Source organism: Herminiimonas contaminans (assembly GCF_015645465.1).
Lineage (GTDB): Bacteria > Pseudomonadota > Gammaproteobacteria > Burkholderiales > Burkholderiaceae_D > Oxalicibacterium > Oxalicibacterium contaminans.
Map to the genome: position 1 here is coordinate 57,672 of NZ_JADOEL010000002.1, position 57,671 is coordinate 115,342.

General features: G+C 53.5%; 52 protein-coding genes (2 of these 52 cut by a window edge). 11 read left to right on the forward strand and 41 right to left on the reverse strand.

Translation table 11 applies throughout. From position 1 onward, the window contains the following. The 6 genes from hisS to ndk form a co-directional block, all read right to left on the reverse strand. Nucleotides 1-1,167, reverse strand: the 5' portion of a protein-coding gene (hisS, locus tag IXC47_RS02645; RefSeq protein ID WP_195874609.1) for a histidine--tRNA ligase. 183 nt of this gene lie to the left of the window's left edge; only the first 1,167 of its 1,350 coding nucleotides appear in the window; its start codon is at nt 1,165-1,167; the stop codon falls past the left edge of the window. A 51-nt stretch (nt 1,168-1,218) separates the two neighbouring features. Beyond that, on the reverse strand, nt 1,219-2,490 hold the full coding sequence (ispG, locus tag IXC47_RS02650; RefSeq protein ID WP_124573843.1) for a flavodoxin-dependent (E)-4-hydroxy-3-methylbut-2-enyl-diphosphate synthase: 1,272 nt from the start codon (nt 2,488-2,490) through the stop codon (nt 1,219-1,221). Nucleotides 2,491-2,497: 7 nt separating this feature from the next. Then, nucleotides 2,498-3,562 (reverse strand): RodZ domain-containing protein, encoded by a 1,065-nt coding sequence (locus IXC47_RS02655; RefSeq protein ID WP_195874610.1) that lies wholly within the window; start codon nt 3,560-3,562, stop codon nt 2,498-2,500. Further along, on the reverse strand, nt 3,555-4,352 hold the full coding sequence (pilW, locus tag IXC47_RS02660; RefSeq protein ID WP_175626086.1) for a type IV pilus biogenesis/stability protein PilW: 798 nt from the start codon (nt 4,350-4,352) through the stop codon (nt 3,555-3,557). Before pilW ends, IXC47_RS02655 begins: the two co-directional genes overlap by 8 nt. Then, nucleotides 4,352-5,515: a 23S rRNA (adenine(2503)-C(2))-methyltransferase RlmN gene (gene rlmN, locus IXC47_RS02665; protein ID WP_124573840.1), complete on the reverse strand. Its 1,164-nt coding sequence runs from the start codon at nt 5,513-5,515 to the stop codon at nt 4,352-4,354. Before rlmN ends, pilW begins: the two co-directional genes overlap by 1 nt. A 69-nt stretch (nt 5,516-5,584) precedes the next feature. Further along, nucleotides 5,585-6,010 carry a nucleoside-diphosphate kinase gene (gene ndk, locus IXC47_RS02670; protein ID WP_175625648.1) on the reverse strand — a complete coding sequence of 142 codons (426 nt, stop codon included), beginning with the start codon at nt 6,008-6,010 and terminating at the stop codon, nt 5,585-5,587. Nucleotides 6,011-6,219: 209 nt separating this feature from the next. Here ndk and IXC47_RS02675 point away from each other — a divergent pair, with 209 nt between their 5' ends. Beyond that, nucleotides 6,220-6,909, forward strand: coding sequence for a Bax inhibitor-1/YccA family protein (locus IXC47_RS02675; RefSeq protein WP_175625647.1), 690 nt, complete (start codon nt 6,220-6,222; stop codon nt 6,907-6,909). Nucleotides 6,910-6,984: 75 nt separating this feature from the next. Here IXC47_RS02675 and rlmD read toward each other — a convergent pair whose 3' ends face one another. The 7 genes from rlmD to IXC47_RS02710 all read right to left on the reverse strand — a co-directional run bounded on the left by rlmD (nt 6,985) and on the right by IXC47_RS02710 (nt 14,513). Further along, a complete protein-coding gene (gene rlmD / locus IXC47_RS02680) occupies nt 6,985-8,358 on the reverse strand; it encodes a 23S rRNA (uracil(1939)-C(5))-methyltransferase RlmD (protein ID WP_195874611.1) in 1,374 nt (457 codons plus the stop codon). A 147-nt stretch (nt 8,359-8,505) separates the two neighbouring features. Then, nucleotides 8,506-9,543, reverse strand: a complete 1,038-nt coding sequence (rpoS, locus tag IXC47_RS02685; RefSeq protein WP_230089364.1) for an RNA polymerase sigma factor RpoS — start codon at nt 9,541-9,543, stop codon at nt 8,506-8,508. 6 nt (nt 9,544-9,549) lie between these two features. Then, a complete protein-coding gene (locus tag IXC47_RS02690) occupies nt 9,550-10,485 on the reverse strand; it encodes a peptidoglycan DD-metalloendopeptidase family protein (protein WP_195874612.1) in 936 nt (311 codons plus the stop codon). A gap of 39 nt (nt 10,486-10,524) precedes the next feature. Next, nucleotides 10,525-11,391 (reverse strand): protein-L-isoaspartate(D-aspartate) O-methyltransferase, encoded by an 867-nt coding sequence (locus tag IXC47_RS02695; protein ID WP_195874613.1) that lies wholly within the window; start codon nt 11,389-11,391, stop codon nt 10,525-10,527. Then, nucleotides 11,388-12,125, reverse strand: coding sequence for a 5'/3'-nucleotidase SurE (gene surE / locus IXC47_RS02700; protein ID WP_175625643.1), 738 nt, complete (start codon nt 12,123-12,125; stop codon nt 11,388-11,390). The genes IXC47_RS02695 and surE overlap by 4 nt, the downstream gene beginning before the upstream one ends. A gap of 73 nt (nt 12,126-12,198) precedes the next feature. Beyond that, a complete protein-coding gene (locus IXC47_RS02705; RefSeq protein WP_195874614.1) occupies nt 12,199-14,232 on the reverse strand; it encodes an ATP-dependent DNA helicase in 2,034 nt (677 codons plus the stop codon). 77 nt (nt 14,233-14,309) lie between these two features. Next, on the reverse strand, nt 14,310-14,513 hold the full coding sequence (locus IXC47_RS02710; RefSeq protein ID WP_175626084.1) for a YdcH family protein: 204 nt from the start codon (nt 14,511-14,513) through the stop codon (nt 14,310-14,312). Nucleotides 14,514-14,702: 189 nt separating this feature from the next. Here IXC47_RS02710 and IXC47_RS02715 point away from each other — a divergent pair, with 189 nt between their 5' ends. Together IXC47_RS02715 and IXC47_RS02720 are read left to right on the forward strand one after the other, a co-directional pair. Further along, nucleotides 14,703-15,509, forward strand: a complete 807-nt coding sequence (locus tag IXC47_RS02715; RefSeq protein ID WP_195874615.1) for a PP2C family protein-serine/threonine phosphatase — start codon at nt 14,703-14,705, stop codon at nt 15,507-15,509. A gap of 250 nt (nt 15,510-15,759) precedes the next feature. Beyond that, nucleotides 15,760-18,561 (forward strand): EAL domain-containing protein, encoded by a 2,802-nt coding sequence (locus IXC47_RS02720; RefSeq protein WP_195874616.1) that lies wholly within the window; start codon nt 15,760-15,762, stop codon nt 18,559-18,561. Between the two features lie 113 nt (nt 18,562-18,674). Here IXC47_RS02720 and IXC47_RS02725 read toward each other — a convergent pair whose 3' ends face one another. Together IXC47_RS02725 and IXC47_RS02730 are read right to left on the reverse strand one after the other, a co-directional pair. Further along, nucleotides 18,675-18,977 (reverse strand): DUF883 family protein, encoded by a 303-nt coding sequence (locus IXC47_RS02725; protein ID WP_230089365.1) that lies wholly within the window; start codon nt 18,975-18,977, stop codon nt 18,675-18,677. 83 nt (nt 18,978-19,060) lie between these two features. Then, a complete protein-coding gene (locus IXC47_RS02730) occupies nt 19,061-19,516 on the reverse strand; it encodes a PA2169 family four-helix-bundle protein (protein WP_230089366.1) in 456 nt (151 codons plus the stop codon). A gap of 594 nt (nt 19,517-20,110) precedes the next feature. Here IXC47_RS02730 and IXC47_RS02735 point away from each other — a divergent pair. Continuing rightward, complete coding sequence (locus IXC47_RS02735) at nt 20,111-22,240, forward strand: putative bifunctional diguanylate cyclase/phosphodiesterase (RefSeq protein ID WP_195874617.1); 2,130 nt, start codon at nt 20,111-20,113, stop codon at nt 22,238-22,240. A gap of 1 nt (nt 22,241) precedes the next feature. Here IXC47_RS02735 and IXC47_RS02740 read toward each other — a convergent pair whose 3' ends face one another. The 7 genes from IXC47_RS02740 to IXC47_RS02770 form a co-directional block, all read right to left on the reverse strand. Next, a complete protein-coding gene (locus tag IXC47_RS02740; RefSeq protein WP_175625638.1) occupies nt 22,242-22,478 on the reverse strand; it encodes a hypothetical protein in 237 nt (78 codons plus the stop codon). A gap of 182 nt (nt 22,479-22,660) precedes the next feature. Then, the gene (locus IXC47_RS02745; RefSeq protein WP_195874618.1) at nt 22,661-24,202 is read right to left on the reverse strand and encodes a 2-isopropylmalate synthase; all 1,542 of its coding nucleotides are present in this window, start codon (nt 24,200-24,202) and stop codon (nt 22,661-22,663) included. Nucleotides 24,203-24,261: 59 nt separating this feature from the next. After that, on the reverse strand, nt 24,262-25,029 hold the full coding sequence (gene pssA, locus IXC47_RS02750; RefSeq protein WP_370458611.1) for a CDP-diacylglycerol--serine O-phosphatidyltransferase: 768 nt from the start codon (nt 25,027-25,029) through the stop codon (nt 24,262-24,264). Nucleotides 25,030-25,377: 348 nt separating this feature from the next. Then, nucleotides 25,378-26,124: an SIMPL domain-containing protein gene (locus tag IXC47_RS02755; RefSeq protein WP_195874619.1), complete on the reverse strand. Its 747-nt coding sequence runs from the start codon at nt 26,122-26,124 to the stop codon at nt 25,378-25,380. Between the two features lie 285 nt (nt 26,125-26,409). Then, nucleotides 26,410-27,426 (reverse strand): ketol-acid reductoisomerase, encoded by a 1,017-nt coding sequence (ilvC, locus tag IXC47_RS02760; RefSeq protein WP_124573824.1) that lies wholly within the window; start codon nt 27,424-27,426, stop codon nt 26,410-26,412. A 38-nt stretch (nt 27,427-27,464) separates the two neighbouring features. Further along, the gene (ilvN, locus tag IXC47_RS02765; protein ID WP_012080002.1) at nt 27,465-27,956 is read right to left on the reverse strand and encodes an acetolactate synthase small subunit; all 492 of its coding nucleotides are present in this window, start codon (nt 27,954-27,956) and stop codon (nt 27,465-27,467) included. Further along, nucleotides 27,956-29,707: an acetolactate synthase 3 catalytic subunit gene (locus tag IXC47_RS02770; RefSeq protein WP_175625630.1), complete on the reverse strand. Its 1,752-nt coding sequence runs from the start codon at nt 29,705-29,707 to the stop codon at nt 27,956-27,958. Before IXC47_RS02770 ends, ilvN begins: the two co-directional genes overlap by 1 nt. Nucleotides 29,708-30,223: 516 nt before the next feature. Here IXC47_RS02770 and IXC47_RS02775 point away from each other — a divergent pair. The 6 genes from IXC47_RS02775 to IXC47_RS02800 all read left to right on the forward strand — a co-directional run bounded on the left by IXC47_RS02775 (nt 30,224) and on the right by IXC47_RS02800 (nt 33,913). Next, nucleotides 30,224-30,793 carry an RNA polymerase sigma factor gene (locus IXC47_RS02775; RefSeq protein WP_175625629.1) on the forward strand — a complete coding sequence of 190 codons (570 nt, stop codon included), beginning with the start codon at nt 30,224-30,226 and terminating at the stop codon, nt 30,791-30,793. Continuing rightward, complete coding sequence (locus IXC47_RS02780) at nt 30,790-31,200, forward strand: DUF3619 family protein (RefSeq protein ID WP_195874620.1); 411 nt, start codon at nt 30,790-30,792, stop codon at nt 31,198-31,200. Before IXC47_RS02775 ends, IXC47_RS02780 begins: the two co-directional genes overlap by 4 nt. 2 nt (nt 31,201-31,202) lie before the next feature. Continuing rightward, nucleotides 31,203-31,916: a DUF3106 domain-containing protein gene (locus IXC47_RS02785; RefSeq protein ID WP_195874621.1), complete on the forward strand. Its 714-nt coding sequence runs from the start codon at nt 31,203-31,205 to the stop codon at nt 31,914-31,916. An 18-nt stretch (nt 31,917-31,934) separates the two neighbouring features. Beyond that, nucleotides 31,935-32,432: an RDD family protein gene (locus IXC47_RS02790; RefSeq protein ID WP_175625626.1), complete on the forward strand. Its 498-nt coding sequence runs from the start codon at nt 31,935-31,937 to the stop codon at nt 32,430-32,432. A 191-nt stretch (nt 32,433-32,623) separates the two neighbouring features. Then, the gene (locus tag IXC47_RS02795) at nt 32,624-33,214 is read left to right on the forward strand and encodes a phasin family protein (protein ID WP_195874622.1); all 591 of its coding nucleotides are present in this window, start codon (nt 32,624-32,626) and stop codon (nt 33,212-33,214) included. Between the two features lie 102 nt (nt 33,215-33,316). Then, the gene (locus IXC47_RS02800) at nt 33,317-33,913 is read left to right on the forward strand and encodes an LOG family protein (RefSeq protein WP_175625624.1); all 597 of its coding nucleotides are present in this window, start codon (nt 33,317-33,319) and stop codon (nt 33,911-33,913) included. A 10-nt stretch (nt 33,914-33,923) separates the two neighbouring features. Here the strand turns inward: IXC47_RS02800 and IXC47_RS02805 are convergent, their stop codons facing one another. From IXC47_RS02805 to aroC, 18 genes are all read right to left on the reverse strand, one after another. After that, on the reverse strand, nt 33,924-35,165 hold the full coding sequence (locus IXC47_RS02805; RefSeq protein WP_195874623.1) for a cystathionine gamma-synthase family protein: 1,242 nt from the start codon (nt 35,163-35,165) through the stop codon (nt 33,924-33,926). Nucleotides 35,166-35,242: 77 nt separating this feature from the next. Next, nucleotides 35,243-36,760, reverse strand: coding sequence for an amidophosphoribosyltransferase (purF, locus tag IXC47_RS02810; RefSeq protein ID WP_175625622.1), 1,518 nt, complete (start codon nt 36,758-36,760; stop codon nt 35,243-35,245). A gap of 56 nt (nt 36,761-36,816) precedes the next feature. After that, nucleotides 36,817-37,305 (reverse strand): CvpA family protein, encoded by a 489-nt coding sequence (locus IXC47_RS02815; protein WP_195874624.1) that lies wholly within the window; start codon nt 37,303-37,305, stop codon nt 36,817-36,819. 30 nt (nt 37,306-37,335) lie between these two features. Beyond that, nucleotides 37,336-38,214 (reverse strand): SPOR domain-containing protein, encoded by an 879-nt coding sequence (locus tag IXC47_RS02820; RefSeq protein ID WP_195874625.1) that lies wholly within the window; start codon nt 38,212-38,214, stop codon nt 37,336-37,338. 20 nt (nt 38,215-38,234) lie between these two features. Then, nucleotides 38,235-39,533: a bifunctional tetrahydrofolate synthase/dihydrofolate synthase gene (gene folC, locus IXC47_RS02825; protein WP_175625619.1), complete on the reverse strand. Its 1,299-nt coding sequence runs from the start codon at nt 39,531-39,533 to the stop codon at nt 38,235-38,237. Between the two features lie 96 nt (nt 39,534-39,629). Beyond that, complete coding sequence (gene accD, locus IXC47_RS02830) at nt 39,630-40,502, reverse strand: acetyl-CoA carboxylase, carboxyltransferase subunit beta (protein ID WP_175625618.1); 873 nt, start codon at nt 40,500-40,502, stop codon at nt 39,630-39,632. Nucleotides 40,503-40,609: 107 nt separating this feature from the next. After that, on the reverse strand, nt 40,610-41,407 hold the full coding sequence (trpA, locus tag IXC47_RS02835; protein WP_175625617.1) for a tryptophan synthase subunit alpha: 798 nt from the start codon (nt 41,405-41,407) through the stop codon (nt 40,610-40,612). A 99-nt stretch (nt 41,408-41,506) separates the two neighbouring features. Beyond that, nucleotides 41,507-42,778 (reverse strand): tryptophan synthase subunit beta, encoded by a 1,272-nt coding sequence (gene trpB / locus IXC47_RS02840; RefSeq protein WP_175625616.1) that lies wholly within the window; start codon nt 42,776-42,778, stop codon nt 41,507-41,509. Between the two features lie 14 nt (nt 42,779-42,792). Continuing rightward, nucleotides 42,793-43,479, reverse strand: coding sequence for a phosphoribosylanthranilate isomerase (locus tag IXC47_RS02845; protein WP_195874626.1), 687 nt, complete (start codon nt 43,477-43,479; stop codon nt 42,793-42,795). A 21-nt stretch (nt 43,480-43,500) separates the two neighbouring features. Further along, nucleotides 43,501-44,316: a tRNA pseudouridine(38-40) synthase TruA gene (gene truA, locus IXC47_RS02850; protein ID WP_195874627.1), complete on the reverse strand. Its 816-nt coding sequence runs from the start codon at nt 44,314-44,316 to the stop codon at nt 43,501-43,503. A gap of 87 nt (nt 44,317-44,403) precedes the next feature. Further along, a complete protein-coding gene (locus tag IXC47_RS02855) occupies nt 44,404-47,220 on the reverse strand; it encodes a FimV/HubP family polar landmark protein (RefSeq protein WP_195874628.1) in 2,817 nt (938 codons plus the stop codon). A gap of 198 nt (nt 47,221-47,418) precedes the next feature. Beyond that, nucleotides 47,419-48,525, reverse strand: a complete 1,107-nt coding sequence (asd, locus tag IXC47_RS02860; RefSeq protein WP_175626081.1) for an aspartate-semialdehyde dehydrogenase — start codon at nt 48,523-48,525, stop codon at nt 47,419-47,421. An 86-nt stretch (nt 48,526-48,611) separates the two neighbouring features. Continuing rightward, nucleotides 48,612-49,682: a 3-isopropylmalate dehydrogenase gene (leuB, locus tag IXC47_RS02865; protein ID WP_012080022.1), complete on the reverse strand. Its 1,071-nt coding sequence runs from the start codon at nt 49,680-49,682 to the stop codon at nt 48,612-48,614. Nucleotides 49,683-49,712: 30 nt separating this feature from the next. Then, entirely contained in the window at nt 49,713-50,360 is a 648-nt protein-coding gene (gene leuD / locus IXC47_RS02870; RefSeq protein ID WP_175625612.1) for a 3-isopropylmalate dehydratase small subunit, read from the reverse strand. A 105-nt stretch (nt 50,361-50,465) separates the two neighbouring features. Then, complete coding sequence (locus IXC47_RS02875) at nt 50,466-50,588, reverse strand: entericidin A/B family lipoprotein (protein WP_124573805.1); 123 nt, start codon at nt 50,586-50,588, stop codon at nt 50,466-50,468. Between the two features lie 16 nt (nt 50,589-50,604). Next, the gene (gene leuC, locus IXC47_RS02880; protein ID WP_195874629.1) at nt 50,605-52,011 is read right to left on the reverse strand and encodes a 3-isopropylmalate dehydratase large subunit; all 1,407 of its coding nucleotides are present in this window, start codon (nt 52,009-52,011) and stop codon (nt 50,605-50,607) included. 171 nt (nt 52,012-52,182) lie between these two features. Next, nucleotides 52,183-53,010, reverse strand: a complete 828-nt coding sequence (locus IXC47_RS02885) for a M48 family metallopeptidase (protein WP_195874630.1) — start codon at nt 53,008-53,010, stop codon at nt 52,183-52,185. Between the two features lie 42 nt (nt 53,011-53,052). Then, nucleotides 53,053-54,150 (reverse strand): chorismate synthase, encoded by a 1,098-nt coding sequence (aroC, locus tag IXC47_RS02890; protein WP_175625609.1) that lies wholly within the window; start codon nt 54,148-54,150, stop codon nt 53,053-53,055. Between the two features lie 156 nt (nt 54,151-54,306). Here aroC and IXC47_RS02895 point away from each other — a divergent pair, with 156 nt between their 5' ends. Next, on the forward strand, nt 54,307-56,541 hold the full coding sequence (locus tag IXC47_RS02895) for a putative bifunctional diguanylate cyclase/phosphodiesterase (RefSeq protein WP_195874631.1): 2,235 nt from the start codon (nt 54,307-54,309) through the stop codon (nt 56,539-56,541). Between the two features lie 51 nt (nt 56,542-56,592). On the opposite strand, the gene IXC47_RS02900 is transcribed toward IXC47_RS02895, so the two are convergent. Next, a protein-coding gene (locus IXC47_RS02900; protein WP_195874632.1) for an MFS transporter crosses the window boundary here: on the reverse strand, nt 56,593-57,671 show its 3' portion. Its footprint extends 808 nt past the window's final position; 1,079 of the gene's 1,887 nt are visible here — the last part of the coding sequence; the start codon falls outside the window, past its right edge; it ends in the stop codon at nt 56,593-56,595.

Here is a 57,671-nt window from a genome sequence, read left to right on the forward strand (position 1 = left end):
ATAAGCAGCACCGCTGCCATCCGCGCGTTTCATTTGCGATTTGAAGCTACCGATACCGGTCGCTGCCGCGCAATGCAATACCACATCGAGTCCGGCGTCACGCAAACGTTCCGCCACAACGGAAGCCTGCAGTTGCGCTTCCTCGCCCTGATGCACGATATAAACGTCGCATTGATTCGGCGCAAACTGCTCGCCACTTGCTTTCATCAATTCCAGCAAGCGCTCCACGCCCATCGCGAAACCGCAGGCCGGAGTCGGCTTGCCGCCAAACATTTCAACCAGCGGATCATAACGGCCGCCGCCGCAAACGGTACCTTGCGAACCGAGTTGATCGGTGACCCATTCAAACACGGTGCGATTGTAGTAATCCATACCGCGTACCAGACGCGGATTGATGGTGAACGGAACCGCATTGTGACGCAGTATCTTTTGTACTCCCTCAAAGTGCGCACGCGACTCTTCGCCCAGGTAGTCGAGCAGCTTAGGTGCCGCGTTGACCATATCCTGCATGGTTGGATTTTTGGTATCCAGAATGCGCAAAGGATTGCTGTGCAAGCGCTTCTTCGCTTCTGCATCCAGCAACGCTTCATTCTTTTCAAAATACGCGATCAGGTCGGCGCGGTGCTTGTTGCGCTCCTCGGCATTACCAATAGAGTTCAACTCAAGGCGCACATCCTGCAAACCGAGATCGTCCCACAGACGCTGGCACATCATGATCAGTTCTGCATCGATATCCGGACCAGCAAAGCCGATTGCTTCTGCACCGATTTGATGGAACTGGCGATAGCGGCCACGTTGCGGTCTTTCATGACGGAACATCGGACCCGCGTACCACAGGCGTTTCGGACCGTCATAAGTCAGGTTATGTTCGAGCGCAGCACGTACGACGCCAGCAGTGCATTCAGGACGCAAAGTCAGCTGGTCGCCATTCATGGAATCGGTGAAGGAATACATTTCCTTCTCGACGATGTCGGTCACCTCGCCCAAGCCACGTGCAAACAATGCGGTCGGCTCGACGATAGGTGTACGGATCTGTTGAAAACCATAGCTCTTGAGCACAGTGTGCACAGTGTTTTCAAACAATTCCCACAAAGGCGCATCGGCCGGGAGAATGTCATTCATTCCCTTTACGCCGACAATTTTTTCTGTTTTCTTGGTATCTGACATTTATTTTTAAAGACTTATTTTCTACAACTTGTTGAGTGCGGCGTCTGCAAATTAAGCAGCGCTGGTTTTTTCTTTACCGTAATGGCTCTTCACATAATCGAGCACGATTGCGTGGAATTCTTCGGCAATATTGTCACCGCGCAGAGTCACGGTTTTTTCACCGTCAACGAATACCGGCGCCGCTGGCGATTCACCGGTACCAGGCAAACTGATGCCGATGTTGGCATGCTTGGATTCACCCGGGCCATTCACAATGCAACCCATGACTGCGACGTTCATCGCTTCCACGCCCGGGTATTCCTTCTTCCATACCGGCATCTGATCGCGCAGATAGGTTTGTATGCCGTCTGCCAGTTCCTGGAACACAGTCGAAGTCGTACGACCACAACCCGGGCATGCAATCACCATAGGCGTAAATTTACGCAAGCCCATGGTTTGCAAAATTTCCTGTCCCACCACAACTTCCTTGGTGCGATCACCGCCTGGTTCCGGCGTCAGCGATATACGTATGGTGTCGCCTATGCCTTCCTGCAGCAGAACCGACAGTGCAGCAGTCGAAGCAACGATACCCTTGCTGCCCATCCCGGCTTCAGTCAGGCCGAGGTGCAACGGATAATCACAGCGACGCGCCAGTTCACGATAGACCGCGATCAAATCCTGCACGCCAGACACCTTGCACGAGAGGATGATGCGATCACCGGCCAGACCAACTTCTTCCGCGCGCTTCGCGTTCTCTATCGCCGATGTCACCAATGCTTCATACATGACGGCTTGCGCACTCCATGGTGTCGCGCGTGCCGCGTTTTCATCCATGATGCGTGCCAGCAGTTCCTGATCCAGGCTGCCCCAGTTCACGCCTATGCGTACTGGCTTATCAAAGCGGCACGCGGTTTCTATCATTTGCGCGAACTGCGTATCGCGCTTATTACCCTTGCCGACATTACCCGGATTGATGCGATATTTCGCCAGCGCTTTCGCGCATTCCGGATAGTCATTTAATAATTTGTGACCGTTGTAGTGGAAGTCGCCAACCAGCGGCACCACGATATCCATCTTGTCGAGTTGCTCGCAAATTTCCGGCACTGCTGCAGCAGCTTCCGGCGTATTCACGGTGATGCGCACCATTTCCGAACCGGCGCGCGCCAATTCCTTGATCTGGATCGCAGTACCGATGACGTCCGCAGTATCGGTATTGGTCATCGATTGCACCACTACCGGCGCGTCTCCGCCTATGCGAACTTCACGACCGCCATAACTGACTACCGCTATACGGCTTTGGCGACGCGTAACTGGGCCGGTAGCTATCGGATTGGATGACGACATAAGTGCTTTATTTCAAATTCAATCGGGCAACGTTGCTGCTGTTTCCAGTCACCACATCGACCGGCGCGCCACGCAAGGTGACATCGACACCTGCGGCGTTACCAATAACGACCGAAACCGGACCGGTAACGGCAACTGCTTCAGAGCTACCTGCTTTCAATAAGCGCGACAGCAGCACATTATTGTCAGCGCCTTTAATTTCTACCCAGGAATCCTCGCGCACATTGATCGCCAGGGCATTCTTGCTGTCGACCGGAACAACTGGTTTGGCTACCGCGGCAACCGGTGCTGGTTTTACTACCGGTGTCGCTGCCGGTGCTGCAGGCGTCGTTGCTGCTACGGCCGCAGGCGCGGCACTGACTGGTGCAGTCGCGGCTGGTGCAGTTGGCTTCGCAGCCACGGCAACCGGCTCAGCCGCAGGCTTGGCAGCCTCCACGGGTTTTACTTCAGCTGGCTTGCTTTCAGCCACGCTGGTTTCTGTAATTTCTATCGGTGGCGGCACTTCTACTACGGCTCCCGCAGGTGTATCCGACAATTCTATCGGTGCCAGTTTTTCTTCTACTTTGGCCGGCGAGCCCAAAGTGCTGTGCGATAACCAACCCATGTGCTGACCGGCATACGCCAGCAAACCCAGCACTACCAGGATGCCACCGCCGAGCACGACCTTCGAATTCAGGCCACGCGAATTCGACGACAACAATTTGGTTTCAGAAAACGAAGCAGACAGCGGGCTGCGCTCAGGCGGCAAAATCGCAGGCTCTGCCTTATCTTCCTTGATCGCGGCCAGGATAGGCGCAGGATCTACACGTAATACCTTGGCATACGAACGGATGAAACCACGTACGATGACCATGCCAGGCAAGGCTGCATAGTTATCTTCTTCCAGTGCCTGGATCTGACGGCTGGCCAGGTTCAACTGATTCGCGACCTGCTCTACCGTCCAGCCACGCTCTTCGCGCAAGGCAGCCAGCTGCGTACCGGCGGAAATCACCGGCTCAGGTTGCACTGCTTCTTGCGCTGGTTCCGGGACCGCATCGTTCATAGTTTCATTCACAGGCACGTCATTACTCATTAAAGGCTCCACGCTGATAGGCAGCAAACTCAGCCGAGTCCGGATAACGGCGGCGCAATTGCGTCACGAGGCTGTTTTCTGCGGCGCGATCGCCCACCTTGCGTTCAATTTTGATTGCTAACCACAACACTTCCGCGCTCAGCACATCTGCTTTAGTCACGCGATTAATATAAAACCGGGCACGCTCCAGATCACCACGCTCATAATTCAGACGCGCCAGATTGGTACTGGTCGTCAGGTTGCCGGGATCAAGGCGAAATGCTTCATTAAAATAACGATCTGCGGCAACCTTGTCCTTCAGGATCAGGCTGCAGGTGCCAGCGTTATTCAGCGCTTTGGCAGGAGACTGATACGTCTTGCTGCGCAAGGCTGCTTCGAAATAGGGAATGGACTGGTTCGCACGTCCGTTCTGACACAGGAACCAACCATAGTTATTGCTCAAGTCCGGATCATTCGGTGCCAGGCGCAGCGCACGCGTGAAATTCTCTTCAGCCTGACGAGCCTCACCCTGATCCATGTAAATCAAGGCGGCCATGCTATACGCATCAGCCAGATTAGGATCGGTTTGCAAAGCCAACTTCACTTCGTCCAGCGCCACATTCAACTGGCCTTGCTGGTAGTAGCCTATCGCCAGTTGCAAGCGTATACGGGCACGCTTTTGATTATCTGTTTTATCGAAACTGGTAGCCAGTTCACTATCAGGTGCTACAGCAGGTTTAGCGGCGCAACCCAACAACAGGATTGCAGATAACAGGGACATACCCAACCAAGCCGACCGACGTGCTGTCATCAAGATGAAATCTCCACAATACGACCGAAATTCTTGCCAAATTTTTCCTGGTACTCCGCCATTTTCTTCATGCGGTCCTGTACCCGTGTACGGTCTTGCACTTCACCTGCCAGTTGGCCGCATGCGGCATCAATGTCATCGCCACGCGTCTTGCGCACAGTAGTCACGATGCCTGCATCCATCAACACCTGTGCGAAGGCTTTGATGCGTGGATTCTGCGAGCGCGTCAAACCCGACTCAGGAAATGGATTGAACGGAATCAGATTGAATTTGCACGGCACATCTGCCTGACGCACGAGGGCGATCAGCTCACGTGCGTGCTGGTCGCTATCGTTGACGCCGTCCAGCATGCAATATTCGAAGGTAACAAAATCACGCGGCGCGAATTCCAGATAGCGCTTGCAGGCAGCCATCAATTCCACCAGCGGATATTTTTTGTTCAGTGGCACCAGGCCATCGCGCAAGGCATCGTTCGATGCGTGCAGCGATACTGCCAACGCGACTGCGCAATCCTGCGACAGCTTGTCTATCATCGGTACCACGCCGCTGGTCGACAGCGTCACACGGCGACGTGACAAACCATACGCGTTATCGTCCAGCATCAGCTTCAATGCGGTGACGGTAGGTTCATAGTTCAGCAAAGGTTCGCCCATGCCCATCATCACCACGTTGGTGATCTGGCGCTCACCTTTAGGGCCAGGCTCTATGCCTTTGGTACGACGTAATTCAAACTCGGCCATCCACAGTTGGCCTATGATTTCGCCAACCGAAAGATTCCGGTTAAAGCCCTGCTTGCCGGTCGAACAGAAACGGCAATTCACCGCGCATCCAGCTTGTGTCGAAATACACAGCGTGCCACGGTTTTCTTCAGGGATAAATACTGTTTCGACTGCATTGCCCTGCCCCACATCGACCAGCCACTTGCGGGTGCCGTCGGCGGAGGTGTGATCGGAAATCACAGCGGGTGCAGCGATGATCGCGCGCGTAGCGAGTTTGTCACGCAGCGATTTAGCCAAATCGGTCATCGCGTCAAAATCGCTGGCGCCGAATTGGTGTATCCAGCGTTGCAATTGCTTGGCGCGGAACGGCTTCTCACCCAACTCGCCGCAGTAAGCGATGAGTTGCGCAGGATCCAGATCCAGCAGATTGGTGAGAGTCGTCATAAAAACACTTTTTGCTTCTGTCTGCCTGTCGCCTGAACCGCAGTGGCTGGCGACGGACAGAATTTCAAATTAACGCGAATAAACGTTCAGCGCTGGGAAGAAGTAAGCGATTTCAACTTTCGCTGTTTCTTCTGCGTCGGAACCGTGTACGGCATTTGCGTCGATCGAATCAGCGAAATCAGCACGGATGGTGCCTTTTTCTGCTTTCTTCGGATCGGTTGCGCCCATCAGGTCGCGGTGCTTGATGATAGCGTTTTCGCCTTCGAGCACTTGGATGATCACAGGACCGGAGATCATGAAGTCGACCAGGTCTTTGAAGAAAGGACGTGCGCTGTGCACAGCATAGAAACCTTCTGCCTCAGCACGCGACAATTGCGTCATGCGAGCAGCGACGATTTTCAGGCCTGCGCCTTCGAAACGGCTATAAATCTGACCGATTACGTTTTTTGCTACTGCATCCGGTTTAATAATCGACAGTGTGCGTTCGATTGCCATCTGAAAAACTCCAATAAAATGAAAGGGTTAAGACAAAATTCTGATATTTCAACTAACCTTTAATTCTACCATGAAAGCCCCACCTACTTGAAGCAGAAACAAGAGCTTTTAAATGTGAAGATAGCGTTAAGAACAGAACCGTTTATACTATGAGCATGTCAAGAACCTGCTTGGCAACAACTCGAGCTTGATATTTACCTGGAGAAACCATGAGCAATTTACAGCAGACCTTAGCGTCTACCTATGACACCACGGCGGTACGCCATCGCGTCTTGCGCAATACATACTGGCTGCTCGCCCTTTCCATGATCCCTACCGTGCTGGGCGCCTGGATAGGCGTACAGTTCAAATTCGCCTTCTTCTCGGGCAGCCCATTCATGGGGATGATTATCTTTTTGGCAATTGCATTCGGTTTCTTTTATGCAATTGAAAAAACCAAAAATTCCGGCCTGGGCGTTGCCCTGCTGCTGGGCTTCACCTTCTTCATGGGCTTGATGCTGTCGCGCCTGATCGGTCACATCCTCGGCTTTGCCAACGGCACTGCACTGATCATGACCGCTTTTGGTGGTACAGCTGCGATTCTTGCAACGATGGCATCGGTAGCGACCGTTTCCAAACGTGATTTCAGCGGCCTCGGCAAATGGCTGTTCATGGGCGTGCTGGTAATCATCGTTGCCGCAATCGCAAATATCTGGCTGCAATTGCCAGCTTTGCAACTAACCATCTCGGTGGTGGCGATCGGTATTTTCTCTGCCTTCATCTTGTATGATGTACAACGCATCATCAACGGCGGCGAAACCAACTACGTTACTGCGACCCTGGGCATTTACCTGAGCGTCTACAACATCTTCTCCAATTTGCTGGCACTGCTCGGCATCTTTGGTGGCGAACGCGACTGATAAACTTTCAGTGCAATAAACAAAAAGCCGACTTTTCAGTCGGCTTTTTTATTCCTGCAGCTTGCTCACGGATGTTTACGCCGTCGCTGCCGGTGTTGGACGGAGTTCGAATACCGCCATCGATTCCACGTGCGAGGTATGCGGGAACATATTGATTACGCCCGCATTCTTCAAATCGTACTGCCCTTCGTTGACCAAAACAGCAGCGTCGCGTGCCAGCGTCGATGGATTACACGAGACGTAGACGATACGACTCGGCAGCAGATCCGGACGGCTCTTACCCATTTCAGACAAGGCCTCACATACAGCCAGCGCGCCATCACGTGGCGGATCGATGAGCATGCGATCGAATTTACCCAGCTCGACAAAATCCTCTGCTTTCGCCTCAAACAGGTTGCGACAATAAAACGAGGTTTTATCTGCCAGGCCATTCGCCGTGGCGTTTTCCAGTGAACGCTCAGTCAGTGTCGTGCTGCCTTCTATACCGACGACTTCACGCGCTTGTGTCGCAATCGGCAAAGTGAAGTTACCCAATCCGCAGAACAAATCAGCAATACGATCCGTCGGCTGCGCATCCAGCAAACGCAAGGCACGCGCGACCAAAACGCGATTGATTTGATGATTGACCTGTGTGAAATCCGTTGGCTTGAACGGCATCTTCACGTTGAATTCCGGCAGCGCGTAGTGCAGATTATTTTCCGTCGGATAGTACTGATAAGCGCTATCCGGGCCAGCCGGTTGCAACCACCATTGCACCTGGTGCAGGTCGGCAAAAGCCTTTAACTTCACTTCGTCATCAGCTGTCAGCGCTGTCATGATGCGCAAAACCATGGCCGTGACTTTTTCTTGCGCCCCCTGGCCTATCGCCAATTCGATTTGCGGCAAATCATCAATGATAGAGAGCGATGCGATCAATTCACGCAGCGGCATCAGCATAGCCGACACATGCGGCGGCAGGATTTCGCAAGTCTTCATGTCGGTAATGAACGACGATTTGCGCTCATGGAAACCGACCAGCACGCCACCCTTTTTCACCACATTTCGCACTGAAATACGGGCGCGATAACGATAGCCCCAGGTCGGTCCGTGGATAGGACGCAGCATGGTTTCTGCCTTGACCTTGCCTATGTGCTTGAGGTTGTCTTCCAGTATCCGCTGCTTCAATGCGACCTGCGCGCTCGGCTCCAGATGCTGCATGGAGCAACCACCGCAAACACCGAAATACGCGCATTTAGGCTTGGTACGCAGCGACGATTCCTTGATCAGCGACATCATTTTTGCCGCTTCCCAATTCGGTTTTTTACGATAGGAAGAATAGACGACGCGCTCTTTCGGCAATGCACCTTCGACGAAAACGACTTTACCCGGCGTGCCATCCTCATTCTGCAAATGGCCGACACCGCGTGCTTCCATGTCGAGGGATTCGATATCAATAATGGTTTGCTGCATAGGGACTAATTCAGAATCAAGCGCGTAAGCGGATCAAGAGCATAAGCAACTTGCGTTAAATGGGATAAAGAAAGCGAAGGCGGATGATATCAAACTGCGGCACCTTAGCGCCGTATTCCACTCATTTTGTCGCGTATTTGGGCAATACTAGAGCAAGGAGTCCTTGCCGACCCCGGTGCGCGTAAGTGAGCGTTTCAGCTTGACCAATGCCTCTTGCTGGATCTGGCGCACGCGTTCACGAGTGACATGCATTTCGGCTGCCAGCGCTTCCAGCGTCGCTGGATCGTCATTGTCCAGGCCAAAGCGACGGGTGATGACCAGTCGCTGCTTATCAGGTAGTTTTTCCAGCCAATCATGTACCAGCACCGTCATTTCATTGTGCTCGGCCAGTGCATCCGGATCATTCGCATGATCGCCCTGCAGCAAATCCATCAGGCTGGATTGCGGATCACCGTCCAGCGGCGCATCCAGCGAAGTCGCATGTTCGGACAGCGCCAGGATATCCTGCACGTCTTCCACACTGCGGTCGACCAGATGGGCAATGTCTTCAGCGGTCGCATCCTTGCCATCATGATGCTGAGCTTCAAGGTGGAATTTGGCGCGCAAGGTTTGATTCAGTTCGCGCACCACATGTACCGGTAAACGCACGGTACGCGCCTGGTTCATGATCGCGCGCTCTATGCTTTGGCGTATCCACCAGGTGGCATAGGTAGAAAAACGAAAACCACGTTCCGGTTCGAATTTGTCGATCGCCCGCATCAGGCCCAGATTGCCTTCTTCGATCAGGTCCAGCAGGATGACGCCGCGATTGATGTAGTGTTTGGCAATGGAAACAACCAGACGCAGGTTGTGTTCTATCATTTTCTGGCGCGCAGCGAAGTCACCTTGCTTGGCCAGCGTTGCGTAATGTACTTCCTCCGGTACCGTCAGCAAAGGACGGGTACCGATCTGATTCAGGTAATGCTGGGTTGCATCCGTTGACAGCTCGGTTGCGAGGACCTTCTTGAGCTCATCGATACCGGCCACTTCTACCGGTGCAACACGCTCCACCAATTCGACAGCATCACCCTCTTCATCGCTGATGTCGGATTTCTCCGCATCATCGTCGGATTGCAGCGAGAGCTCGGACGACAGTGCATCCGAGTTTTCATCATCTTCTGCGTGAACGTCGTGCTTGCGTGTCATTAGCGATTATCGGCTCGGTAAGAACTTCGATGGATCGACCGGTTTACCCTGCTGTCGAATTTCAAAATGCAATTTCACGGAGTCTGAATCGGAATCACCCATTTCCGCAATTTTCTGTCCTTTATTGACATTTTGTCCTTCTTTTACAAGGATAGCCTTGTTATGCGCATAAGCGGACAATAAATTGCTGGTGTGCTTGACGATAACCAGGTTGCCATAGCCGCGTATGCCACTACCCGCGTACATAACCTTACCTGCTCCGGCCGCCATCACGGCCTGTCCGGATTTACCGGCAATATCCAGGCCCTTGCGACCATCATCGAAAGTACCGACTACCTTGCCTTCTGCAGGCCACATCCAGGACACGCTGTCATCGTCCGTCGCCAGAGCTACCGGTGCTGCAGGTTCGGTAGGCGCTGCCGGTTTGGCAGTGGTAGTAGCGGCAGGAGCAGCCGCTTGCGCGCTATCTGGTTTTTGCATTTCGGCTAAAGTCGCATCCGAATATGGACGCTTCTCGCCACGTGGGCTGGTTTTATTTGTCGCTGTCGTGCTAGCTGTTGTGGTCGAAGGCGGCCCCAGCGGACGGCTTTCGACGCCCGACGAACTGGCTATGGACCCGATTTGCGCACCACCGCTACGTCCAGATGCGGAATCCGGCGGTGCCACGCGCAATACCTGTCCGACCTTAATATCGTTCGGATTGGCCAGGTTATTCCAGGCTACGATTTCACTATAGCTTTGACCAAAATCCAGCGCGATGCGATACAGCGTATCGCCCTTTCTTACGGTATATGTTGTACGGTCTTCGACCGCCGCTTTCGGCGGGGTGGTACCACCGATCCGACGCTCACTGACCGGCGCCGAGTTCTGGGTAGAACTACAGGCGCTGAGTAAGCCGACCAGCGATATCAGGAATATCTGTCGAGTTGTGTTTATTCTCATTACGTTCAATTATTCTTTAGCGATGTTGTGCAGTGTGGGCTAAGTTACGGTACCTGGACGGAGCGGCACAAAATGGCAATCCTCCAGCGTCGAACTTTTCCATTCAAATTTGCTGACGCGTTCTATCAGCTGTAACACCTGATGACGCTCGCCAACCGGGGCGACCAGACGCCCGCCTATAGTCATTTGTTCCAGCAGAGCCTGCGGCACTTCCAGTCCGGCCGCAGCCAAAATGATGCCATCAAATGGGGCCGCCTGGGGTAGGCCAAGCATACCATCTCCGTAATGCAAGCGGATATTTGCAACCCGCATAGGCCGCAAATTGGCTTTTGCCAATTCATGCAAACCCTTGATTCGTTCAATGGAATAGACTTCCTTGGCCACCAGGGACAGAACCGCAGCCTGATAACCGCAGCCGGTTCCGATTTCCAGCACACGATTGAGTACACCACCCTGCTGATTGTTCCGCATAACTTCAATCATTCTTGCCACGATGTAGGGCTGCGAGATGGTTTGATGATAACCAATTGGCAACGAAGCATCGATATAAGCCTGGCTGGCAAGTGCCGGTTCCATGAATAAATGACGTGGCACCGCGTCCATCGCCGCCAGCACCTTGCTGTCTTTTACCCCTTGCTTGGCTACGCGCGCCGTCATCGCCTTGCGTACGGATTCCGACACCAGCGGGGTAGCACGTTCCGCTGCTACCGGCGCAGCAGCTGTCTTGCGCGGTACTTCGACGGGGCGGGTCGGAGTCACAACACGTTTACTGTGTTGGGAGGCATTCAGGGTCGCGGTTTGTGGCGTCACCACCTTGCGCTGTGGTTCTGCCCTGACGCCATTACGCGGCGTTTTCTCGGCTAGCGAGGATAGGGATAAAGGAAAGCGCTTGCTTTTGTCGGTCATACCAAAACCTTCTTCAAGGCTTCCAGTTGCGCCGTATGCGTCAAATCAATTTGCAACGGTGTAATCGATACATGGCCCAACGCTGTGGCGTGGAAATCCGTGCCCTCGCCGGCGTCTTTTTGCCCACCACAGGGACCTATCCAGAAAATGTCACGACCATGTGGGTCCTGCGCCTTGATTACCGCTTCCGACTGATGCCGTTTGCCGAGGCGGGTTGCCACTGGTGGTTTTATTTGTTCGTATGGCAGGTTGGGAATATTGACGTTCAGCAGGAACGGCTTGCCGTACGTATCGAAGCGACGTTCGACGATATCGCGCGCGACCCGCGCAGCTGCATCAATCTGATCCCAACCCTTGTTGACTTGTGAAAACGCTATGGCCGGAATACCGAACAGATAACCTTCAGTTGCCGCCGCCACGGTGCCTGAATACAGGGTGTCGTCCCCCATATTTTGCCCCTGATTAATGCCCGAAACGATCAGATCCGGCGGCTCCGACATAATCCCTGTCAGCGCAATATGGACGCAATCCGATGGTGTGCCATTGATGAAATAAAATCCATTCGCCGCCTGGTAGACGGACAAAGGACGATCAAGGGTCAGGGAATTGGAACTGCCGGAGCGATTGCTGTCTGGAGCTACCACTACGATATCGGCAATTGCTGCCATCGCATCGGCCAGGGCAATCAGCCCCGGAGCCAGGTAACCGTCATCGTTACTGATAAGGATTTTCATCCCTGAATTTTACCTGAAGCAAGCGCCGCTGCCGCATAAGCTTGCCGCTCAATTCAGATAAATTCTGTGCGCTTCAGGCTTCGTCCGTTTGCACGGATTGTTCTGGAATCCCGGTCGCCGCATCGATCGCGCTAAAGAACTCCTGCACCACCGCCAGTTCGCGAGTCCGCTTGAATGGCGGCAGGCTTTGCCAGATGCGCTTGCCATAGGGCTTGGAAATCAGGCGCGGATCACAAATCATCAGCACGCCCTTATCTCGTTCGTCGCGGATCAGGCGACCCGCCCCCTGCTTCAGGTTGATGATTGCAGCGGGCAACTGATGGTGCATAAAGCCATTCAAGCCCTTGCGCTCCAGTGCTTCAATACGCGCCGCCAGCACCGGATCATCCGGCGGTGAAAATGGCAGCTTGTCGATAATGACGACAGACAAGGCATCGCCGCGCACGTCCACACCTTCCCAGAAACTCTGGCTGCCTATCAGGACTGCGTTCCCGGCAGCGCGGAAACGATCCAGCAATTCGGTACGCCCAGCCTCGCCTTGCACCATTAATGGGAATGGCAGCTTGCGTCGCTCAAACTCTTCACGCAGGCGCTCGGCCGCACGATTGACTGCGCGTATCGTGGTGCAGAGCAGGAAGGCACCGCCACCAGCCGCTTCGATCACCGGCAAAGCCGCATCAATCACGGCATCGGTGTACTCAGGTGAATTCGGCTGCGGCAAGGTGTTCGGCACATAGAGCAAACCCTGTTCGCCATATTCGAACGGACTGGGCCAAGATTGTGCTGGTTCGTCCCACAACCCCATTTGCGCGCTGTAGTGATTGAAATCGTTCTTTACTGCCAACGTAGCGGACGTGAAGATCCAGCTGCGCGGCACACCCTCGCGCTGCTTATTGAAAATCGGTGCGATGGATAAAGGTGTCCGGTGTAATTGCAGCGAAGTCGAATACGCCTCCACCCACAATACGCTTTCCTGGCCAAGGATGACTTCTTCGGTCTGCGGCTTATTCCATGCGTCCAGCCGCATCGCCAGTTCCAGCGCCCGCACCCGACATTGTTCTATCGTATCTGCGCGCTCAGCCTGCTTTTGCAGGACGGCGATCATGTTATCGAGCTGCTCTTTTAGTGTTTCCAGCGCTGGAAAAAAAGCGCTCGACGGTGCGATCTGGTTGACTGCCAGGCGCACAATGTCTTGCGGGAAGGTCAGGCGCAGATCACGGGCTGCACGCTCAACAGGTGTCACCGTAGCGGCCCAGTCAGCGCCATCACGTGCATGCGACAAGCCTTCAGCCAGCACATCACGGCACAGTTCCAGTACTTGCGAGGTTGAAATCGTGTCGCCGAAGAAGAGTGTCGCGGTGTCCGGCAACTGATGCGCCTCATCGAAAATAATTGTATTGGCCGACGGCAGCAGTTCCGCCACGCCGGTGTCCTTCAGCGCCACATCAGCGAAGAACAAATGATGGTTAACCACCACCACATCGGCCTGCTGCGCTTCCTTGCGCGCCTTCATTACAAAACAGTCCTGGTAGTACTGACACTCGGCTCCCATACAGGTATCACGGGTCGAAGTCACCAAATTCCAGATGGAAGCTGTTTCTGGTACTTTCGACAATTCCGCCTTATCGCCGGAACTGGTGGTTTTCATGAAGCGCGAAATCTCACGCAGATGACCGACGTCGTCGCGCGAAGTCAGGCGACCATTTTGCAGGGTGCGTTCCAGATGGAAGTGACAGACGTAATTGGCCCGTCCTTTCAGCAAGGCTACCGAGACCGGTGCGTTCAAGGCTTTGCGTACGCTGGGGATATCGCGCAAGTAGAGCTGATCCTGCAAGTTTTTGGTACCGGTCGAGACGATCACCTTGCCGCCCCACAGCAGCGCAGGCACCAGATAGGCAAAGGTCTTGCCGGTACCGGTACCGGCTTCCGCGATCAGCGTCGTTTGATGGGAGATGGCATGCGCAATCGCCTTGGCCATCTCAGTCTGTGACTGGCGCGGCCGAAAAGAGCCGACCGCATGGCCCAGCGGGCTATTAACACCAAACAGCTGATCGATCTCGGCATCGTGTGTGGCGGCTACAGGCAATGCAGAAGGTTCGTCGATCAAAATAACTGTCTAGCTATAAACGTTGGGAATGGGGAAACAAGCGCACATCAACACATCAGTGCGACTGCTGGCAGGAATCAGGCAGGGATATCCGGAATCAATTGCATTTTAAGCAAGGTGATATTGTCTTTCAGCTGCAACTTCCGTTTCTTCAGACGGCGCAATTGTAACTCTTCATGGCGGCCGTCACGCACCATCATCTCAATCACGGCATCCAGGTCCCGGTGTTCCACTTCCAGTTCGACTATACGTTGATGAAGAAGAGCGTGCGCAGTGTTCATAGTCATATCTTGTCTGTCTTCTTGTCGATGAAACAATTCAAATTTCCAAGGCGGTCGCCAGTCAACCACCGTCCTTCAATTGTAAAAAATTCTTACAATTTTAAAAGCCCTGCTTTTACTTCCGCAGGACTCTGCATGCAATAATCAAACGCAACAATTCCTAGCCATAAGTTTAATCCACTAACACGCATGCGCCAATACGAGATAGAAGCAGGAACCGGCCAACACATAGGCGACCGCAGCGAACAGCAAGACCGGGTTGCCCTGTTTGCCGCGCCCAAGGCGCCTGGCTATATGTTAGCCGTCATTGCTGACGGTATGGGAGGTTTATCCGGCGGCGCCCTGGCGGCGGAGCAAGTCGTACGTAGTGCGCAACAGATTTTCGAACGTTTTTCACCGCTGACCGACAATCCGGAAGCTATCCTGCACACTATTGCAGACGAAGCCGACACCGTGATCAAGTTATCGGCCATGTCTTCCGACAAGAAACCGCACAGTACCGTAGTCTTGTTGATCATCACGCCACAAAACAGTGCAATCTGGGCGCATGTAGGTGATTCCCGTCTGTATTACTTCGATGGTCCGAATTGCATCAAGCGTACGATAGACCACACTTATCTGGAACAGTTAAAAGCCGAAAACAAGCTGGATGAAGCCAAAGCCAAGGACCCCTTGCTGGCCAACCTGCTGGTAAATGTACTCGGCAATAGCAACAATGAATTCAATATCAGCCTGAATCGCCGCGACGGCCTGAAGGCAGGCGATTCCTTCCTGCTGTGTACCGATGGCTTATGGTCTTATTTCAGCGATGCCGAACTGGGTGCGGCCATCGCGATGAATACGCCGCGCAAGGCTTCTGAAATGCTGATTGCCAACGCGCGTAAACGAGCTGTCGGTAGCAAAGCTGACAATTGCACTTTAGCCATAGTCAAACTGGTCAAACCAGCCAAGGAAGTCAAAGACTATACGATTAAAAAAATGCGCAGCGCGATTTAAAAACGATTCGAAAACGATTTGAAATTTTTACAAGCGGCGGACTAATTTGACCGCCCTGCTTGACGAAAGCTGCCACTACCCGTTAGCTTCTAACAAAGCGGGAAGATTCTTGAGCATACCTCTACCGCAAGGTAGCCAGCAGTCGCTGAAAACCTACACCCAGACATATCTTTCAGCGCCTGGATAGTTTGTACAGTCCGGCCACAATCCGGGCGTCGTGCAATCCGTCGCCATTTGAAAAGATCATGCATTGAAAAAAACTCTGCCCTCTCGTTCCAACTTCGATAGCTTGCGCGTGCGCTTGCTGGTACTGGTATTGCTCGCGATCGTGCCGCCCGTCATTCTGACAGTCTATGGCGCCTGGAAGGAACGGCAGCAAGCCATACGCATGGCAGAAGACAGTTTGCAGCAATTAACGCAATTGGCAGCCACCAGTGAGGCGCGTTCCATCGAAGGTGCACGACAACTGTTAACAGTGCTGTCCGTTATTCCTGAACTACGCGGCGATGCCAAAACTTGCGGCCAGTTCCTCGGCACCATCCTGAAGAAAAATGAAGGCTATGTGAACTTCGGCGTGGCGCAGTTGAATGGCGACGTCAGCTGCAGCGCACTACCGCTGGCGGAAAAAACCAACCTAGGTGATCGCCCGCATTTCAAACGTACGGTACAGGACAAAACTTTTTCCACCGGCGACTACATCATGGGTCGCACTGTACGCAAACATACGATCAATCTGATGTATCCCATCGTAGGCAATGGCGGCGACGTACAGGCGGTGATTTTCGCCGCGCTCGACCTGAGCGTGCTGGATCGCTTTGTCAGTGATATCGAACTACCAGCAGGTGCGGTGCTGGTAACCGCTGATAGCAACGGCACCATCATCGCCCGACGACCGAATCCGGAAAAATGGATAGGTACGCGCACACCACCATCGCTGTTCGATGTGATGATCAAGGTTGGCTTCGGTACCTCCGCACTGACGGATGCGGATGGCGTGACACGCCTGCATGCGTTCGCACCGGTAGGCACCAACAATATCTCCAACTTCAAGGTCAGCATCGGCATCCCGATGGATGACATTGTGGCACCGGCCAATCACCTGCAGATGATGGAACTCACGACGCTGGCAGTGATTGCCTTGCTGGCTTTAATCGCTGCCTGGTTCGTCGGCGATGTCATCATCCTGCGCCGGGTCAAAGCGCTGGTGCGTACCGCCGATCAGCTTGCAGGTGGCAATCTGAATGCACGTACCGGCATCAAGTACGGCAAGGAAGAAATCAGCCAACTGGCACGTGCCTTCGACAGCATGGCCAGCTCATTGCAGGAACACGAAGCAGAACGTGAACAGTCGAAAGCCATCCTGTTCGCAGAAAAAGAACGTGCACAAGTCACGCTGGAATCGATTGCCGATGCGGTCATTACCACCGACAAATCGGGCAATATTGAATATATGAATCCGGTTGCAGAAAATCTCACTGGTTGGAGCAAAACAGAAGCAGAAGGTTTACCATCAACCCGCGTCTTCAAAATCATCAATGGTCACACGCGTGAACCGGTTCCGAATCCGGTCGAACTGGTATTCGAACAACAGAGCAATGTCGAACTGATCAAAGATACCGTCCTGCTCAGCCGCAACGGCAACGAATACGCAGTTGAAGATTCAGCTGCACCTATACGTGATCGCGATGGCAAAATTATAGGCGTGGTACTGGTGTTCCACGATGTGAGTGACTCACGCAAACTCGCGATACAGTTGTCGCACCAGGCCGCACATGATCCGTTGACTGGCTTGTTCAATCGTCGTGAATTCGAACGCCGACTCGAAGTAGCTATTGATACGCTGGCACTTCAATCCAAACAGCATGCCCTGCTGTATATGGATCTGGATCAATTCAAAATCGTCAATGACACCTGCGGCCATAGTGCTGGCGATGAGTTGCTGCGCCAGATCACTGCCTTGCTACAACCTCTGGTGCGTGATAGCGATACGCTGGCACGTCTGGGTGGTGACGAGTTTGGTGCTTTCCTCGAGAACTGTACACCTGACTCGGCAGTACGCATCGCCGAGAAATTACGTCAGACTATCTGTGACTTCCATTTCGTGTGGCAAGACAAGATCTTCCCTATCGGCGTCAGCATAGGCCTGGTGAATTTCAACAGTGATGCACTCTCGCTGCCAGACTTGCTCAGCGCCGCAGATGCAGCCTGCTATATCGCCAAGGATACCGGTCGCAATCGCGTCCATATTTATCGTGCAGAAGATCATCAGCTGGCGCAGAACCAGGGCGAGATCAAATGGAATGAGCGCATACAAAAAGCGTTTGAAAACGATGGCTTCTGTCTGTACTCACAAGAGATCGTCAACATCCGTCGCGACAACGGCAGCTTCTTCTTTGATGAGCTGCGCCTCTACATGACGGATGATGCCGGCCGCCTGATTCCGACCACGGCCTTCATTCCTGCGGCCGAGCGTTATCACTACATGCCCACCATAGATCGCTGGGTAATACGCACAGTATTCGCGCAGCAGGCAGCATCGCTATTGAAGTCAGATGGCGATCTCCATGTATTGCTGATCAAGATATCCGGCAGCTCACTCGATGATGAAACTTTCATTGATTTCGTACGCGAACAATTCATACACTTTGCCCTGCCTTACGATTCGATTTGCTTTGCGATTGCAGAAACCACAGCGATCACCAATCTCACGCGCGCCTTGAGTTTCATCGACACCTTGAAGCCGCTAGGTTGCCGCTTCGCGCTGGATGATTTTGGCAGCGGTATGTCGTCCTTCACTTACCTGAAGCATTTGGATGTCGATTTCCTGAAAATCGATGGTGGCTATATCCAGGGTATGGAGAACGATCCGGTCGACTTTGCCAAGATAGAAGCAATACAACACATCAGCAACGTGATGGGTATCAAAACCATCGCACCGAATGTCGATAGCGACACCATCTTGAAAAAATTGCGCAGCATAGGCATCAGCTATGTACAAGGTAGCGCACTGCATGCCAAGAAACCCTTCTATCCACCACTGGATGGAAAATAAGTTCGCCAGTAATTTAGTCCAATAAAAAAGCCAGACAGGTACAAACCTGACTGGCTGATGAATTTATCCGAGTACTCTCGGAGCGAACCTGCGGACTAAGTCACAGACCTGCCTTACTTGCGCGAGAACAGAAAGCCCAGCACCAGGCCGAGACCAGCGGAAATAGTGACCGCGCGCCATGGGTTATGCGTGACATAGTCGTCCGTGGTCGACGCAACTTCCTTGGTTTTTTTCACGGCAACGGTAGGGATTTCCTTGGCTGCAGCGATAGCGGAATCCATGAATTCCACATACTTCTTGCTCAGCTCACCGGTTTTTTCTACCGCCTGCGATTTGGCTTCACGCGCCAGTTCCTTCGTATCCTTAGACAAGGCTTTCAGATCTTTCGAAATATCATCTACTTTGGATTCCATCATCGTTTTCTCCTAAAAGGTGTATCAATGTTCCGCCTGTCAGCGGCACGAAAAAACGCCCTGTTCATAGCATCAGGGCCAGGCTATCAACTCATGGACAAATGGGCACGATCACGCAAATTCTTCATGAGCTCGTGGTGTTGGATCACGCTCTGATACTGACGTTCCACCACAGCTCTCACATCGAGCGGCAAATCCTGCTCCAGCGCACGGCGATAACTTTTCAGCGCCAGATCTTCGCCACGCTCACATTCCTTCATAACTGCATCATCGTTTTTCCCCATCAGCGATGACTTGATGTCTATCCAGCGACGGTGCAAGCTTGTGCCCCGGCTATGACCTTGCTCGGGATTGCCACCGCGTGAAACCAGCAAAGCACTCAACTCCTGGGCCGCGTCATTACAACCATGCGCGAGGCTCAGAAAAGGCTGCTTCAATTGAGCATCACGTATATCTTCTGCGCAGGTCTTGAAACCTGCTTCGCCATCCCTGCACGCCTCCAGCAATTCATTGAGGGTCGTCAGCACATCGTCTCTCATCATGATTCCTTTCAGAAAACATCAAATCCGGCTCTCATGTTTTTCCCCCGAGTGCCGTAGCGAATTCTGTCACGTGTTACTTCGACCACGAATCGCCACTACCGATCCGAGCAAGCGTGGAAATTTTTAGAGCGCGTTTTCTTTGGTGGAAAATACCGATGGATCACTATCGGTATGGGATGGCAGTAAAAATCAATATGAGGCAAAGCCGTACAGAACTCTGTTCGGCAACGCACATATAACTATGAAGTCTTGATTTCACATTAGTTATATATTCGTATGCGCAATTCGAGGCAAAATAGACGCTTATTGCTGCTAAATTCATATTTCTGACAGGCAAGGTACAATGTTCGATGCGTTTGGGCATACTGGGCCATCAATTGGAATCGTAGTTTCCGCGTCGTTCCACTTCATTCTTGCTGCCTCGACACCGCAGAAGTTGCTGAAATATCAAGTCAATCTTCATTTAGCCGAACGAGCTTAAAAGACAGAAAACCTATACGTTTTCTGCCCAGTATCGTGCTGAAAGAAATACCAGGAAAGCTTGCGAATTTCGTATCAAACCAGTTTGTCTTTTTAAATGAATAAAGCCTTTCTATGCTGACCGCACATTACGACTCGCTACTGGTATTGATCTCATTACTGGTTGCCATACTCGCCTCTTACACGGCGCTGGACATGGCAGGCCGGATCAATTCCACCAGCGATAAGGGCGCCACCCTATGGCTGGTCGGCGGTGCAATCGCGATGGGTATAGGCATCTGGTCCATGCACTTCATAGGCATGCTGTCCTTCAACCTGCCGATCGCACTCGGCTACGATTTGGGCATTACGGCGCTCTCGCTATTGATCGCAATCGTCGCATCCGGCTTTGCCTTATGGCGCATCAGCCAACCTGAATTACCGTTTATAAAATTGCTGGGCAGTGCCGTCCTGATGGGCGTGGCCATTGCGGCCATGCATTACACCGGTATGGCCGCAATGCGCATGACACCAAGCATCGACTATGACCCGCTGTTGTTTGCGCTGTCTATCCTGATTGCGATCAGTGCCGCTGGCGCCGCCTTGTGGATCGCGTTCCGCCTGCGACGCAATACACCAAATGTAGGCCGCTGGCGTGCAATGGCTGCCGTGGTGATGGGTATCGCCATCATCGGCATGCACTACACCGGCATGGCTGCTGCCAGCTTTCCGCTCGGCAGCATTTGCCGTGCGGCAGTCGAAGGCGTCAGCCCGGGCTGGCTGGCGATCGTTGTCATCGTCACCACCCTCGCCGTATTGGCGATCGCATTGCTGACATCGGTACTGGATGCACGCCTCGATTCACAAACCGGCAAACTGGTACGCTCGCTGGCCTTGGCCAATCAGGAATTGACCAAGCAGGCATTGCAGGACAACCTGACCAAACTACCTAACCGTACCCTGCTGGAAGACCGCCTCGATCAAATGGTGCACAAGGCAGTGCGTGAGCAAGGCCGCTTTGCATTGATGTTCATCGACCTTGATGGTTTCAAGGCGATCAATGATTCGCTCGGCCATCATATCGGCGACCTGTTGCTGATTGATGTCGCGCAACGCATACGCGACAACATTCGCGCGCAGGATACGGCAGCCCGCCTCGGCGGTGATGAATTCGTCATGCTGATTGAAGTCAAGGAGCCGGAAGATGCCGCTTCGGTAGCGGACAAGCTGTGCACCACACTGAACCAGCCTTTCGATATAGCGCAATACAACCTCGGCATATCGGCCAGTATCGGTATCGCCGTGTATCCGGAAGACGGCAAGACACGGCACGATTTGCTGGTGCATGCCGATGCGGCGATGTACCACACCAAGAGTACCGGACGTAACGGCTATCACTTCTTCGAAGCATCGATGAATATCAATGCGCACAATCAGTTGCAGGTGATACAGGATTTGCGCACGGCACTGGAACGCAAGGAATTCCGTCTGCACTATCAGCCCAAGTTCAATACGACCGATGGCGTAGTAGTCGGTGCCGAAGCACTGCTGCGTTGGCAGCACCCAGTGCGCGGCATCATTGCACCGGCTGACTTCATCAGCCTGGCAGAAAAAACCGGCCTGATTGTCCCTATCGGTGAATGGGTGCTGGATGAAGCTTGCCGCCAGATGCGCAAATGGTATGACGAGGGTTACCCGCAATGGAAGATGGCTGTAAATCTGTCCTCCGTCCAGTTCAGCAATGACAATCTGGTGGAGATGGTGAAGGAAACGCTGGAGCGCAATAATTTGCCAGCTACCTCGCTGATGCTGGAAGTTACAGAATCCACTGCCATGCACAATGTCGAAGCCAGCCTGACCATCCTCGAACAACTGGTGAATCTCGGCGTGGAAATTTCAATCGACGATTTCGGCACCGGCTATTCCAGCCTGCTCTACCTGAAACGCCTGCCTGCAACCGAGCTGAAGATAGACCGCGGTTTCATACGCGATCTGGCGCAAGGAACGGATGACGCATCCATCGTTTCTGCCATCGTGGCGCTGGGGCGCTCGCTCAATTTGCGCATCGTGGCAGAAGGTGTGGAAACCGAGAAGCAGCAGGAATTCCTGACCACCCTCGGCTGCGATACCTTACAAGGCTATTTCATGGGCCATCCGATGGCATCCGAGCAATTCATGGCCGCGATCGATGCACTGAAGGCCATACAGCTGAACCTGCACACACCAGGTAGCATGGGCAACACCGGGCTGCACATACAGCACTAATCTACTTGGTGCAATAAGCCAGTGCCAGCGGATCGTATAGCGATGCGCTGTAGTGCCAGGACTGATGCCACACCATATACGGCGTCAACACCTGCGATTGCCCCAAATCGACAGCGTAGGCTTCCGGTACGGCAGAGATCCAGGCCACTATCATCACTGCCGCAGCAGTCGTGAAAACGACCAGGCTCAAAGCGGCCAGGAACAGTCGGAAGATATGCGAATTATTTGCATGCTCCATACAGCCTCCCCTTGCACAGGCAGTGCTACCAAGCGATGTATAGGAGCTGCGATTCTAAATCCGGGCAACACGGGCATTCTGTACGCTGTCGCACTTAAGCCTGCGATCGCCGAACTTACACAGCCGCAAACAAAAAAGGCCTTGCTTGGTGGCAAGGCCTTCGCATAGTCAGCGACACATGATCACAGTTGCGGATTCAGTTTCTCTATCTTCGAATGCAATTTATTCAAGGCAGAAATATAGGCCTTGGCCGACGCAACCACGATATCCAGATCAGCGCCAACGCCATTAACGATACGTCCAGCTTTGGACAAACGCATGGTGACTTCACCTTGCGACTCGGTACCGGTAGTGATGGCGTTCACGGAGAACAGCAACAATTCAGCCCCACTCTCAACCTTGGACTCAATCGCATTGACGATGGCATCCACCGGACCATTGCCCTCGCCTTTGCAGCTTTCTTCCTTGCCATCTATCGAGAAGACGACATTCGCTGCCGGTTTGGAACCGGTCGACGATTGCTGTGACAAGGAAACAAAGCTGTAATATTCCTTCTCATGCGATTGCTGCTCGTCCGATACCAGCGCCATGATGTCTTCGTCGAAGATATCGGATTTACGATCAGCCAATTCCTTGAAGCGCACAAAGGCTGCATCCATCTCTGCAGCTGAATCCAGCGTAATGCCGAGTTCTTCCAGGCGCTGCTTGAATGCATTGCGACCGGACAATTTACCCAACACAATCTTGTTGGTGCTCCAGCCCACATCTTCTGCACGCATGATTTCGTAGGTATCACGCGCCTTCAATACGCCATCCTGATGAATGCCGGAAGCATGAGCAAACGCGTTCGCACCGACCACGGATTTATTCGGCTGCACGGCAAAGCCTGTAATCTGCGACACCAGTTTTGAAGTAGGGACAATCTGCGTGGTATCGATGCCGACTTCCAGGTTGAAGTGATCTTTACGGGTACGCACCGCCATCACGATTTCTTCCAGCGCAGTATTACCGGCACGCTCGCCCAGGCCGTTGATCGTACATTCAACCTGGCGCGCGCCACCTATCATCACACCAGCCAGCGAGTTCGCTACCGCCATGCCCAGATCGTTATGGCAATGCACGGACCAGACCGCCTTGTCCGAGTTCGGGATACGTTCGCGCAAGGTCTTGAGCATATTGCCGTACAGCCCAGGCACACCGTAACCGACGGTGTCGGCGAAGTTAATGGTGGTCGCACCTTCGTTGATGACTGCTTCAATCACGCGGCACAGGAAATCGATATCGGAACGGCTGCCATCTTCCGGGCTGAACTCGATGTCGTCGGTGAAGTTACGCGCATAACGCACGGCCAACTTCGCTTGTTCAAACACCTGATCCGGCGTCATGCGCAGCTTCTTCTCCATATGCAAAGGAGACGTCGCGAGGAAGGTATGGATACGCTTTCTTTCGGCTGGCGCCAGGGCTTCGGCAGCACGTGCAATATCTTTGTCATTCGCACGCGACAGCGAGCACACGGTGGCATCCTTGATGATGCTGGAAATCGCATGGATAGATTCAAAATCACCTTGCGACGCCGCAGCAAAACCGGCTTCGATAATGTCGACCTTCAAACGCTCCAGTTGTCGTGCGATGCGGATTTTTTCATCCTTGGTCATCGAAGCGCCGGGAGATTGCTCACCATCACGCAGGGTGGTGTCAAATATGATGAGTTTGTTGGAAGACATGTTTATATCCTTGGGAAATGCGCCTTGGGAAAAGCTATTCAGTACTTGTAAAAATCAGATCAGTGATCGTCGTGTGGTTCCAGCTCGGTCTGGACAATGCTGCTGACCGGTTTGCCTTTGGCCAGACGCCAGAAATAAACGCAGTACCCGGACAAGCCATACAGGACAAATAAACCAAACAACACTTTAGGCGGATCACTGGATACCACTACGAACGCCAGCACGATCAGGAAGATCCCGATAAACGGCACCGACTTGCGGAAGTTGATGTCCTTGAAGCTATAAAACGGTACGTTAGTCACCATGGTCAGACCGGCATACAAAGTAATACCCCACGCAATCCAGCTCAGGTCAGGACCGGCAAAACCCAGGTCTTGCATCAGCCAGATAAAGCCAGCGACCAGTGCTGCTGCAGCCGGGCTAGGCAAGCCCTGGAAGTAACGCTTGTCGACCACTGCAATATTCGTATTGAAACGTGCCAGGCGCAAAGCACCACCAGCGCAGTACACGAAAGCGGCGAGCCAGCCGAGCTTGCCCATATCCTGCAGCGCCCAGACATACACCACCAGCGCCGGTGCCGCACCGAAGGAAACCATATCAGCCAGGCTGTCGTACTGCGCGCCAAACTCGCTTTGGGTATTCGTCAGGCGGGCCACACGACCATCAATCGCATCCAGCACCATCGCTGCGAAAATCGCAATTGCAGCGTAGTCGAACTTCTGCCCCATTGCCATCACGATGGCGTAAAAGCCGCAAAACAGTCCGGCCGTGGTGAATGCATTCGGCAACAGGTAAATACCACGGCGGCGCAGGGTTGGACGCGGCATAAGGACTTCCTCCGTCTCAGGTGGCAAACTCTGGTTGCCACGTGCAAGCCTGCCGAGCGGCCGGGGCTTGGTATAAGGAACTTTGCTATTTTTCGCTTTTCGACGATTGAAACTTGACATGCGTGTCCTGTTTTCAGCTGGCGCTGTGGTTGGAAGATCAGGAGGCGTAGTGTATCAGACGGGCAATGTAACCGGCTGATGGTGGCCATAAACATCACATAATTCTTGCCCTGCAACAGGGCTGGAAATGCGTTAAAAACGACAATGGCCGCTACTTCGGTAGCGGCCATTCCTGGATTTCATGCTGCAATGCGATATCGGGCGTATGCCGCGCTATCACATCCGGTCTTAACGGAAGCGCACCTTGCCTACTACACGCATGTTCAAGGTTGTTTCGCCTGGTTCAAAGCTAGGCTCTTCTACCGGTGCTGCATCGGCTGCCATCGAGGCCCGCATCATCTTCGGTGCAGCCGCCATTTCCGCGTAGTTACCGGAACCTTCAAAGTCCACGGTATCCATCACCGCATCGGCCGGGTTACGACCCATCGCACGTGCAATCGCCGCGGTACGTTCAGTCAGGTTTTTATAGGTTGCATCGATACGCTCTGCATCCAGCTTCTTCGCGGTCGCATCAGTCAGGCCAAATTGCAGGCCGTTCAGGGCCAGCACGCCCTGCGCTGCCGAGACTGTCTTAGGCAATGCGTTCAGGTTGGTGGTTTTTACTTCCAGATACTGGCCGACACGCCATGCGGTAGGCTGGCGCGCTTTATTCGACTGACGCGGCTGGTCTTCCGGATAAACCGCATAGGTGTAATAACCGCGTGTGCTCAGCACGGCTTGCGGATCGGCTTTGCGCACGATCTCGGTACCCTGCTTCATTTTTTTATTTACGCGTGACGCTGCAGCTGCTTTGTCCTTGTCCTGCTCTTCGACCATCAGCGTCAGGCGTGCTTCGTCATTCGCGTGTTTGACTTCGCCATAAGCAGGAACGATGACCAGGGTGCCCGTCGTTTGTACCGGTGCTGGTGACTGTGCAAATGCAGTCGCACTCGCAGCTACGCAACCAAGGGCCAGCAGGGTTTTGAATTGTGACATGTGATATCTCCCAAAAAAACGTAAAAGAAAGGCAAGCTGCGATTCGACAGCCAGCTTATGGCTTAAGTTCTTTCTGACCAGCAATCGTCACACTTTTTTACAAGATTGGCTAGCCAGCAACTAGTTAAGCCAAATTAGTTTTTGGTTTGGTCTACCAGTTTGTTTTTAGCGATCCAAGGCACGCGAAGACGAAAAAAAACCACGCTAGTGCGTGGTTTTTCGGCTGAGCGCGGTATGCGCTTGCAAGCGCATACCGTTTGATGCCCGCAGCTAGTTAAATCAAACTTAGTTTTTAGTTTGATCTACCAGTTTGTTTTTAGCAATCCAAGGCATCATCGCGCGCAGTTTTGCACCAACTTCTTCGATTTGGTGTTCAGCTGTCAAACGACGACGGGAAATCAGGGTAGGTGCGCCTGCCTTGTTTTCCAGGATGAAGCTCTTCGCGTATTCGCCGGTTTGAATGTCTTTCAGGCATTGACGCATTGCATTTTTGGTGTCTTCAGTGACGACGCGTGGGCCGGTCACGTATTCACCGTATTCTGCATTGTTCGAGATCGAGTAGTTCATGTTAGCGATACCGCCTTCATAGATCAGATCAACGATCAGTTTCAGTTCGTGCAAGCATTCGAAGTAAGCCATTTCCGGAGCGTAACCAGCTTCGGTCAGGGTTTCGAAACCAGCTTTGATCAGTTCAACCGCGCCACCGCACAGAACAGCTTGTTCGCCGAACAAATCTGTTTCCGTTTCTTCGCGGAAGTTGGTTTCGATGATGCCGGCACGGCCGCCGCCGTTAGCCATTGCGTACGACAAAGCGATGTCGCGTGCGACGCCGGATTTGTCCTGGTACACAGCGATCAGGTGAGGCACGCCGCCACCTTGCGAGTAGGTACCACGTACGGTGTGGCCTGGTGCTTTTGGCGCGATCATGATGACGTCCAGATCAGCGCGTGGCACAACTTGACCGTAGTGAACGTTGAAGCCGTGTGCGAATGCCAGTACTGCGCCTTGTTTAGCGTAAGGAGCAACGTTTTCGTTGTAGACCTGAGCGATGTTTTCATCTGGCAGCAAAATCATGATGACGTCAGCAGCTTTAACTGCGTCATTGACTTCAGCAACGTTCAGACCTGCGTTCTTCACTTTATCCCAGGATGCGCCGCCTTTACGCAGACCGACAGTCACTTTGACGCCGGAATCGTTCAAGTTTTGCGCGTGCGCGTGACCTTGCGAACCGTAACCGATGATGGCAACGTTTTTACCTTTGATCAGCGACAGATCACAATCTTTATCGTAGAAAACTTTCATGATGTTCCTAAATGGTGTTGTTGGTGTGAATGAACTACTTAAACTTTGAGTATGCGTTCGCCGCGACCGATGCCGGAGCCGCCCGTACGGACAGTTTCCAGAATCGCCGTGCGATCGATCGAATCGATAAACGCGTCGAGCTTGGTTTTGTTACCGGTCAACTCGATGGTGTAAGTCTTGTCCGTGACGTCAATGATACGACCGCGGAAGATATCTGCAGTACGTTTCATTTCTTCACGCTCCTTACCGACCGCACGTATCTTGATGAGCATGAGCTCACGTTCGATAAACGCACCTTCGGTCAGGTCGACCACTTTCACCACTTCGATCAAACGGTTCAAATGCTTGGTGATTTGCTCAATCACATCGTCCGAGCCGCTGGTGACAATTGTCATCCGCGACAAGGTTGCATCTTCGGTTGGGGCCACGGTCAACGTTTCAATGTTGTAACCACGCGCAGAGAACAAGCCTACTACGCGCGACAAGGCACCCGCTTCATTTTCCAGTAAAACAGAAACGATATGGCGCATCACAGATCCTCCGAACCCAACAGCATTTCAGTCAAACCCTTGCCTGTCTTGACCATAGGCCAGACGTTTTCGGTTTGATCCGTAATGAAATTCATGAATACCAGTCGGTCTTTCATGTCGAACGCTTCTTTCAGTGCGCCATCGACATCAGCCGGATTTTCGATCTTCATACCGACGTGACCGTAAGACTCAACCAGCTTGTTAAAGTCAGGCAGGGAATCCATGTAGGACTCGGAATAACGTGAACCGTATTCCAGCTGTTGCCACTGACGAACCATACCGAGGAAGCGATTGTTCAACAGAATGATTTTCGGTGTCAGGTGGTACTGCTTACAGGTCGCCAGTTCCTGGATACACATCTGGATCGATGCTTCACCAGTGATACAGGCGACGGTTGCATCCGGATTCGCCTTCTGCACACCCATCGCGTACGGCAAGCCGACGCCCATGGTGCCGAGACCACCCGAGTTGATCCAGCGACGTGGCTTGTTGAACGGATAGTATTGCGCCGCCCACATTTGATGCTGGCCTACGTCCGAAGTGATGAATGCATCACCCTTGGTGACTTCCCAGACTTTCTGGATCACCGATTGCGGCTTGATGACTTCTGTCGACTCTGCGAACTTCAGGCAATCACGCTTGCGCCATTCGTTGATTTGCTTCCACCACGCCGACAGCGCAACGCTGTTCGGTTTGGCATCGGCCGCATCCAGTTGCGCCAGCAATTCAACCAGCACTTCCTTGACGTTGCCAACGATAGGAATATCAACCTTGACGCGCTTCGAGATCGACGATGGATCAATGTCGATATGAATAATTTTGCGCGGAGTTGCAGAGAAATGTTTAGGGTTGCCGATCACGCGGTCATCAAAACGTGCGCCGATCGCGATCATCACATCCGAATGCTGCATCGCCATGTTGGCTTCATAGGTACCGTGCATACCTGGCATACCAACGAATTTGTCGCTCGAGGCTTTGTATGCGCCCAGACCCATCAGGGTGTTGGTGCATGGATAGCCGAGACGATCAACCAGACGATTCAGTTCTTCCGAAGCATTGGCCAGGATCACACCGCCGCCGGTGTAGATCATCGGACGCTCTGCTTGCAACAAGAGCTGCACAGCTTTGCGGATTTGACCGGAGTGACCTTTGTCTACCGGCTTGTACGAGCGCATTTCGACTTCTTGCGGATACTCGAACACGCACTTGTGCATCGTGATGTCTTTAGGGATGTCGATCAGCACCGGACCTGGACGGCCAGTGGTAGCGATGAAGAAAGCTTTCTTCATGGTCGCTGCCAGATCTTTGACATCCTTGACGAGGAAATTGTGTTTAACGCATGGACGGGTAATACCGACGGTATCGCATTCCTGGAATGCATCCAGGCCGATCGCGTGCGAAGGCACCTGACCGGAAATGACGATCATCGGAATCGAATCCATATACGCAGTCGCCAAACCGGTTACGGCATTGGTTACGCCAGGACCAGAGGTCACCAGGCAAACGCCGACTTTATTGGAGCTGCGGGAATATGCGTCAGCAGCATGTACGGCGGCCTGTTCGTGGCGCACCAGGATATGCTGGAATTTGCTGTGATTGAAAATCGCGTCGTAGATGTAGAGCACTGCGCCGCCAGGGTAGCCGAACACATGTTCAACACCTTCTTCAGCCAGGCAACGGACAACGATTTCGGCGCCAGTCAATTCTTCGCCGATTTTATTATTGCTGGTAGTACTTGTTTCATTGGTCATGCTAACGTCCTTTCAAGGTCCATTGGAAATTGATCGGATGCTCTCTCCTGATGAAACCGCTTAATACTCCAGTGCTTAGGCATCCCTTTTTTGTGCGGTCACGCCGATTCGTCACACATGTGTGTATGTGTTTCAAAAAGACGCTTAACGCGACTCGTTCAGCCAGAGGTTCTGGGGTAATGACGGATTTCTCGCGCTTGTGGCGCGGGTTAGAGCAAACAGCTTTCAAATTGTTTGAAGCGCGTCCCTCAACAAAATTGCATCATGCGCAATATGCGGAAAGACCATGGGTACCCTTTGAGATGGTAAGGGGAACGATACGTTACTGCGTTGCACAATATAGGTCAAGCTAAATCGCTGGAAAGCGGTGTGAAATCAACGATTTTGCGCAAAAAGCACCCACAAACGAGGCTTTTTTGCTAGCATGCGTGCAGTTTAAAAACGTGATCGTCGAATTGTTAAGACATCTCATCCCGAAACACCCTCGGCAGCGTTCAATCGAATGCGCTGCATCCAATGGCAACTGATAAAGAACTTTCGGATTTTCTCGAAGATGTCGAACGCCGCGCCTTCAAACAGGCGGTGTACGCGGTTCGCAAGGAAGAATCGGCACTGGACATCGTCCAGGATGCCATGATCAAGCTCGCAGAGAAATACGGCGACAAGCCCGCCCCCGAACTCCCCATGCTGTTCCAGCGCATCCTGCAAAATACTATCCGCGACTATTTTCGCCGCGAAAAAGTCCGCACTTCGTGGATTAGTCTGTTTTCCAGCTTCGGAAATAAGCAAGAAGACCAGGAAAATTTCGATGCGATGGATATGATAGAGGCAGAGGAAGGCAGTTTTGGCTCCGAAACCGGCCTAGTCAAGCTGGAACGCAAGCAAATCCTCGAATTCATAGAGCATGAAGTACAAAATCTCCCATCGCGTCAACGAGAAGCCTTCCTGATGCGTTATTGGCAGGATCTGAACGTGGCAGAAACTGCCGCCGTAATGGGATGCTCTGAAGGAAGTGTAAAAACGCACTGTTCCCGTGCAACGCATGCCTTGGCTCAGGCGCTCAAAGCCAAAGGAATTTACCTATGAAAACCAAAGAACTGGATCTCGCATACAAGTTGAGCCATGCGCTGGATGAAAGCGCCAACACAGTTTCGGCAAACACCGCCGAACGCCTGGCATCTGCGCGCAAAATCGCGCTATCCCGCAAAAAGCAAGGTGTCGCAGTGCCTGCATTCGTACCGCAGCCTGCACTTGCATCCTACGGCAGCGCGCTTACTCCGTCGCATAGCCGCTGGGCCTGGCTGGGTCGTATGGGCCTGGCTTTGCCGCTGGCTGCTTTGGTTTTCGGCCTGTTTGCCATCTATCAGTTTGAACAACAACAGCAAATCATGGATTCCGCATCGATTGATGCGGAAGTATTAACTGACGATCTGCCTATATCTGCTTATCTGGATCATGGTTTTGATGCATTTTTAGCAAAAGGGGACAAATAGGCATGAAGGCATGGATTTTTTCCCTGAATACATCAGCTCCAGGGAAAATCACTAATACCCTCTTCGCCTTGTCCCTTGCATATACCAGTGCAACGCAAGCAACGCCGGCTAGCGCGCCGACGCCTGCACCTGCGCCCGCTGCTCCGGTTGTCACCAAACCCGTAGTCAAAGCAACGCCTGCACCTGCCAAGACCAGCACCAAATCAGAGTGGAACAAACTCAGCCCCGCCCAAAAGCAGGCGCTGGAACCATTGGCTGGTGACTGGCACAAGCTGGACGCCTTCCGCAAGGAGAAATGGCTGGAGCTGGCAAATCGCTTTGCCAGCATGACACCGCCTGAACAGGAACGCATGCAGGAACGCATGCGTGACTGGGTCAAACTGACTCCTGAGCAAAGACGTCTGGCGCGCGAAAACTACAATCGCGCAAAAAAACTGAATGCCGAACAAAAAGCCCGGCAGTGGGAAGAATATCAACAGCTGCCTGACGAAAAGAAAAAGCAATTGGCTGAAACATCGCCACCACCCAAGCGCATCGTCAATCCGCCGCGCCTGAGTAACGCGCAAGGCCTCAGCAATGGACAAAATCCGGCACCAGTAAAGCCGGCCAAACCAGTCCCGGCCAAACAACCGGTGCCGCGTCAGGAAGCGATACAACCTTCATTACCTCCACCGGCAGCAGTGCCGGCTACAGCGCCTGCGGTACAATCACAATAAAACTACCGCTCGCGCCTTATGTCATTGAATAGCTCTGATACGCCTACGATCAAACGCCGCCTGACTACAATGATTTATGAAGGCGTCCTGCTATTCGGTGTGATTGCCATAGCCGGCCTGCTGTTCTCCACCATTTTCCAGCAACGTAATGCCCTCTATCTGCGCCATGCCTTGCAGTACTGGCTGTTCTTTGTCGTCGGCGCCTATTTCGTCTGGTTCTGGATACACAGCGGTCAAACGCTGCCGATGAAAACCTGGCGTATCCGTCTAGTGACAGTTGATAACCATACGCTGAGCTTCAAACATGCGGTCGCACGCTACTTCCTCGCCTGGTTGTGGTTCCTGCCCGGACTGGCGATTGCATGGGCGCTGGATGCCAAAGCATGGACTTCGGTGGCCATCGTCTGCGCCAACATCGCTGCTTGGGCACTCGCTGCCTATGTGCATCCGAGCCGCCAATTCCTGCATGACCGCATCGCCGGTACCAAGCTGATCCAGCTAAGCAAAATCAAATAATCCACCGCCTGCCATCGCGCAGGCATGGCTTCCCACACCGCCCTGCTACGCTATTTGCCATCAAAAGTGAATCTTGTTGATTCCTTATGGTCTATGCATAGGTAGAATGAGTCGTACCTTCAGTATTCATCTTGATCGACGTGCCATGCCTATATAGGCATTTTTGTTTAACCAAAAAGCGGAGAAGTCACATGGTAAAGAAACTGAAAAAAACAACGAAATCAGGAAGCAAACAACTGTCCGATGGCGTACACGCTTCAGCCCAGCAAATCTGGCAAGCAGGCCTGGAAGCCTTTGCCAAGACGCAGCAAGAAGGTGAAAAAGTCCTCGCCAAGCTTGCAAAAAAAGGCAGCAACCTGCACAAGCGCACACGCAAGATCGCTGAAAGCAAAGTGGCCAATGTCTCTGATGGTTTGCTCAAACTCAGCGACAACGTCGGCAAACAGGCATCCAGCTCCTGGGACAAGCTGGAGCAATTGATCGAAAACACGGTCGCCAATTCGCTTAATCACTTTGGCGTTTCAACCAAAAAAGAACTGGAAGCGCTGCACAAGCGCATCGATAGCCTGACCAAATCAGCCACTGGAGTTACAAAAAAACCAGCAGCTAAGAAAACTGCAGGCAAAAAGGCCGCCGCCAAGAAAACAGTGGCAAAGAAAGCGGTAGCGAAAAAAGCAGCAGCCAAACCAGCTGCAAAAAAATCGCCAGTCAAGAAAGCCCCGGCCAGGAAAGCAGCAACGAAAAAGCCAGCAGCACGTAAAGCCGCTGTAAAAACTGCTTAAGCCAATTCCAGTAAGTTAATATCTCGTACCGCAGGGTTTGCGCCTGGCGCAAACCCGCTTTCGTAACATCGCATATCCAACCATCACCTCCCTGCTCTGAAAATGAAATCTCTTTGTGTTTATTGCGGCTCGTCTTATGGAGCCAAACCGATTTATGCCGAAGCTGCACGCTCACTGGCCAAAGAAATGGTCGATCGCCAGATTGAGCTGGTCTATGGCGGCGGCAATGTCGGCTTAATGGGCGTCATTGCCAACGAAATCCTGCGCCTGGGCGGCAAAGCCACTGGCGTGATTCCTCAAGCCTTAATGGATAAGGAAGTCGGACACAAAGAACTCACGCATTTGCACGTGGTGAAGGACATGCACGAACGCAAAGCATTGATGGCTGAACTATCGGATGGTTTTGTTGCGATGCCGGGCGGCATAGGCACGCTGGAAGAGCTGTTTGAAATCCTGACCTGGTCGCAACTTGGTTTCCATCAGAAACCGATAGGCGTATTGAATGTCGATGGCTTTTATGACGGGCTGGTCGCCTTCCTGCAAAACCAGGTCGCACAAGGTTTTGTGAAAGCAAACCAGGCCGCATTGATGATGCACGAAAATACCGCCCTCGCGCTGCTGATACGTTTGCAGACTTTCGTACCGCAACCCAGCACCAAGGTGCTGGATGCGCTGGCAGCTAAAACACTGCTGCCTTAATTTTACTCATTCATGCATCCAGCGCCTGGCGGAAATCTTCCACCAGGTCTGCGGTGTCTTCTATCCCTATCGACACACGGATCAGTGATTCTGCGATTCCCATGCTGGCACGACGCTCGGCACCCATTTCATAGAAAATGGTATGCGCGACCGGTATCACCAGTGTGCGGGTATCGCCGAGATTACTGGCCGACACGCCCAGTTGCAGGCGATTCAGGTAATCGAAGCAATCGATGCCATCCTTCAGTTCGAAACTGAACAAGCTGCCATACGCACGGAATAGTTCAGTCGAGATCGCGTGCTGCGGATGTGATTTCAAACCCGGGTAATACACTGCGGCGACGCGCTCATCTGCTTCCAGCATCTGCGCGACAGCCAGCGCATTCGCACATTCACGATCCAGGCGCAACGCCATGGTTTCCGCGCCAACTGCCAGATGATGTGCAGCCTCTGGTCCGAGCGAACCACCAAAATCGCGCAAGGCTTTAGCACGTATCTGTGCCATACCCCACTGCGTCGTCGGGTAACGTTTATAGGTTTCGAGGATATTCGGGAAACGAGCCCAGTCATACAAACCGGTATCGGTCAGGCTACCACCCAATGCGTTACCGTGGCCGCCTATCGATTTGGTCAGCGCGTTGATGACGATGCTGGCACCCACCGTTTTCGGACGGAACAGATACGGCGAAGTCATGGTGTTATCGACGACATACAGGATGCCGCGCTCTGCGCACAGCTTGCCGATGCGCGCCAGATCGGCGACCTGGGTGCGCGGATTGGCGATGGTTTCAACGAAGACGATACGCGTATTTGGCTGAATCGCTGCTTCCACGTTGTTCACGTCTGTCGCATCGACCATGGAGATTTTGACGCCCTGCCCGCCTACGGTTTGCCACAGGCTATTGGTATTCCCGAACAGGAAGGCCGACGACACCACATGGTCACCCTCACGCAACAAAGCCTGTACCACTGCACCTATCGCCGCCATGCCAGTGGCAAAGCAAATCGTGGAAAGACCTTCTTCCATCTTGTTCACTTTATCTTCCAGCGCGGCTACTGTCGGATTGCCCTGGCGGCCATAGCGGTAACCAGGCTTCTTGCCCTGGAATACCGTAGCCAGCTCACGTGCATCGTTATAACCGAAAGTCACCGAGGTATGGATAGGTTTATGCAGCGAACCATGCTCGATGTCTTTTTGACGATCGCTATGCAGGGTCGTAGTGGTAAAGCCGTATTTTTTGGAGTCTGTCATGATGGCCAAGAAAAAAATGCCTGAATGCACACTTGCGCGTGCAAATCAGGCATAGCTGTAACGTAGCTTAAATAGAATTAATCTACCTGTGCCAGATTCAAATTCAATTGCGAGCGAACGCTATCGTCCACTTCCGGTTTTGGATTGTTGCGAGCGAACTCGATACGATCCAGATAGTCGCGTGAAATATCACCAGTCACGTAGATGCCGTCAAAGCACGATGCTTCCAGGCTCTTCAATGCAGGATTCACATCAGAGATCGAACGTTTCAATGCTTCGATGTCCTGGTAAATCAATGCGTCTGCAGTGATTTCGCGGCACACTTCTTCAGTGCTGCGGCCATAGGCGATCAGTTCAGCACGGGTCGGCATGTCGATACCGTACACGTTCGGAAATTTCACTGGTGGCGCTGCGGAAGCGAAGATAACTTTCTTCGCGCCAGCTTCACGTGCCATCTGTACGATTTCGCGGCTGGTAGTACCACGGACGATGGAGTCATCGACCAGCAATACATTCTTGCCTTTGAACTCGGAGCCGATCGCATTCAGTTTCTGACGTACCGACTTGCTACGGATAGCTTGTCCTGGCATCAGGAAGGTACGACCGATATAACGGTTTTTGATGAAGCCTTCGCGATATTCAATGTTCAGCTTCTGCGCCAGTTCCATCGCTGCCGGACGCGACGAATCAGGGATAGGCATCACGACATCGATATCGCCGAGCGGGATTTCGCGTTTGATTTTTTCTGCCAGGTACTCACCCATTTTCAGGCGGGTTGCATATACCGAAGCGCCATCAATGATGGAATCTGGACGAGCGAAATAAACGTATTCAAACGCGCATGGATTGAGTGTCGGATTTTCCGCACATTGCTGGTTGTACAGTTTGCCTTCGATGTCGATGAAGATCGCTTCGCCTGGCAATACATCGCGCAGGAAACGGAAACCGAGGCCTTCGAGTGCGACCGATTCGCTGGCAACCAGGTACTCGGTGCCGTGATCGGTTTCATTGAAGCCTATGCACAGTGGACGGATACCGAACGGATCGCGGAACGCCAGCAAGCCGTAGCCTGCAATTTGCGCGGTGACTGCATACGAACCACGTACACGCTTGTGCACCATCGCAACGGCTTTGAAGATTGCAGCAGGATCGAGCGAGTAACCGGTGGTTGCTTGCTGGATTTCATGAGCCAGTACATTCAACAAGACTTCCGAATCGGAGGTCGTGTTGATGTGACGTCTGTCATTTTTGAACATCTCGATTTTGAGCTGTTCCCAGTTCGTCAGGTTACCGTTGTGCGCCATGATGATGCCGAACGGTGCATTGACGTAGAACGGTTGCGCTTCTTCCGCACTGGACGAACCGGCAGTCGGGTAGCGGACCTGGCCGACACCCGAGTTACCGAACAGCGAACGCATATTGCGGGTGCGGAAGACATCCCGTACCAGCCCGTTCGCCTTGTGCATGCTGAATGTATTGCCGTTATCGGTAGCGATACCGGCAGCATCCTGACCACGGTGCTGCAGAAGCAGCAACGCGTCATAAATCAATTGATTGACAGGGGTGTGAGAAACAACGCCAACAATGCCACACATGGTGGACTCCTCAACTAAAGCAAATTAAAACTAAGAATTATTTATATTATGGTGAATCAGAATTCTATGTGTTGCGCAAACTCGCCAGGCAGGAAGGGTTTGACCGTATGTGCGGCAGTTTCTGCCAGCGGACTAAACAGTGCATTCTTCCAGAACGGCTGCTGTGGAATCGCCGTCATGCCGCACAACAATACCGCCGCCAGCACGATCAGCAAACCACGCGCCAAACCAAACAAACCACCCAGCCCCCGGTCTGCCAGTGTCAGGCCCGAAGCCTTGATCACCGCGTCCAACGCCATCGTCAGCAAGCCCATCAGGATGCGTACACCGATGAACAATACGATAAAAGCCACTATCAGACGTGCCGTCTTGCCCGGCACCATTTCCGGTAGCCACACCGCCAATGTCTCACCATAGGCATTGGCAACAAAAAATGCCACTATCCAGCTCAGCAGGGACAGGATTTCTTTCACCAGTCCGCGCAAGGTACTGATCACCACCGAACAAATCAGTACAAATAAAACCAGATAATCAAAAATCGTCACAGTCGCTCTGCTTCACTGCCTTGCGACATATCAGGCCGGGAAGGATTTGCCGGTCAAACCGATTTTGGTCAGTTTGGCACGTGCTTTATCGGCTTCCGCTTCATTCGCAAATGGGCCGATGCGGACACGGATACGCTCACCCGATGCCGTCGCCACTTTTTGCGTATGTGACTTCAAACCTGCTGCCTGCAGCTTCTTCTGCAATTCATTGACCTTGTCCTGCGATGCCAGTGCTGCGACTTGCAATACCACCTTGCCGGATGCGTGAGGAGCAGCGGACGGAACCGGCTTGCCTTCCAGGATAGCGCGTGCCCGTGCCGCTTCGTCCGCCTTGCTAACACTTGGAGCATGCGGTGTTGCTTTTGGTTCTGCGGCTTCCGGCTTGGCGCTCGCTACTTGCGGCTTTTTCTCTGCTTCGGCCGGTTTAGACTCGGCTTTTACCGTTTCTTTGGGCGTTTCTTTAGGCGTGTCCTTGGCCGCAGCAGGCGCAGCTACCGGCGCTGCTGGACCCGGCTCAACGATCTCTTCTTCCGCGCTCAAGGAATTGCTCGGGGCGGTAGCGGCAGCGCTGTCTGCCTTGGCTACCAGCCCGGCTTTGGCTTGTGCCGCCGGAGCGGGTGTGTCTTTGGATGGAATCTGGATATCGATATCGTCAGGCAGCTGTCTCGGCTCGGAGTCCAGGATCATAGGCAAACCGATAATGGCGGCCAGAACCAGTGCAATCGCACCCACTAGGCGGCGGCGCGCACGTTTCTTTTCTGGCAAGACCGGATCTACCGGCTCCTCGCGTCTGTTGCCCTGCTTGCGCTTGCCGCGAGCCGGTTTTTCTTCATCAGCCTGCGAATAAAAATCGCTCTTGCCGGTCGATGAATCCTGCTGATTTTTACGAAGAAACGAGAACAAGCCCATACGATGTAATGTGAAATTCGTCAGTGATGTTCGGAATTACGGAATTCCATGACGCCAGCAACTGTCAGGAACGATCCGAAAACCGCAATTCTATCATTCTCCCCTGCTCGGCTGAGTGCATTTGCAAAAGCTTCTGCAGGTGAGGCAAAGGTGAGGATGCTACGTTCGGTATCACTCGCGGGTGGTATTTCGCCATAAGCATGCACCAGTCGGTCCTTGATCTCGGTCGCACTGGCTGCGCGTGGCAACGGCAAATCAGTCACACACCAGTGGTCAACGCGGCCTTTCAGATGGGCGATGACACCGTCTATATCCTTGTCTTGCATCGCGCCGAACACCGCGTAGGTGTATGGCGCGAAGTTCATATTGTCGAGATTTTGCGCCAAAGTGGCAGCCGCGTGCGGGTTATGCGCCACATCCAGGATGACGGTAGGCTGTCCTGGCAACACCTGAAAACGACCCGGCAAATCGACAACAGCCAGGCCGGTACGTACTTCCTGCGCACCGACCGGCAAGCGCAAGCGCAGCGCTTCCAGCGCCGCCAACACGGATGAGGCGTTTAATAGCTGATTGGCACCGCGCAAGGCCGGGTAACCGAGGGAATTGCGACGACGGCCACGACCACTGAAATTCCACTGCTGCTTGTCACCGGAATAATTGAAATCACGATTGAACAGCCACAGATCAGCGCCTATTTTTTCGGCATGCTCGACCAGCGAAGCTGGCGGCACCGGATCACCGCAAATCGCGGTTTTACCGGCACGGAAAATCCCGGCCTTCTCAAAGCCGATTTTTTCGCGGGTATCACCCAGGTATTCGGTGTGATCGATATCCACGCTGGTCACGATAGCAACATCGGCATCCAGCACATTGACTGCATCCAGTCGGCCACCGAGGCCGACTTCAAAGATCACGGCATCCAGCTTTGCATCTGCAAACAATTGGATGGCCGCCAGTGTGGTGAATTCGAAATAGGACAGGGAAACATCGCCGCGCACCGCTTCCAGCTTGTCAAACGCGGTTATCAATTCCTGATCGCTGCAGGAGACGCCATTCAGACGCATGCGCTCGTTGAAGTGCAGCAAGTGTGGCGAGGTGTACAAACCGACGCGATAACCGGCACGCAAGAGTATCGCTTCCAGCATCGCACAGGTAGAGCCCTTGCCGTTGGTACCGCCGACGATAATCACCGGACACTCGAACTGCACATGCATCGCCTGTTTGACCTGGCGCACGCGATCCAGCCCCATATCTATGGCTTTCGGATGCATCGCTTCCAGGCGGCTTAGCCAGTCAGCCAGGGTCGTGGGATTTTCCATGCAAACTCGTCAGGTAGAGAACACTATGTAAAGGCGAAAACGCAAATAAAAAGCCCGAACGCATAAGGTTCGGGCTTTTTAGACTAAGCCGGGGGATCAGGCCAGGACTTCAGCCGCCTGATTTTGCAACAAGGCCAGGATACGAGCGATTTCTTCGCGCATTTTACGGCGGTCAACAATCATGTCGACTGCACCTTTTTGCACCAGGAATTCGGCACGCTGGAAGCCTTCCGGCAGCTTTTCACGTACGGTGTTTTCAATCACGCGCGGACCGGCAAAACCGATCAAAGCCTTAGGCTCGGCGATCACGACGTCACCCATGAAGGCAAAGGAAGCGGAAACGCCACCCATGGTCGGATCGGTCAGAACCGAAATAAACGGCAATTTCTTTTCTGACAACTTGGTCAACATGGCCGTGGTTTTGGCCATTTGCATTAATGACAACAAACCTTCCTGCATACGCGCACCACCGGTAGCGGTAATGCAGATTAGCGGTACTTTTTGTTCCAGTGCGGTCTGGGCAGCACGGGCGAAACGTTCGCCAACGACGGAGCCCATGGAACCACCCATAAATTCGAATTCAAAGCAGGCTACGACCACTGGCAGGCTCATGATGGAGCCGCCGAGGACAACCAGCGCATCGGTCTCGCCGGTTGCTTCCAGCGCCGATTTCAGGCGATCAGGGTATTTTTTGCTGTCTTTGAACTTGAGGGTATCGACCGGCAGGACTTCCTGGCCGATGTCGTAACGGCCGCCTGCGTCGAGCAAGGCGTCGAGACGGTCACGCGCGCGGATGCGCATGTGATGGTCGCATTTAGGGCAAACGTGGATATTCGATTCCAGATCCGTGCGATACAGGACTGCTTCGCAGGATGGGCATTTAACCCACAAACCTTCCGGGATGGACTTGCGTTGCGCAGCATCGGAACGTTGGATACGTGGGGGAAGTAACTTTTCTAGCCAACTCATCGTGACCTCTTTCAATTTTGTACTGGCCGAATTGTACCGTTTGCACGGCAATTCGCCACAATTACGTGTCGGACAGTATTTTACTTGTCTAACACGACATTTTCATCTTATTCGTCCAAAGCCTTGCGGATACCGGCTATAAACGTTTGCACTCTTTCAACAGCTTGCTCGCGCGGGCTGTTTTCCAGCTCCTGGATGATCCGGCTGCCGATCACAACTGCGTCGGATACTGCCGCAACTGCTTTGGCCGTTGCCGCGTCGCGAATACCGAAACCGACACCGATAGGCAATTTCACATATTTACGGATTGCAGCGATGCGTTCTGCCACTTCCTTGGTATCAATATTGGCCGCGCCGGTCACGCCCTTGAGCGACACGTAGTAGCTAAAGCCGCTACCGAATTTAGCTACTTGCTGGATACGTTCTTCGGTCGAGGTAGGCGACAACAGGAAGATAGGATCCATATCGTTCGCCTTCAAAGTCTCGGCAAATTCTTCACACTCTTCCGGCGGGTAATCCACCACGATGGTGCCATCGACACCGGCCGCCTTGGCCGCCAGTACGAACTTGGTTTGCCCCATGCGTTCGATCGGGTTGGCATAACCCATCAGTACCACCGGTGTGGTGTTATTGGTCTTGCGGAACTCACTGACGAAGCCCAGCACGTCATGCATGCTGACGCCGAATACCAGTGCACGTTCGCAGGCGCGCTGAATGACCGGGCCTTCGGCCATCGGGTCCGAAAAAGGTACGCCCAATTCCAAAATATCGGCACCGCCTGCGACCAGCGCATGCATCAGCGGCACTGTCAGTTCGGGAGCCGGATCACCAGCGGTAATGAAAGGAATGAGACCTTTTTTATTCTTTGCCGCCAACGCGGCCAGGGTGGACTGAATTCTGGACATGGAGATACTTTATAAATTTTCCGGACTGGATGAACCGTAATTTGAGCAACAGGCATCAGAATTCCGCTACTGCTCAGCAGCGGAGTCCTGCGCGCAGATTTAATCGAATTGCAAGCCTATGCGTTGCGCCACTGTATGCATATCCTTGTCGCCACGACCCGAGAGATTCGCCAGCACGACCTTGTCTTTCGGCAGGGTTGCTGCCAGCTTGGCAGCGTAAGCCAGGGCGTGGCTGGATTCCAGCGCCGGAATGATGCCTTCGATATGGCAGCAATCGTGGAACGCCTGCAGCGCTTCATCGTCGGTGATGGTGACGTATTGCGCACGACCAGAGTCTTTCAACCACGAGTGTTCAGGGCCTACGCCCGGATAATCGAGACCGGCAGAAACCGAATGTGTTTCGATGATCTGACCGTTTTCATCCTGCAACAGATAGGTACGATTGCCGTGCAAAACACCTGGCGAACCGGCAGTCAGCGAAGCCGAATGCTTGCCGCTATCCAGGCCCTCTCCTGCAGCTTCGACGCCAACCAGTTGTACGTTCTTGTGCTCGATGTAGGGATAGAAAATACCCATCGCATTCGAACCACCACCGATACAAGCCACCACATAATCAGGCTGACGGCTGGTCATTTCCGGCATTTGTTGTATGCACTCGTTACCAATCACGGACTGGAAGTCACGCACCATCATCGGGTAAGGATGTGGGCCTGCCACCGTGCCGATGATGTAGAAGGTATTTTCGATGTTGGTCACCCAGTCTCGCATCGCTTCGTTCAACGCGTCTTTCAGCGTCTTCGAACCGGATTCAACTGGTACCACTTTCGCGCCCAGCAACTTCATCCGATAGACGTTTTGCGCCTGGCGTTTGACGTCTTCGCTACCCATGTAGACCACGCATTCGAGACCGAAGCGTGCGCAGATGGTCGCGGTCGCCACACCATGCTGGCCAGCACCGGTTTCCGCGATGATGCGCGGCTTGCCCATGCGTTTGGCGAGCAAGGCCTGGCCAATCACGTTGTTGATTTTGTGTGCGCCAGTGTGATTCAGGTCTTCACGTTTGAAGTAAATCTGCGCGCCGCCCATTTTTTCAGACCAGCGTTGGGCATGATAAATCGGACTAGGACGACCAACGAAATGCTTGAGGTCGTAATGGAATTCGGCGAGGAAGGAAGGATCTTTGCTGTAGTGCGCGTACGCTTCTTTCAACTCAGCCAGGGCATGGCTCAGGGTTTCTGCGACAAAGCTGCCGCCGTAAGGACCGAAGTGGCCGCGGGCATCAGGCAGATTGTATGGGGCTGTCTGATGCAAAGCACTTTCTGCAATCGCTTGTCGCTCGGCAAAACTGCCCAGCACGTCTAATTCTTTCATGGCTTTTCTCTTTGCTATTTTGTCTGGTCCGCGGCTGCTGCAACAGCATCTGCTGTGCGTACCGCGGCAATGAAGGCGCGTATTTTGACGGCGTCCTTGATCCCTTTGTCTTGTTCGACACCACTGCTGATGTCGACCGCATAGGGACGGACGCTCAGGACTGCGTCAGTCGCGTTTTGTACGCTCAAGCCACCACTTAAAACGACCCGAGGCGCGATGTTTTCTGGAATGAGAGACCAATCGAAGACCTTTCCGCCGCCGCCATAGCCATCTACAAAGGCATCCAGCAACAAGCCGGTGAACAATGTGCTGGCAGCGCGATAATCAGACTCGTATTCTAGCAAATCGGCCGCCTGCATACCCTCTTTTACGCGAATTGCGCGTATGAAGGGCCGATTTACCGCTTTTGCTATCGCCGCGCAGTGTTCCGGCGTCTCATCGCCATGGAATTGCAGCAAGGCAATAGGAGCTTGCGCAATGATGGCCTGCACTTCTTCCAGCGTCGCATTGACAAATAAACCAACCGGCGTAACAAATGGCGGAATCTGTACGATCAGTTCCCCGGCTGCTGCTGCAGCGATGTAACGCGGGCTCTTCGGATAGAACACGAAGCCGACGGCATCAGCACCTGCCGCAATCGCGCTTTGCACATCCTGCGGCCGCGTCAGGCCACATATCTTGATTCGGGTACGGTGTGTCATTGTGTATGTTTGGTATCAGTCTTAAGACCAAAAGAAATTCTGCACTTCCAGTTGCGGCAACTGCCACTTCGGATCGTAATCGATTTTGGCCAGGTACAAGCCGTCCGGCATGAAGGTCGGTGCGGCGAACTTGCGGTCACGCCCGTCCAGTATTTCCTTCAGCCACTCAGGCGGCTGCGAGCCATTGCCGACATAAATCAGCGAACCGACGATATTGCGCACCATGTGATGCAGGAAGGCATTCGCATGCAGCGTAAACATGATCAGGTCACCGCGCTGCTCTATCTTGATCGAGTACATGCTTTTGACCGGTGATTTGGCCTGGCACTGTACCGAACGGAAAGTCGAGAAATCATGTTCGCCCAACAAGTGTTGTGCCGCAAGCTGCATGCGCGCCACATCCAGCTTGCGGAATACCCAGCCAGCCTTCCCTTCCAGCAAAGGCGAGCGCACCGGATTGTTGTACAGCACGTATTGGTACATGCGCGAACGCGCACTGAAACGCGCATGGAAATTATCCTGCTCGTCCGGACGGTGCGGGACTTCCGTCGCCCACCGCACCGCTATCGATGGTGGCAAAAAGGTATTCACACCACGCACCCAGGACGACATATCGCGTTCCAGTGTAGTGTCAAAATGCACAACTTGCTCCAGTCCATGCACACCGGCATCGGTACGACCGGCGCACACGGTAGAGACATCCTGCAGCGTGAATTTATGCAGGGCGAATTCCAGCCTGTCCTGTACGGTCAGCCCGTTCAGCTGTGTCTGCCAGCCCTGCCACGGCGTACCGTCATATTGCACGCCAAGCACGATGCGTTTGGATACTCCACTCATAGAGAGAATTTACCGGAAAAATCGAAACTAAAAATGAAAACGGGCGCAAGCATAGCATTGCGCCCGTCGATATAACTAACTTATGAATCAGGAAAGCTTGCCCAGCAAGGCTTTGGCTTTCTCCGACTGTTCGCCGTTACCGCCTTTGACCACCTCTTCCAGCAGCTCACGCGCACCTTCGCGATCACCAATTTCCTGATAGGCAATCGCCAGGTCCAACTTGGTCGCCATTTCTGCGTTCGCGGTATAAGTCGATTCGTCACCCAAACCGTCCAGCTCAGGCAGCTCGGCATCTGCGTCAGTTGTCGATGCTGGTTTGTCGACCGGATCCAGTTCCAATGCGATATCGGACAAGTCAAACTCAGGCAGATTCGTCGCGGGCTGGGTTTCACCAAAGCGAGCCGTGTCATGCTCAGGGAAATCCAGTTCGATGTCATCTGGCAGCAAGTAGTCCGGCGTTGCCGCAGGCTGAGGTTCTGCTGCAGGCACCGTAGGTGCGCTCACCTCGGAATCAAAGAACTGCAAGGTATTACCGGATTTGTCAGCAGCTGTTTTCGATATATCGTCGAGGAAATCGAAATCGATGGCAGCGACATCAGCCGGGAATTCGGCTGGTGCGGCTTCCTCGACTACAGGCTTCTCTGCAGTCTTTTCGATATCCAGGCCTTCCAGATCGAAATCCAGATCTTCTACTACTGGTTTGGCTTCTGCGGCGAATGTCGGTTCTTCCTGCTCTGCTTCGGCTTCAGCTTCAGAATTATTGCTGGCGAAGTAAGCTGCTGTACCCAGCGCTGCAGCGCCAGCAGCAACCGGCGCTATCCCCTTCAAGCCCTCAAGATCATCCAGCGGTTGTGTCGGTGCCGTCATCGCCGAAGCTTTTGCTGCGACATCTTCCGGCACTGCACCGTGTGCATACAGAGGATTGCTAGGATCCAGGATCAGGCCCATGGTCGCTGCCTGCGCCCAGTCATCGCCCTCACCTTTGGTCATGCTGTAGAGCTCGGTCGCGAGGATTTCAAACGAACGCACATCATTGCGTGTCGAGTAAATTTCCAGCAATTTGACGCGTACCGCATGACGATCCGGCTGATTGCGCAACGCTTCTTTCAGGATTTCTTCGGCCTGCGCGTCACGACCATACGCGATGTAAACATCGGCTTCTGCAATCGGATCGACTTCATTCGTATCCAGCTGGCTGGCCGATGGAACGAAGTTGGAGTTGAACACACTGTTATTCGTATCTACGCTTTGACCACCGGTAGAGCCAAACAGCGAATTCGACTTCAGGCTGGAATCCGTAATGATGCTGTCTTCAAACGATTTAGGCTGTTGCTTGCGACGACGCGAGCTATAGATACCCAAACCAGCCAGCAAAGCCAGCAAGGCAGCGGCGCCCGGCAAGAACATTGCGTTTTCGGTCAGGTCTTCAAAGAAGCTAGGTTGTGGCGGCGGAGGAGCAACCACGACTGGCTTCTTCGGTTTAACTGGTGCTGGTGCTGGCTCAGCGGCAGGAGCAGCTTCAGCCGGTTTCTCTTCTGCTGCTGGCGGCGTCGCTACCGGAGCTTCAGCCGCTGGTGCTGGTGTTGGCTCTGGCGCAGCAGCCGGGGCTGGTGTAGCTGGCGCTGCAGGCGTAGCAGAGGCGGCTACAGCCGCGGCGGCAGCGGTTTCAGCCTGTTTCTGCTGAGCTGCCAAATCCTTGTTTTTGATTTCAAGGATTTTTTGCAATTCGTTGACGTTCTTTTCCAGTTCCTTGACGCGTGCGTTGGCATCGGCAATCGCCTTGTCCTTCGCGATCAACTCTTCCGCACCTGCCTGGTTCGCCAGTTTGTCAGAGCCACTTGCTGCGCCAGACTTGGACAGTTTCAGCTTGTCTTTGGACTCAGCTCCGGCACCGGATTCATCCTGCACTTTGGCTGTGATTTTGCCGCCATCAGCCTGCTTGGCATCGTCGGATTTTTTCGCCGCTGCATTGGCGACCTGACCTGCCAGTTTGCTACGGTAAGCATTGAAATCCGCCGCTTGTGCGATCACGACGCCACGTGCTTCGGATTGCCCGATGGCTTGCGTGCTGTCCGCCTCAGGTACCGACAGGATTTGTCCGGCACGCAGGCGATTCATATTCTTGTCGATGAAGGCTTCCGGATTGGCGCGGTATAAAGCAACCAGCATCTGATCCAGCGATACGCCACTCGAACGGTATTGATTTGCGATCTTGGCGAGGGTGTCGCCTTTCTTGACCTCGTACTCATTGATCGGCGCTGCCGCAGCTCTCGGTGCTGGCGTCGGTGCAGGGGCAGCACGGACTGGTTTAGGTGCTGCAGCGGGGGCTTCACGCACAGGCGCAACCGGCTCAGGTGCAGGACGCGCTACCGGGGCGGCCGCTGCAACTTCCGGACGGCTTTCTACTGGCCGCGCAGCTGGTGGCGGTGTGATCGCGATAGGAGCTACTTGTGCCGCTTGCGCAGAACGCATTTCCGGCGGGTCCAGCAAGAAGGTGTATTCACGTACCAGGCGGCCTTTATTGCCACCTAGTTCCAGCAACATATCGACGAAAGGCTCATTGATAGGCTGGGTCGAGGTTATCCGTACGATAGGTTGCCCACCACGTTGTTCTACAGCAAAACGCAGCGAAAACAGGCTTGGATTGAAGTCTATATTGGCCTGGCGGAACGCTTCGGCAGAAGCCAGCTTGGGCTGCAGCGAAGCCAGTTCGTCAGGCGCGACCGAAGTTAACTCGATCTCCGCACGCAGGGGTTGCCCCAGCGACGACATAACAGTCAATTTCCCCAGACCCGCTGCATAAGCATTGGATAACACGAGCGCGGAAATGACCGCTGCACTCAGTGTCTTAAGTTTCAGTGAGGAAAGAGTAGAACCAGGATTTGACTGCATTTTGAGTGGCATGGAGAGTATTCCGTTGGCGTTCGTCGGGGACCACAAACAACGCTTGCATATCGTTTTTTCAAGAACTTTCACCATAGCATCATGGACTTACAGGCGCAAGCGCAACCATCTTCGCAACTAATTTAAAACCCGCCAAGCACCTATTTAACAAGGCGAATTGGCGGGTTTATGTTGCGATCTGACAACGATAATTAGGTTTTACTTGCCCAATATGATGCGCAGCATACGGCGCAGCGGTTCAGCCGCGCCCCACAGCAACTGATCGCCGATAACAAAAGCCGAGATGTATTCAGGGCCCTGATTCAGTTTGCGTACACGGCCGACACCGATTTCCAGGCCACCGGTGATGGCAGCTGGGGTCAGTTCTTTCACCGTCACAGCGCGTTCGTTCGGCACCCATTTGACCCATGGATTGGCCGAACGGATGATGTTTTCGATTTCCGCCAAAGGCAGGTCACGTTTGAGCTTGATGGTCAACGCCAGGCTGTGGCAACGCATGGCACCGATACGGACGCACAAACCGTCGACTGGAATGATCTGGGTATTGCCGAGGATTTTGTTGACCTCAGCCTGGCCCTTCCACTCTTCCTTAGACTGACCGTTTTCCAGCTGTGCGTCGATCCATGGGATCAAACCGCCAGCCAGCGGTGCGCCAAAGAATTCGGTCGGTACATCGTTACGGATAGATTCCGCGACTTTGCGATCGATATCCAGGATAGCCGACGATGGAGTCGCCAGTTCGCTGGCAACCGCACCGTGCACCACGCCCATGCCGCTCAGCAGCTCACGCATGTGGTTGGCACCGCCGCCCGATGCGGCCTGGTAAGTCATGGAGCTGACCCACTCGACCAGACCTTCCTTGAACAAACCGCCTACACCCATCAACAGGATGGAGTTGGTGCAGTTGCCGCCGATGTAGTTTTTCACGCCACGGCCCAGGGCATCCTTGATCACATTTTGGTTGACCGGATCCAGCACGATGACCGCGTCATCTTTCATGCGCAGGGTCGATGCTGCGTCGATCCAATAACCATCCCAGCCTGCTGCGCGCAGTTTCGGGAAGATCTCGGTGGTGTAGTCGCCGCCCTGGCAGGTAATAATGATGTCGCACTTCTTCAATGCGTCTATGTCGTTAGCGTCTTGCAGTGTGGTTTCCTTCTTCGCGATCGCAGGCGCTTTACCACCCTTGTTCGAGGTAGAGAAGAATACAGCTTCGATATGGTCGAAATCGCCCTCTTCCTGCATGCGCTGCATCAAGACCGATCCGACCATCCCACGCCATCCGACTAAGCCAACAACTTTCATCATCATTTCCTTCGCTCAGGGCGCTGACAGCCGCCCTATTTATCAATTGGTATGCGGTTTAGTGACTGCTACCGCTCTTATTTACATCAAGCCAATGCTTTAACGACAGCATCGCCCATCTGTGTGGTGCTGACCTTGGTTGTGCCTGCTTCGAAAATATCGACAGTACGCAAGCCTTGTTTCAAGACGGATTTAACAGCCGTTTCAATACGGTCAGCCTGTTCTGTTTTACCCAGCGAGTAACGCAACATCATTGCCAGCGACAGGATTTGCGCCAATGGGTTGGCGATGTCCTTCCCTGCGATGTCCGGTGCCGAGCCGTGCGATGGTTCGTACAGGCCTTTGTTGTTGGCATCCAGTGAAGCCGAAGGCAACATGCCGATCGAGCCGGTCAGCATTGCTGCTGCGTCAGACAGGATGTCGCCGAACATATTGCCGGTAACAACGACGTCGAATTCTTTCGGTGCGCGCACCAATTGCATCGCTGCGTTATCGACATACATGTGGTCGAGTTTGACGTCCTGATATTCCTTGTGCACGTCGGTGACGATGTCACGCCAGAACTGGAAGGTTTCCAGTACGTTGGCTTTGTCGACGCTGGTCAGACGCTTGCCGCGTTTTTGCGCAGCCTGGAAAGCAACGTGTGCAATACGACGAATTTCAGGTTCGGTGTAACGCATGGTGTCGAAACCTTCGCGTTCGCCTTTGAACGGACCATCCGGCGCTGCACGTACGCCGCGCGGCTGGCCGAAGTAGATGTCGCCGGTCAATTCACGCACGATCATGATGTCGAGGCCGGATACGATTTCCGGTTTCAACGACGAGGCACCTGCCAGTTCCGGATACAGGATCGCAGGACGGAAGTTAGCGAACAAACCCAGGTGCTTGCGCAGGCCCAGGATCGCTTGTTCCGGACGCAGCGAGCGTTCCAGTGTGTCGTATTTGAAATCGCCAACCGCGCCAAACAGGATGGCGTCCGCTTCTTTTGCTACTTTCAGTGTCGATTCAGGCAAAGGATGGCCTTGCGCGGCATATGCTGCGCCGCCGACCGGTACTGTTTCGGTTTCAAACTTTTCACCCAAGGCATTCATTACCTTGACTGCCTGATTCATGATTTCCGGACCGATGCCGTCGCCCGGCAGAATTGCAATTTTCATTTGATAACTTCGAGAAGGATTAAAAAAGGATTAGATCGTATTCGACAACCACGGTTGTGCCGCCAGATGACGTTCTTCGAACGCGCGTATCTTGTCCGCCTTTTGCAAGGTCAGGCCGATATCGTCGAAACCGTTGAGCAGGCAATATTTACGGAAAGCGTCGATTTCAAACGGATAGGTCACGCTGCCGTTGCTGGTGCCTATGATCTGTTTTTCCAGATCGATTACCAGATGGAAGCCAGGGAAAGCCTTGACTTCATTGAACAGGTGATCAACTTGCGCTTCAGTCAGGGTGACTGGCAGCAAACCGTTTTTGTAACAGTTATTGAAGAAGATATCAGCAAAGCTAGGCGATACGATCGCGCGGAAGCCATACTGGCTCAAGGCCCATGGCGCGTGTTCACGCGAGGAGCCGCAACCGAAGTTTTTACGGGCCAGCAAAATCGAAGCGCCCTGGTAACGCGGCTGGTTCAGTACGAAATCAGGATTCAAAGGGCGACGCGAATTATCCTGTCCAGGCTCGCCCTGATCCAGATAGCGCCATTCATCGAACAGGTTAGGACCGAAGCCGGTCCGCTTGATCGACTTCAGAAACTGTTTTGGAATAATGGCGTCGGTATCGACGTTTGCACGATCCAGCGGTGCAACCAGGCCATCGAGAATAGTAAATTTATCCATGCTATCCAACTATTAGTACGTGCTGCATTTAACTTGCTGCAGCGCCGATTTCTCATGTTTATCAGACCGGTACAAACACCGTTATCCGACGCGTTTTAACCAGGATTACTTGCCCTGTACTTTTTCACCGAGACGCTCTACGTCGCGACCAAAGCCATGCACGGTATTGCAGGCAGCCAGCGACGAGACAGCGGCGATCAGCAGGAGAAATGAAATCGTTTTCTTCATACTGTCCTCCGCGCTCTTAGTGTTTCAAAGCACGTACATCAACGAAGTGACCTTCGATCCCGGCTGCCGCTGCCATTGCAGGGCTGACCAAGTGCGTACGACCACCCGCACCCTGGCGACCTTCAAAGTTACGGTTGGAAGTCGAGGCACAGCGCTCACCTGGTTCCAGGCGATCTGCATTCATCGCCAGGCACATCGAGCAACCTGGTTCACGCCATTCGAAACCTGCCGCCTTGAAAATCTTGTCCAGGCCTTCACGCTCTGCCTGTTCCTTGACCAGACCGGAACCCGGCACCACCATCGCCAGCTTGACATTCGAGGCGCGATACTTGCCGCGCACGACTGCTGCCGCTGCACGCAAATCTTCGATGCGCGAGTTGGTGCAGGAACCGATGAATACTTTGTCGATACGGATATCGGTAATCGGCGTATTTGGTTTCAGCGCCATGTAGACCAGCGCCTTTTCCATGCCGTCACGTTTGGTCGGATCTTTTTCTTTATCCGGATCAGGTACACGACCGTCAACTGCAACGACCATCTCAGGCGATGTGCCCCAGCTGACTTGCGGTTTGATTTCAGCGGCGCTCAAGGTCACAACCAGGTCGAACTTGGCACCCGCATCGGAGTGCAAGGTACGCCAGTATTCGACTGCGCGATCCCAGTGCGGACCGACCGGCGACAAAGGACGACCTTTGACGTAATTGATGGTGGTTTCATCGACTGCGACCATACCGGCGCGTGCGCCCGCTTCGATCGCCATATTGCAGATGGTCATGCGACCTTCCATCGACAGCGAACGGATGGTCGAACCAGCAAATTCGATGGCATAGCCGGTACCGCCTGCGGTACCGATCTTGCCGATCACGGCCAGCACGATATCTTTAGCTGTCACGCCATCCGGCAATACGCCGTCGACCTGTACCAGCATGGCTTTTGATTTTTGTGCCAGCAACGTTTGCGTCGCCAGCACGTGTTCCACTTCCGAGGTACCGATACCGTGCGCGAGGCAGCCAAAAGCGCCATGCGTCGAAGTATGGGAGTCACCGCAGACGACGGTCATGCCCGGCAGCGTTGCGCCTTGCTCAGGTCCGATCACGTGCACGATGCCCTGACGCTTGTCGCGCATGCTGAAGTAGGTCAGGCCGTATTCGTGCGCATTGCCGTCCAGTGTTTCTACTTGCAGACGCGAAGTAGGATCGGCAATACCGTTGGCACGGTCGGTAGTCGGCACGTTGTGATCCGCCACCATCAGGTTGGCAGAGACGCGCCATGGGCGACGGCCAGCCAGCTTCAAACCTTCAAAAGCCTGAGGGCTGGTAACTTCATGCAGCAAATGGCGATCTATGTAGAGCACAGTCGTGCCATCGTCGCCGGTTTCGACGACGTGCGATTGCCAAAGTTTATCGTAGAGCGTTTGGGCCATGTTTCGTGTGTAAAAGTAAGTCCGCGAGGACCGATAAGGTAGCTCTCGATTATGCCATATTTACGCGATTTCTTTATAGGAAGCCGCGCCACACGGCCGCTGGAAAGCCGGCTAGTTGACTAAAAAGATGAGGTTGACGGCCCGAAAAACAATATCTTGCCGTCTTGTTACTTATTTTCGGGCCTGTTGGTAAAGCGGCATGACGCGCTCGGAATATACGGTCAAATCGCTGATACGGGCCGAACTGGAGGGGTGGGTAGACAGGAAGGCCGGGGTCGAATTGCTGGAAACTTTGCCCATTTTTTGCCACAAGGTGACTGCCGCACGCGGATCGTAACCGGCACGCGCTGCCAGTTCGACGCCGATACGGTCCGCTTCGGTTTCATGGCTGCGCGAGTTAGGCAAGCCTATCAGCCCCATATAGGCAAATTCGGCACCTTGCTGTCCCAGTCCGCCGACACCCAGCAAAGCCGAACCGATAGAGATAAAGCTGCCCGCCACCCGTTGCTCCGACGCACGTTCACGTGCATGTTCGCGCAAGGCGTGTGCAATTTCGTGTCCAATCACGGCCGCCAGCTCATCGTCGCTCACCTGCAGCTTATCGATCAGACCGGTGTACACCGCAATTTTGCCGCCGGGCATACACCAGGCATTCACTTCTTCGGAACTCAGGACATTGACTTCCCATTGCCAGCGTCGCGCGTCCTGGCGAAACACACCGGTTTGCGCAGTCAGGCGATTGGAGATAGCCCTGACGCGCTCTACCTGTGCGGCGTTGCGGTTCAGATTGCCTTTTTTCTTTTCCTCGGCGATCAGTTCGGCGTACTGCTTATTCGCTGCCTGATCCAGCTCCTGCGCTGAAATCATCATGCGCTGCTGGCGATCCACGCCCACCGCCCCGCCCTGCGTGGTTTGCACCGTTTCACAAGCGGATAGCAACAAAATGGCAGAGGCCATCACTAGTGACGACAGAAAAGAATGCCGCTGGACTGGTTTCATTTTCCCTCCATCAAGAATGATTGCACGCTAAGCGCGCAGTAATTAACGGCTGCCTGGAATCGGTGGCGGCGTAACCACCACATCGCCACATTGCGCACGATGACGCAAGGCATGATCCATCAGCACCAGCGCCAGCATCGATTCGGCGATCGGTGTTGCGCGGATACCGACGCAAGGATCATGGCGACCGAGTGTTTCCACCAGTACCGGATTTCCTGCCTTGTCGATGGAATGACGCGCAGTACGGATGCTCGAGGTCGGTTTGATCGCAATCGATGCCGTGATGTCCTGTCCAGTGGAAATTCCGCCGAGGATGCCGCCAGCGTTATTGGTGGCAAAGCCTTCAGGCGTCAATTCATCGCCATGCACGGTACCTTTTTGCGCAACCGATTTGAAGCCTGCCCCTATCTCCACACCTTTGACCGCATTGATACCCATCAGCGCAAAGGCGATTTCAGCATCCAGCTTGTCGTAAATCGGCTCACCCAGTCCGATAGGCACGTTTTGCGCCACCACATCGATGCGCGCGCCACAGGAGTCGCCGTTTTTACGCAAGTCATCCATATAGGCTTCCAACTGCGGCAAGATGCTCGCATTGGCGGCGAAAAATGGATTTTCCGGCACGTGGCTCCAGTCTTCGAATGGAATCTCGATATCGCCCAATTGGCTCATGCAGCCTTTAAAGGTGGTGCCGTACTTTTCAAACAACCATTTCTTCGCAATCGCACCGGCTCCGACTACAGGCGCAGTCAGGCGCGCCGACGAACGGCCGCCGCCGCGTGGATCACGGATACCGTATTTATGCCAATACGTGTAATCCGCATGGCCTGGACGGAAAGTTTCGGTGATATTGCCGTAGTCTTTGCTGCGCTGGTCTTCATTACGGATCAACAGCGCAATCGGCGTACCCGTCGTTTTCCCCTGGTATACACCCGACAGGATTTCGACCGTATCTGACTCCTGGCGCTGCGTCACATGGCGCGAAGTGCCCGGTTTGCGACGGTCCAGTTCAGGCTGAATGTCAACTTCTGACAACACCATGCCAGGTGGACAACCGTCGATTACACAGCCGATAGCCGGACCATGAGATTCGCCGAAAGTAGTGACAGTAAAGAGCGTTCCAAAAGTATTGCCGGACATGATAGTTGCTTATAAACGAAATAAAGTAGTCATTCTACCAGTGGTCAGAAAACAATTAGTTCTAGAAAAAGCATTGCCTCAGGACAAATCGATGTGCAATATACCGTTTCAAAAGCAGGTTTCAAAATTAGAACAACCAATCTCGGAGAAGGCACCATGAGCAAGTCGGTCAGCCATAGCGAGGATGACCTTGTATTTCTGGATAAAACGGTGCGTGTGTCCGGCGACTATAAATCAGGTGCAAATAAGGATGTATGGCAGGTGATGATCATCGGCGCTGACGCCGATGTCCACACCGCGACGGCGTTCGCGCTCAACAACGTCGAAATACAAAACCGGCCGCTGGCATTTTTGCACGCTTATACCGCACAGCAAGCGCGGGAAATACTGGCGCAGGAAGCGCATATCGCGGTCATTCTGCTGGATGTCGATCAGCAGGACGAAGGCCTGCAACTGGTGCATTACATCCGCGATGTCCTGCATCGTGCGGAAGTACGCATCATCCTGCGCACCGACCAGCCTGGCTACACACCGGGGATTGATGCCATCCAGCAGTTCGACATCAACGATTACAAATCCAAATCCGAACTGACCCAGATCAAGCTGTTCACAGTCGTGACCGCAGCAATCCGCTCGTACGAGCAAATCTGCACGATCAATTCAAGCAGCAGCGGCCTGGACATGATCCTGCGCGCCAGTACCGAATTGATGGCCTTGCAAAGCCTGGAAGAATTTGCCACCGGCGTAGTGACTCAGATCGCGCGCCTGCTCGACGTGCCACCCGACGGTTTGTTCTGCGTGCAAGAGCAATTACACAATCAGGAAAACGCCTTGTTTGTGGTGGCGGCGGCCGGTCGTTTTGGTGACCTCATCAATCATCCGCTATCGTCGATAGAAGACGCCAGCATAGACCGCACGCTGACCCGTGCATTGAAAGAGCGGCGGAATATTTACGGACGTGAATTCAGCGCGCTGCACTTCACCGGCAATGCCTCGAGCAATTTCGCCGCATTCTTCCGCACTGGCCGCCCGCTCACCGAAATTGAGCTGCGTTTGCTGGAAGTTTTCTGCAGCAATATCTCGGTCGGCCTCTCGAATATCACGTTGGTCACCCGCCTGCATAATTTCGCTTTCTACGATTCCCTGACCAAACTGCCGAATCGTACCCGCCTCAAGGAAATCATCGACGACAGCCTGTCCTCCAGCAAGGACTTGCCTAGCACGCTGGCGCTAATCGACATTGATCACTTTGCGGAAACCAACGACACACTGGGTCATCAATTCGGCGACCTGCTGCTCTTGTCGGTCGCCACCCGCCTGCAATCGCGTCTGGGTGACCACCTGATCGTAGCGCGCGTTGGTGGCGATACTTTTGGCGTCCTCGGTGACGATATACAAGTTAATCCGGCAGCCATACTCGCACAATTCGAACGTCCGTTCAGTATAGACGGACAAGACGTACAACTATCGGCCACGGTAGGTCTGGTGCGCCTGTCCGAGCATGATGGTCGCGGTGTCGAAGCCTTGAAGAATGCACACATTGCACTCAAGCGCGCAAAGTTTCAGCAACGTACCGGTCATCTGTATTTCTCGCGCAATATGGGTATCGATATACGCGAGCGCGTGAATATGATGCACGCCTTGCGTACCGCATTTGAAGAAAAGCAGTTATCGGTCGTGTATCAACCGCAAATCGATATGCTGACACGACAACCGGTCGGTGCCGAAGCGCTGTTGCGCTGGACTACCGCAGACGGTTCCATGATTTCACCGAACCGCTTCATCCCGATCGCCGAATACTCGGGCTTGATCATAGAACTTGGTGAATGGGTCTTGCGTCAGGCTTGCCAGGAACTGGTACGCATACACAGGCTGGGCTTTACCGACTTCATGATTTCAGTGAATGTCTCGCAAGTCCAATTCCGCCATCCGCATTTCCTCAGCATGCTGCGCAACGCCTTGCATGACACCCAGGCACCACCACATTGCATAGAACTCGAAATCACCGAGTCGATGGCGATGGACGAACCAGATGCCCTGATCAAACTGCTGGATCAGATTACGGCCACTGGCGTCAGCATTGCGATTGATGATTTCGGCACTGGCTTCTCCTCGCTTAGTCACCTGCAAAAACTCAGTGTGGATCGACTCAAAATCGACAGGGCTTTTGTCACTGAAATCACCGACTCGTCACGCGGCAGCAGCATCGCCGAAATGATTATCCAGCTCGGTCGCAACCTGGAACTGGATGTGATTGCAGAAGGTGTGGAAGATGAACGCCAGGCCGCCATCCTGACTGAACTCGGTTGTCCGTTGGGTCAGGGTTACCTGTTCGCCAGACCCATGAATGCAGATGCCTTGCATAGCTGGCTGGTCACACAGAAACCGTAAGAATAAAATAAGGCAGGTATTTACCTGCCTTATTTTTTATCCCCTACCCTGTCATTTACGCGCACCACGCAACTGTGCCACGCGCTCACGCAACACCTCAGGCGTCACCTCATTCACGGCCATAGGCTGACCCACCACCAACTCGAGTTTGGAGAATGGCCCACTGCGGAAAGAGCGTTGGAAAGGATTGTCAGCGCTACGTGTCCACAAGCTACCCCACAAGCCGCGCAAAGCCATCGGTATCACGGGTACCGGTGTGCGCTCCAGTATTTTCATGATGCCGCCTTTGAATTCATTCAACTCGCCATCACGCGTCAACTTTCCTTCGGGGAAAATACATACCAGCTCACCACGCTCCAGCGCACGCGCAATACTGCCGTAAGCTGCTTCCATGATTTGAGCATCTTCGCTGGCTGGTGCAATCGGAATCGCGCGTACTGCCTTGAACAAGGCAGACAGCAAAGGAATTTTAAAAATCCGGTGATCCATCACAAAGCGCAAAGGACGCGGACTGGTCGCCAAAATCACGATCGCATCCATATAGCTGACGTGATTACACACCAGGATAGCGCCGCCCTCAGCCGGAATACGCTCTGCGTTGAATGTGCGTACCCGGTGCGTGGTGTGCAGCATCAGCCATGCCAAGAAGCGCAGCAGGAATTCAGGTACTACGGTAAAGATATACAGCGCCACGATCGCATTCAGGATGGCGGTCACCATAAACAATTGCGGAATGCTTAATCCCATATTCAGCAAGACCATGGCCACCAGTGCAGCGACCACCATGAACACCGCATTCAGGATATTCATCCCGGCGATGGTGCGCGACATATGCTCCGGATCGCAACGCGTCTGTATCAAGGCAAACAAAGGCACGATGTACAAACCGCCGAACACGCCTATCAACAGGCAATCCGCGAGTATGCGCAGGCTGCCGTGTTGCTGCAGGAAACCCGAAATATCAACCAGCGTAGTGTTGGTATAACTGATGCTGGCAAGGAAGAGATCAAAGCCGAATACCGACAAACCGATCGCGCCAAACGGCACCAAACCAATCTCGACCTTATGACCGGATAAGCGTTCGCACAACAAGGAGCCAGTGCCGATACCGAGCGAAAATATCGTCAATA

Bases quoted from the DNA above. Each gene is read 5' to 3' on its own strand.
- ispG (WP_124573843.1), bottom strand. From the start codon at position 2,490: ATGTCGTCATCCAATCCGATAGCTACCGGCCCAGTTACGCGTCGCCAA.
- IXC47_RS02655 (WP_195874610.1), bottom strand. From the start codon at position 3,562: ATGAGTAATGACGTGCCTGTGAATGAAACTATGAACGATGCGGTCCCG.
- pilW (WP_175626086.1), bottom strand. From the start codon at position 4,352: ATGACAGCACGTCGGTCGGCTTGGTTGGGTATGTCCCTGTTATCTGCA.
- rlmN (WP_124573840.1), bottom strand. From the start codon at position 5,515: ATGACGACTCTCACCAATCTGCTGGATCTGGATCCTGCGCAACTCATC.
- ndk (WP_175625648.1), bottom strand. From the start codon at position 6,010: ATGGCAATCGAACGCACACTGTCGATTATTAAACCGGATGCAGTAGCA.
- IXC47_RS02675 (WP_175625647.1), top strand. From the start codon at position 6,220: ATGAGCAATTTACAGCAGACCTTAGCGTCTACCTATGACACCACGGCG.
- rlmD (WP_195874611.1), bottom strand. From the start codon at position 8,358: ATGCAGCAAACCATTATTGATATCGAATCCCTCGACATGGAAGCACGC.
- rpoS (WP_230089364.1), bottom strand. From the start codon at position 9,543: ATGACACGCAAGCACGACGTTCACGCAGAAGATGATGAAAACTCGGAT.
- IXC47_RS02690 (WP_195874612.1), bottom strand. From the start codon at position 10,485: ATGAGAATAAACACAACTCGACAGATATTCCTGATATCGCTGGTCGGC.
- IXC47_RS02695 (WP_195874613.1), bottom strand. From the start codon at position 11,391: ATGACCGACAAAAGCAAGCGCTTTCCTTTATCCCTATCCTCGCTAGCC.
- surE (WP_175625643.1), bottom strand. From the start codon at position 12,125: ATGAAAATCCTTATCAGTAACGATGACGGTTACCTGGCTCCGGGGCTG.
- IXC47_RS02710 (WP_175626084.1), bottom strand. From the start codon at position 14,513: ATGAACACTGCGCACGCTCTTCTTCATCAACGTATAGTCGAACTGGAA.
- IXC47_RS02715 (WP_195874615.1), top strand. From the start codon at position 14,703: ATGCGCCAATACGAGATAGAAGCAGGAACCGGCCAACACATAGGCGAC.
- IXC47_RS02725 (WP_230089365.1), bottom strand. From the start codon at position 18,977: ATGATGGAATCCAAAGTAGATGATATTTCGAAAGATCTGAAAGCCTTG.
- IXC47_RS02730 (WP_230089366.1), bottom strand. From the start codon at position 19,516: ATGATGAGAGACGATGTGCTGACGACCCTCAATGAATTGCTGGAGGCG.
- IXC47_RS02735 (WP_195874617.1), top strand. From the start codon at position 20,111: ATGCTGACCGCACATTACGACTCGCTACTGGTATTGATCTCATTACTG.
- IXC47_RS02740 (WP_175625638.1), bottom strand. From the start codon at position 22,478: ATGGAGCATGCAAATAATTCGCATATCTTCCGACTGTTCCTGGCCGCT.
- IXC47_RS02745 (WP_195874618.1), bottom strand. From the start codon at position 24,202: ATGTCTTCCAACAAACTCATCATATTTGACACCACCCTGCGTGATGGT.
- pssA (WP_370458611.1), bottom strand. From the start codon at position 25,029: ATGCCGCGTCCAACCCTGCGCCGCCGTGGTATTTACCTGTTGCCGAAT.
- IXC47_RS02755 (WP_195874619.1), bottom strand. From the start codon at position 26,124: ATGTCACAATTCAAAACCCTGCTGGCCCTTGGTTGCGTAGCTGCGAGT.
- ilvC (WP_124573824.1), bottom strand. From the start codon at position 27,426: ATGAAAGTTTTCTACGATAAAGATTGTGATCTGTCGCTGATCAAAGGT.
- ilvN (WP_012080002.1), bottom strand. From the start codon at position 27,956: ATGCGCCATATCGTTTCTGTTTTACTGGAAAATGAAGCGGGTGCCTTG.
- IXC47_RS02770 (WP_175625630.1), bottom strand. From the start codon at position 29,707: ATGACCAATGAAACAAGTACTACCAGCAATAATAAAATCGGCGAAGAA.
- IXC47_RS02775 (WP_175625629.1), top strand. From the start codon at position 30,224: ATGGCAACTGATAAAGAACTTTCGGATTTTCTCGAAGATGTCGAACGC.
- IXC47_RS02780 (WP_195874620.1), top strand. From the start codon at position 30,790: ATGAAAACCAAAGAACTGGATCTCGCATACAAGTTGAGCCATGCGCTG.
- IXC47_RS02785 (WP_195874621.1), top strand. From the start codon at position 31,203: ATGAAGGCATGGATTTTTTCCCTGAATACATCAGCTCCAGGGAAAATC.
- IXC47_RS02790 (WP_175625626.1), top strand. From the start codon at position 31,935: ATGTCATTGAATAGCTCTGATACGCCTACGATCAAACGCCGCCTGACT.
- IXC47_RS02795 (WP_195874622.1), top strand. From the start codon at position 32,624: ATGGTAAAGAAACTGAAAAAAACAACGAAATCAGGAAGCAAACAACTG.
- IXC47_RS02800 (WP_175625624.1), top strand. From the start codon at position 33,317: ATGAAATCTCTTTGTGTTTATTGCGGCTCGTCTTATGGAGCCAAACCG.
- IXC47_RS02805 (WP_195874623.1), bottom strand. From the start codon at position 35,165: ATGACAGACTCCAAAAAATACGGCTTTACCACTACGACCCTGCATAGC.
- purF (WP_175625622.1), bottom strand. From the start codon at position 36,760: ATGTGTGGCATTGTTGGCGTTGTTTCTCACACCCCTGTCAATCAATTG.
- IXC47_RS02820 (WP_195874625.1), bottom strand. From the start codon at position 38,214: ATGGGCTTGTTCTCGTTTCTTCGTAAAAATCAGCAGGATTCATCGACC.
- folC (WP_175625619.1), bottom strand. From the start codon at position 39,533: ATGGAAAATCCCACGACCCTGGCTGACTGGCTAAGCCGCCTGGAAGCG.
- accD (WP_175625618.1), bottom strand. From the start codon at position 40,502: ATGAGTTGGCTAGAAAAGTTACTTCCCCCACGTATCCAACGTTCCGAT.
- trpA (WP_175625617.1), bottom strand. From the start codon at position 41,407: ATGTCCAGAATTCAGTCCACCCTGGCCGCGTTGGCGGCAAAGAATAAA.
- trpB (WP_175625616.1), bottom strand. From the start codon at position 42,778: ATGAAAGAATTAGACGTGCTGGGCAGTTTTGCCGAGCGACAAGCGATT.
- IXC47_RS02845 (WP_195874626.1), bottom strand. From the start codon at position 43,479: ATGACACACCGTACCCGAATCAAGATATGTGGCCTGACGCGGCCGCAG.
- truA (WP_195874627.1), bottom strand. From the start codon at position 44,316: ATGAGTGGAGTATCCAAACGCATCGTGCTTGGCGTGCAATATGACGGT.
- IXC47_RS02855 (WP_195874628.1), bottom strand. From the start codon at position 47,220: ATGCCACTCAAAATGCAGTCAAATCCTGGTTCTACTCTTTCCTCACTG.
- asd (WP_175626081.1), bottom strand. From the start codon at position 48,525: ATGAAAGTTGTTGGCTTAGTCGGATGGCGTGGGATGGTCGGATCGGTC.
- leuB (WP_012080022.1), bottom strand. From the start codon at position 49,682: ATGAAAATTGCAATTCTGCCGGGCGACGGCATCGGTCCGGAAATCATG.
- leuD (WP_175625612.1), bottom strand. From the start codon at position 50,360: ATGGATAAATTTACTATTCTCGATGGCCTGGTTGCACCGCTGGATCGT.
- IXC47_RS02875 (WP_124573805.1), bottom strand. From the start codon at position 50,588: ATGAAGAAAACGATTTCATTTCTCCTGCTGATCGCCGCTGTCTCGTCG.
- leuC (WP_195874629.1), bottom strand. From the start codon at position 52,011: ATGGCCCAAACGCTCTACGATAAACTTTGGCAATCGCACGTCGTCGAA.
- IXC47_RS02885 (WP_195874630.1), bottom strand. From the start codon at position 53,010: ATGAAACCAGTCCAGCGGCATTCTTTTCTGTCGTCACTAGTGATGGCC.
- aroC (WP_175625609.1), bottom strand. From the start codon at position 54,150: ATGTCCGGCAATACTTTTGGAACGCTCTTTACTGTCACTACTTTCGGC.
- IXC47_RS02895 (WP_195874631.1), top strand. From the start codon at position 54,307: ATGAGCAAGTCGGTCAGCCATAGCGAGGATGACCTTGTATTTCTGGAT.